49 protein-coding genes and 7 pseudogenes (1 of these 56 only partly in view) are annotated in these 57671 nt (G+C 65.6%); 26 read left to right on the top strand and 30 right to left on the bottom strand.

Going from position 1 to position 57671, the window contains the following annotated elements:
* Positions 1–396: 396 nt before the first annotated feature.
* The 3 genes from BN4348_RS52080 to BN4348_RS52090 form a co-directional block, all read right to left on the bottom strand.
* Entirely contained in the window at positions 397–912 is a 516-nt protein-coding gene (locus BN4348_RS52080; protein WP_066916274.1) for a MarR family winged helix-turn-helix transcriptional regulator, read from the bottom strand.
* A gap of 1646 nt (positions 913–2558) precedes the next feature.
* Positions 2559–3620, bottom strand: coding sequence for a PPE family protein (locus BN4348_RS52085; protein ID WP_066916276.1), 1062 nt, complete (start codon positions 3618–3620; stop codon positions 2559–2561).
* Between the two features lie 842 nt (positions 3621–4462).
* On the bottom strand, positions 4463–5512 hold the full coding sequence (locus BN4348_RS52090; RefSeq protein ID WP_066916278.1) for a PPE family protein: 1050 nt from the start codon (positions 5510–5512) through the stop codon (positions 4463–4465).
* A gap of 988 nt (positions 5513–6500) precedes the next feature.
* On the opposite strand from BN4348_RS52090, the gene BN4348_RS52095 reads away from it, so the two are divergent.
* Positions 6501–7034: a hypothetical protein gene (locus BN4348_RS52095; RefSeq protein WP_066916280.1), complete on the top strand. Its 534-nt coding sequence runs from the start codon at positions 6501–6503 to the stop codon at positions 7032–7034.
* 47 nt (positions 7035–7081) lie between these two features.
* On the opposite strand, the pseudogene BN4348_RS52100 reads toward BN4348_RS52095, so the two are convergent.
* The 3 genes and pseudogenes from BN4348_RS52100 to BN4348_RS52110 all read right to left on the bottom strand — a co-directional run.
* Positions 7082–7561: pseudogene (locus BN4348_RS52100) on the bottom strand (transposase); the annotation flags it as partial.
* Between the two features lie 81 nt (positions 7562–7642).
* Entirely contained in the window at positions 7643–8866 is a 1224-nt protein-coding gene (locus BN4348_RS52105) for an IS110 family RNA-guided transposase (RefSeq protein ID WP_066916282.1), read from the bottom strand.
* A 236-nt stretch (positions 8867–9102) separates the two neighbouring features.
* Positions 9103–9927, bottom strand: a pseudogene (locus tag BN4348_RS52110) (IS256 family transposase); the annotation flags it as partial.
* A gap of 75 nt (positions 9928–10002) precedes the next feature.
* Here BN4348_RS52110 and BN4348_RS52115 point away from each other — a divergent pair.
* The 7 genes and pseudogenes from BN4348_RS52115 to BN4348_RS52145 form a co-directional block, all read left to right on the top strand.
* A pseudogene (locus tag BN4348_RS52115) lies at positions 10003–10398 on the top strand (IS30 family transposase); the annotation flags it as partial.
* 362 nt (positions 10399–10760) lie between these two features.
* Complete coding sequence (locus BN4348_RS52120; protein WP_083746588.1) at positions 10761–11303, top strand: DUF4352 domain-containing protein; 543 nt, start codon at positions 10761–10763, stop codon at positions 11301–11303.
* Positions 11304–11460: 157 nt separating this feature from the next.
* Positions 11461–12138: a 3'-5' exonuclease gene (locus BN4348_RS52125; RefSeq protein WP_160040558.1), complete on the top strand. Its 678-nt coding sequence runs from the start codon at positions 11461–11463 to the stop codon at positions 12136–12138.
* Positions 12104–13057: a BRCT domain-containing protein gene (locus tag BN4348_RS52130; protein WP_066916286.1), complete on the top strand. Its 954-nt coding sequence runs from the start codon at positions 12104–12106 to the stop codon at positions 13055–13057. The genes BN4348_RS52125 and BN4348_RS52130 overlap by 35 nt, the downstream gene beginning before the upstream one ends.
* An 823-nt stretch (positions 13058–13880) precedes the next feature.
* Positions 13881–14255 carry a DUF3060 domain-containing protein gene (locus BN4348_RS52135; protein ID WP_066916288.1) on the top strand — a complete coding sequence of 125 codons (375 nt, stop codon included), beginning with the start codon at positions 13881–13883 and terminating at the stop codon, positions 14253–14255.
* A gap of 34 nt (positions 14256–14289) precedes the next feature.
* Positions 14290–14835 carry a hypothetical protein gene (locus BN4348_RS52140; protein ID WP_066916289.1) on the top strand — a complete coding sequence of 182 codons (546 nt, stop codon included), beginning with the start codon at positions 14290–14292 and terminating at the stop codon, positions 14833–14835.
* A 366-nt stretch (positions 14836–15201) separates the two neighbouring features.
* A pseudogene (locus BN4348_RS52145) lies at positions 15202–16426 on the top strand (IS110 family RNA-guided transposase).
* Between the two features lie 4 nt (positions 16427–16430).
* On the opposite strand, the gene BN4348_RS52150 reads toward BN4348_RS52145, so the two are convergent.
* On the bottom strand, positions 16431–17639 hold the full coding sequence (locus tag BN4348_RS52150; RefSeq protein ID WP_066916364.1) for an exonuclease domain-containing protein: 1209 nt from the start codon (positions 17637–17639) through the stop codon (positions 16431–16433).
* Between the two features lie 332 nt (positions 17640–17971).
* On the bottom strand, positions 17972–18895 hold the full coding sequence (locus tag BN4348_RS52155; protein ID WP_066916292.1) for an enoyl-CoA hydratase: 924 nt from the start codon (positions 18893–18895) through the stop codon (positions 17972–17974).
* Positions 18896–18989: 94 nt separating this feature from the next.
* Between BN4348_RS52155 and BN4348_RS52160 the strand changes: the two genes are divergently transcribed.
* From BN4348_RS52160 to BN4348_RS52170, 3 genes are all read left to right on the top strand, one after another.
* Entirely contained in the window at positions 18990–19154 is a 165-nt protein-coding gene (locus tag BN4348_RS52160) for a hypothetical protein (protein WP_096866203.1), read from the top strand.
* Positions 19155–20636, top strand: coding sequence for an alpha,alpha-trehalose-phosphate synthase (UDP-forming) (locus tag BN4348_RS52165; RefSeq protein ID WP_066916294.1), 1482 nt, complete (start codon positions 19155–19157; stop codon positions 20634–20636). It abuts the gene before it with no gap.
* A gap of 81 nt (positions 20637–20717) precedes the next feature.
* Positions 20718–21296, top strand: a complete 579-nt coding sequence (locus BN4348_RS52170) for a hypothetical protein (RefSeq protein ID WP_066916296.1) — start codon at positions 20718–20720, stop codon at positions 21294–21296.
* Positions 21297–21299: 3 nt separating this feature from the next.
* Here BN4348_RS52170 and BN4348_RS52175 read toward each other — a convergent pair whose 3' ends face one another.
* The 12 genes from BN4348_RS52175 to BN4348_RS52230 form a co-directional block, all read right to left on the bottom strand.
* Entirely contained in the window at positions 21300–21791 is a 492-nt protein-coding gene (locus BN4348_RS52175) for a mammalian cell entry protein (RefSeq protein WP_066916298.1), read from the bottom strand.
* Positions 21791–22510, bottom strand: coding sequence for a mammalian cell entry protein (locus tag BN4348_RS52180; protein WP_066916300.1), 720 nt, complete (start codon positions 22508–22510; stop codon positions 21791–21793). Before BN4348_RS52180 ends, BN4348_RS52175 begins: the two co-directional genes overlap by 1 nt.
* On the bottom strand, positions 22510–24231 hold the full coding sequence (locus BN4348_RS52185; RefSeq protein WP_066916302.1) for a virulence factor Mce family protein: 1722 nt from the start codon (positions 24229–24231) through the stop codon (positions 22510–22512). Before BN4348_RS52185 ends, BN4348_RS52180 begins: the two co-directional genes overlap by 1 nt.
* Before the next feature lie 9 nt (positions 24232–24240).
* Complete coding sequence (locus tag BN4348_RS52190) at positions 24241–25407, bottom strand: MCE family protein (protein ID WP_066916304.1); 1167 nt, start codon at positions 25405–25407, stop codon at positions 24241–24243.
* Positions 25404–26849 (bottom strand): virulence factor Mce family protein, encoded by a 1446-nt coding sequence (locus tag BN4348_RS52195; protein ID WP_066916306.1) that lies wholly within the window; start codon positions 26847–26849, stop codon positions 25404–25406. Before BN4348_RS52195 ends, BN4348_RS52190 begins: the two co-directional genes overlap by 4 nt.
* Entirely contained in the window at positions 26846–27910 is a 1065-nt protein-coding gene (locus BN4348_RS52200) for a virulence factor Mce family protein (RefSeq protein ID WP_066916308.1), read from the bottom strand. The genes BN4348_RS52195 and BN4348_RS52200 overlap by 4 nt, the downstream gene beginning before the upstream one ends.
* Positions 27900–28952 carry an MCE family protein gene (locus BN4348_RS52205; protein ID WP_066916310.1) on the bottom strand — a complete coding sequence of 351 codons (1053 nt, stop codon included), beginning with the start codon at positions 28950–28952 and terminating at the stop codon, positions 27900–27902. Before BN4348_RS52205 ends, BN4348_RS52200 begins: the two co-directional genes overlap by 11 nt.
* Positions 28952–30154, bottom strand: coding sequence for an MCE family protein (locus tag BN4348_RS52210; protein ID WP_066916312.1), 1203 nt, complete (start codon positions 30152–30154; stop codon positions 28952–28954). Before BN4348_RS52210 ends, BN4348_RS52205 begins: the two co-directional genes overlap by 1 nt.
* Before the next feature lie 5 nt (positions 30155–30159).
* A complete protein-coding gene (locus BN4348_RS52215) occupies positions 30160–31002 on the bottom strand; it encodes an MlaE family ABC transporter permease (RefSeq protein WP_066916314.1) in 843 nt (280 codons plus the stop codon).
* A gap of 16 nt (positions 31003–31018) precedes the next feature.
* Positions 31019–31783, bottom strand: a complete 765-nt coding sequence (locus tag BN4348_RS52220; RefSeq protein WP_066916366.1) for an MlaE family ABC transporter permease — start codon at positions 31781–31783, stop codon at positions 31019–31021.
* Positions 31784–32023: 240 nt separating this feature from the next.
* Positions 32024–32935 carry a 3-oxoacyl-ACP reductase gene (locus tag BN4348_RS52225; RefSeq protein WP_066916316.1) on the bottom strand — a complete coding sequence of 304 codons (912 nt, stop codon included), beginning with the start codon at positions 32933–32935 and terminating at the stop codon, positions 32024–32026.
* Between the two features lie 13 nt (positions 32936–32948).
* A complete protein-coding gene (locus BN4348_RS52230) occupies positions 32949–33140 on the bottom strand; it encodes a ferredoxin (protein ID WP_066916368.1) in 192 nt (63 codons plus the stop codon).
* A 212-nt stretch (positions 33141–33352) separates the two neighbouring features.
* Between BN4348_RS52230 and BN4348_RS52235 the strand changes: the two genes are divergently transcribed.
* From BN4348_RS52235 to BN4348_RS52250, 5 genes and pseudogenes are all read left to right on the top strand, one after another.
* The gene (locus BN4348_RS52235; RefSeq protein WP_066916318.1) at positions 33353–34534 is read left to right on the top strand and encodes an acyl-CoA dehydrogenase; all 1182 of its coding nucleotides are present in this window, start codon (positions 33353–33355) and stop codon (positions 34532–34534) included.
* 27 nt (positions 34535–34561) lie between these two features.
* The gene (locus BN4348_RS52240; RefSeq protein WP_066916320.1) at positions 34562–35659 is read left to right on the top strand and encodes an acyl-CoA dehydrogenase family protein; all 1098 of its coding nucleotides are present in this window, start codon (positions 34562–34564) and stop codon (positions 35657–35659) included.
* A gap of 4 nt (positions 35660–35663) precedes the next feature.
* A pseudogene (locus BN4348_RS62945) lies at positions 35664–35768 on the top strand (hypothetical protein); the annotation flags it as partial.
* A 154-nt stretch (positions 35769–35922) separates the two neighbouring features.
* Positions 35923–37359 (top strand): annotated as a pseudogene (fadD17, locus tag BN4348_RS52245) (long-chain-fatty-acid--CoA ligase FadD17); the annotation flags it as partial.
* Positions 37360–37371: 12 nt separating this feature from the next.
* On the top strand, positions 37372–38079 hold the full coding sequence (locus tag BN4348_RS52250) for a serine hydrolase (RefSeq protein ID WP_066916322.1): 708 nt from the start codon (positions 37372–37374) through the stop codon (positions 38077–38079).
* Between the two features lie 39 nt (positions 38080–38118).
* Here BN4348_RS52250 and BN4348_RS52255 read toward each other — a convergent pair whose 3' ends face one another.
* Both BN4348_RS52255 and BN4348_RS62950 read right to left on the bottom strand, forming a co-directional pair.
* The gene (locus tag BN4348_RS52255; RefSeq protein WP_066916324.1) at positions 38119–39669 is read right to left on the bottom strand and encodes an acetolactate synthase large subunit; all 1551 of its coding nucleotides are present in this window, start codon (positions 39667–39669) and stop codon (positions 38119–38121) included.
* On the bottom strand, positions 39666–41597 hold the full coding sequence (locus BN4348_RS62950) for an AMP-binding protein (RefSeq protein ID WP_084454503.1): 1932 nt from the start codon (positions 41595–41597) through the stop codon (positions 39666–39668). Before BN4348_RS62950 ends, BN4348_RS52255 begins: the two co-directional genes overlap by 4 nt.
* A 64-nt stretch (positions 41598–41661) precedes the next feature.
* Here BN4348_RS62950 and BN4348_RS52265 point away from each other — a divergent pair, with 64 nt between their 5' ends.
* Positions 41662–42474: a crotonase/enoyl-CoA hydratase family protein gene (locus tag BN4348_RS52265; RefSeq protein ID WP_066916326.1), complete on the top strand. Its 813-nt coding sequence runs from the start codon at positions 41662–41664 to the stop codon at positions 42472–42474.
* A 140-nt stretch (positions 42475–42614) separates the two neighbouring features.
* Positions 42615–43454, top strand: coding sequence for a hypothetical protein (locus BN4348_RS52270; protein ID WP_066916328.1), 840 nt, complete (start codon positions 42615–42617; stop codon positions 43452–43454).
* Between the two features lie 63 nt (positions 43455–43517).
* Here BN4348_RS52270 and BN4348_RS52275 read toward each other — a convergent pair whose 3' ends face one another.
* The 3 genes from BN4348_RS52275 to BN4348_RS52285 are packed head-to-tail and all read right to left on the bottom strand — an operon-like array spanning position 43518 to position 46499.
* A complete protein-coding gene (locus BN4348_RS52275; protein WP_066916330.1) occupies positions 43518–44711 on the bottom strand; it encodes a cytochrome P450 in 1194 nt (397 codons plus the stop codon).
* On the bottom strand, positions 44708–45424 hold the full coding sequence (locus tag BN4348_RS52280; RefSeq protein ID WP_066916332.1) for an acetoacetate decarboxylase family protein: 717 nt from the start codon (positions 45422–45424) through the stop codon (positions 44708–44710). Before BN4348_RS52280 ends, BN4348_RS52275 begins: the two co-directional genes overlap by 4 nt.
* Before the next feature lie 43 nt (positions 45425–45467).
* Positions 45468–46499: an LLM class F420-dependent oxidoreductase gene (locus tag BN4348_RS52285; RefSeq protein WP_066916334.1), complete on the bottom strand. Its 1032-nt coding sequence runs from the start codon at positions 46497–46499 to the stop codon at positions 45468–45470.
* Between the two features lie 64 nt (positions 46500–46563).
* On the opposite strand from BN4348_RS52285, the gene BN4348_RS52290 reads away from it, so the two are divergent.
* From BN4348_RS52290 to BN4348_RS63165, 5 genes and pseudogenes are all read left to right on the top strand, one after another.
* A complete protein-coding gene (locus tag BN4348_RS52290) occupies positions 46564–47559 on the top strand; it encodes a Zn-ribbon domain-containing OB-fold protein (protein ID WP_066916336.1) in 996 nt (331 codons plus the stop codon).
* A 15-nt stretch (positions 47560–47574) separates the two neighbouring features.
* Positions 47575–48639 (top strand): thiolase domain-containing protein, encoded by a 1065-nt coding sequence (locus BN4348_RS52295; protein WP_066916338.1) that lies wholly within the window; start codon positions 47575–47577, stop codon positions 48637–48639.
* Complete coding sequence (locus BN4348_RS52300; protein WP_066916340.1) at positions 48639–49826, top strand: thiolase domain-containing protein; 1188 nt, start codon at positions 48639–48641, stop codon at positions 49824–49826. The genes BN4348_RS52295 and BN4348_RS52300 overlap by 1 nt, the downstream gene beginning before the upstream one ends.
* A gap of 2 nt (positions 49827–49828) precedes the next feature.
* A complete protein-coding gene (locus BN4348_RS52305; protein WP_066916342.1) occupies positions 49829–50263 on the top strand; it encodes a nuclear transport factor 2 family protein in 435 nt (144 codons plus the stop codon).
* A 111-nt stretch (positions 50264–50374) separates the two neighbouring features.
* Positions 50375–50842: pseudogene (locus BN4348_RS63165) on the top strand (PE family protein); the annotation flags it as partial.
* A 560-nt stretch (positions 50843–51402) separates the two neighbouring features.
* On the opposite strand, the gene BN4348_RS52315 reads toward BN4348_RS63165, so the two are convergent.
* Positions 51403–51927, bottom strand: a complete 525-nt coding sequence (locus tag BN4348_RS52315) for a gamma carbonic anhydrase family protein (protein WP_066916347.1) — start codon at positions 51925–51927, stop codon at positions 51403–51405.
* 109 nt (positions 51928–52036) lie between these two features.
* Between BN4348_RS52315 and BN4348_RS52320 the strand changes: the two genes are divergently transcribed.
* Complete coding sequence (locus BN4348_RS52320) at positions 52037–53194, top strand: Rieske 2Fe-2S domain-containing protein (protein WP_066916349.1); 1158 nt, start codon at positions 52037–52039, stop codon at positions 53192–53194.
* A gap of 4 nt (positions 53195–53198) precedes the next feature.
* On the top strand, positions 53199–53645 hold the full coding sequence (locus BN4348_RS52325) for a hypothetical protein (RefSeq protein ID WP_066916351.1): 447 nt from the start codon (positions 53199–53201) through the stop codon (positions 53643–53645).
* Position 53646: 1 nt separating this feature from the next.
* On the opposite strand, the gene BN4348_RS52330 is transcribed toward BN4348_RS52325, so the two are convergent.
* The gene (locus BN4348_RS52330; protein WP_066916353.1) at positions 53647–54219 is read right to left on the bottom strand and encodes a TetR/AcrR family transcriptional regulator; all 573 of its coding nucleotides are present in this window, start codon (positions 54217–54219) and stop codon (positions 53647–53649) included.
* 105 nt (positions 54220–54324) lie between these two features.
* On the opposite strand from BN4348_RS52330, the gene BN4348_RS52335 reads away from it, so the two are divergent.
* Positions 54325–54615 (top strand): hypothetical protein, encoded by a 291-nt coding sequence (locus BN4348_RS52335; protein ID WP_235852806.1) that lies wholly within the window; start codon positions 54325–54327, stop codon positions 54613–54615.
* Positions 54616–54631: 16 nt separating this feature from the next.
* Here the strand turns inward: BN4348_RS52335 and BN4348_RS52340 are convergent, their stop codons facing one another.
* The 3 genes in view from BN4348_RS52340 to BN4348_RS52350 are tightly spaced (at most 2 nt apart) and all read right to left on the bottom strand, a layout consistent with a single transcriptional unit that may run on beyond the window.
* On the bottom strand, positions 54632–55777 hold the full coding sequence (locus tag BN4348_RS52340; RefSeq protein ID WP_066916355.1) for a sulfotransferase family protein: 1146 nt from the start codon (positions 55775–55777) through the stop codon (positions 54632–54634).
* On the bottom strand, positions 55777–56559 hold the full coding sequence (locus BN4348_RS52345) for an SDR family oxidoreductase (protein ID WP_066916357.1): 783 nt from the start codon (positions 56557–56559) through the stop codon (positions 55777–55779). The genes BN4348_RS52340 and BN4348_RS52345 overlap by 1 nt, the downstream gene beginning before the upstream one ends.
* Before the next feature lie 2 nt (positions 56560–56561).
* Positions 56562–57671: the 3' portion of a hypothetical protein gene (locus tag BN4348_RS52350; RefSeq protein ID WP_066916359.1), read on the bottom strand. The gene runs 18 nt beyond the window's last position; the window shows 1110 of its 1128 coding nt (coding positions 19–1128); the start codon falls outside the window, past its right edge; its stop codon occupies positions 56562–56564.

Raw genomic sequence — 57671 nt, forward strand, 5'->3', positions numbered from 1 at the left:
ACCCCTTCACGCGACTTCGACGTGAAGCGATCCGATCCAGTTATCGAGCGGCCCCCGACGCGACACGCCGGTGGTCCCATTACTGGCAATCAGGTGGTCCCATGACCGTGGCTAAACCCAGCTCAAACCGGTCCCATCACCGTGGCGGGCGACACTCGCAATGCCACAGCGTGAAAGCTGGCGGGACAATAGTTGTCGCCGCAGGCAACTCGTTTCGCGCAGGCCATTCTCGTCAAGCCGATGGGCCTTGCCGCACATCCGGTGGAAACACGGGTGCGGCACGGCTAGCTCTGGATAAGAGCCAGTCTCGCGGCGTGGGCAGCCCCTCAAATCTGCCACGGCCGTATCGCAGAATGTGGATTTCATCGACCGGCACGCTTTGTCGAGGACCGCCGCCTACAGGAGCTTAAACCTGTCCATTACCTGGGAATTGTTCAGCGGGTGGTTGATCCGCCGGCAGCTGTCACCCATGGCGATCATCTTCTGGCGTGACATCTGATCAAGGTAATGCGCGCGAACATGTCTCGCATATGTTCTGGTCGCGGGCTGGAGCCGCGCGCGGCCCTCACGGGTGATCGTCGCGATCACTCCGCGTTTGTCTTTGGTGCTGCGGCTGCGATGCACGAGACCCTCCGATTCTAGGCGGCGAATCTGCTGGGTCATCCGGCTGGGCCCGACCGCGAGAGCCTCCGCCAGATCGCCCATCCGAGCCGAACCGCTGCCGTTCGCCCGGGCGAGCATCGAGAGCACGAGGAAGTCGAACAACCTGAGCTTGTGAATCTTTACAAGTTGGCGATCTAACGTTTCCAGCAGGAGCGCCGACGATTCCAGGAACGCCTGCCAGCACCGCTGCTCTATATCGTCGAGTCCCGGCAGACATATTCTTGGCGGTTCAGGACCCGTCTCTTCCACAGCGGGCGACGGTATCCACGAAGATTGCCGCGCTGTAGATGAAACGACTTCCGCCTCAACGATTGTCATGTATCCACCGTTGGGGCGGACGCCAGGGACTGAAGAAGAGGCAATTTTGCACTGCTCATAGGACTCCCCGACCCTGCCCAGAAAACTGTCAGTTTGAAGTATCTGGTTCAAGGCGAAAATTACTTGTTGGTCAATTTTTGGAACGCGTTCCACACGCTCTACGTATAGCCACGTCCTCGTGTTTCTCAGCATAACTCGCAGCTCACAAGTAGTACAGGGGGTATTCTAAAATTAGCTGACCTCGTCAGTGGTGTAACACGATCTAGTGCGTTTCTGCATTGTCGGAATTCGTAGCTTGCGTCGCACCTGTAATACGAGGGATTTAGCTAGCGTAAGAACGCGACGCGCCACCCTGGCACTGTTCTTGCGGACAGAGCCCGCAAACATGACCGCCCCTACGGATCAGTTTATGGGACCTGCGGAGGCAATGGTCAGCGCGGCGGATCAGATGGGCCCACCCGCCCTTGTCGGCAAAATTACTGAGGGGTAAGACTTTTCGCTCAGCCGGTGGCGTGGCGACGTACCCCGATCAATACGGGCACTATTGAACATCTGCGGAACACCGCTGTTTTCACTCCCATACGGATTACATTGCGATACTTGGTCTCTGGCCTGAGCCCAGCCCTCCCGACCGCCACGTCAATTGAGCGCTCAAACTCACGTATGCGCGACAGCAAATCAAGGAATTCCTTTCAGCCCCGTCGGTTTGGGTTGTCGAGTCCAAACGATTAAGAGCCCAGGTACGCTCATGGTGAGGTGAAATCTGTTGTGATACGGACAAAGCAGCGCTAGTTTCCGTGCATCTAGAGTCAAAACCGTACTGGCCCTTAGCCGTTAAGCTTTGGCGTCGACGACAACGAGGCACGGGACGGGACGTTGACAGCATTGATCGCTGCAACGTCCGGCGGTACATGCAGATTTTCGTTAGCTCGCCGGAGAGTCAGGTTGACCGTGCCGACCGTTGTAGCAGCAAGTCGAACAACTGCGCACACGCTATTTCAACATTTGCTGGCATCCTTACAGGCTGACGCTGCCAGGCCGACCGCGAACTGACTTAACCCTCACGTGGCGCTGGCCGTGCCCAGTGGGCGGCAGGAGTTAACGGGTGTCAAGCCAATGTACTTCGGCCGGGCGACCGGTGGTCATCATCGCCTGAGCGCGGGTGCGGCCGCCGATGTTTCGAATGTCGGCACCCCGGCGGGCGGCATTCGCCGAGGCGTTAGGCTCCGGGGAACAAGCTGTGGACAACCTTCGCGGCCATGCCATCGCCTTCGCCGTCAATCTGCAACCCAATGTGCAAGATTAGACAATTCTGAGCATCAGCTGTGTCGGACCATCGTCGTTGACCTACCAGTTGGTTGAACACAAGAATGAGCGGCGCCAATCCGTCCTTCGCTTACACCTTTTGGTGAGACCTGGCTCACGCTACCTTACAGCTGGGGTAGCCGCCGATGGCAGCGGCTCGTCATGAAAGGCCTTGAGCTGCAGCCTCGCTGATCGGGGTCGACCTGCCGCCGCGTAATCGCGTGAACGGTCAGGCATCTGGCAGTCTGGACGGCAGAATGATCGCTCAGCCCTCAGTGGTAGTGCCCACTACCTCGTGCTCCGTCGGACGACAATGTCTGGGCCCGCCGCTGGAAGTTGACGAAAACCTGGGTGGTATTGCGGAGCCCTGGTGGCGCCGGCCAGGTCGACGGCACCGATAGGCCGCCCAATGACATGGCATGCGCCATCCGTGCTGAGACGGGTGATCCCCACGAGTATTGCTGGCGGTCCGCCCGGCCGACTAGCAGGCGTTCGTCGCAAACCTTGAGCTGAGCGCGACGGTTGACGAGCGAATCGCGAGTACCGCTCAGCGCTGCACCGTCCGCCTCACAGATCCGAGACGCCTGCGCCAGTGTGCTGATCGGGTACATCGCCAAGCGCTCCGCCGCGCTGGCGGTGCTGACCGCCTCGGCGGCGCGCTCACTGTCCGGGGCGGTGCCCGATGGGCCTGACGGGCCGGAATGCCCCGGCTTGGCCTCGCGTGCAGTGAGCGAACTTAGCGCCCAGCGCCTCTCAGTGCTTGAATTCGTAAGCGGTGCCATGCCGGTTCCTGCAGCCGTCGCATCCGTGGAATCCGTCGCGGCTGCCCTCTTGCCGTATGCCGACATCCTGACCGCATCGCGCCACGCCGTCATGTACCCATTCAACGTGGCCGCGTCCTGGGCCCACATCTCGAGATAGTGCGCCTCCGTTGCGGCTACGGCTAACGCATCCTGGCCTAACACATTCGTTGTTGCCAATTTCCTAAACCATGCACGATTAGCTTCAATCACGGGCGGTGGCACCGTCATCGCGAACGCCGTCTCCAACGCATCCGCCGCGGTCGCAGCCTTGGCGGCAACGTCCGCAACCTGCGCGGCAGTCGCGTTGAGCCACGACGCGTATTGGGCGATGGCACCGGCGATCTCGAGTACCGACGGCCCGGGCCAATTGGCGATCAATGCCGAGATCGCCGGCACAAGGGAACCGGCAGCCGAACACAAACCCGCCGCCAGGACATCCCACGCGGACGCGGCGAGACTCAACTGCCCCGAGCCGCGGGCGGTATGGACGAGTTCCGTGTTGAACTCCGGGGGAAAGAACGAGAAACTCACGGCGCCCGACTTCTAAGCAGTCGCTACCGCGTTGACAGACTCGGTCACTGATACCAAAACATCGCGGCGAGCGGACTGCCCAGCTTGGAGCATCACGTGCCAGCCCCCGATCCGTACCGCGCGATCGCAATGTCAGGCGCTCGTTCAATCCGATCCCTGTCACGTCTAATCATTGATACCGGGTCAGCCAGCCCCGGATGCCCAAGCCCAAACCGGCGCGCGACCACAGCTGTTAGGCAGCTTTCCCGCCGTGCCGCGGCACCGCGGGAAAGCTGCCGGGTACTGCCGCCAGCACGGGCAAGGTATACCAACCAGCCGCAACGCCCCTGCGTCACCGGTCGGAGAGAAGGCGCCAACGGCAACGAAGCTTCGTTCCGCGCCTTGCGCAACGAACCAACGGGCAGCAACACCAGTGTCTTCACCTAACCTCCACTGATGACTGGCGAACATCCGTTGGCGCGTGTCGTATGATACCGAAGGCGCACAAAAAAATTGATTCCCAGATGACCGAAGTGATCAAGCGGCCCGACGGTGCCCACACTCGGCAAACGTGGATATCTGGAATTATCATGCGAGAACGACATCCGCCGTCGAGCAGCGAACTCTCCCGCAAGCCGTTGAGTTTCAAGGTGAAATTACCGTTCAGTAGCCTGAGCGGGTTGGCGCGGCTGACAGCCTGCAGCACACATGGATTCTTGCGGACTGGGCCGGAAGTGGTTGGCATCGTGCGAATGCGGGCAAGCGATTGGAGCCCGGATGTCAATTAGGCGGGCATCGTATGTAGGAGATGGAGCCCACGCCGCGCCTCCAACTGTTCGATCAGCGTTGGCTGAACAGCACTTTCAGAGGACGGTCAATGCTCCGCGGCCCACAGCGCAAGGCAATTGCGATGGGCTGTGGCCGACCTCCGGTGCTGCCGACAACCACGCCGGCGGTATCGACAACGCCCCCATCGTGAGCGCCCGCGCCATCTGCGCGGAGACCTCCGCAACCCACGCCGTCGGCTGGTCGCTCCCCCTTTCCGCCCGCGACCCAGAGACGTAGTCGACGAGCCGACCAAAACCGTTGAACAGCCCGTTACCTTTGGCGCTCAGCTCCGCTGCGCCGGTCGGGGACATCCGTGCCGCCTGCACCAACATGCCGATGGGGTACATCGCCAACCCCTCCGAAGCGCTGGCCGCATCGCTCGGCCCGCCGCCCGGCGAACGCGGCGATGCGGCACCCCCGGAGGGCAACTGGCCGACGTTGTCGAGCAGCCACCCCTCTGCCAGCAGCGAGCCTAGGGCCCAACGTATTTCGGTCACCCTACTGGCGAAGATCGCCGACAGGCAGTCATCGGCGGCAGTGGTGGTTGAAGTCGTCGAGTACGTGGTCGCCAGCGCGGGCTTCGACGATAACGATGTCTTGACCTCACTGTGGAACGCCGTTACGTACCCGTTCATCGTCACCGCATCCTGAGCCCACATTTCCAGGTAGTGAGCCTCTGTGACGGCAATCGCGTGAGCGTTCTGCCCCAGCAGATTGTGCGTTGCCAGCGTCGCGAGCCAGGACCGATTGGCCGCGATCACTAGCGGCGGAACCGCCATGCCGAACACCGTCTTGGAGGTCTTTTCGGCAGCCTTGGCGTTGGCGCAGGCGCCGGCCGCCTGCGCCGCCAACACGGTCATGCGCGACGCGTAATGCGCTGCTGCACCTGCCATCCAAATCCCCGCCGGACCGGGCCAGTTTGTAATCAGTCCCGCGAACGTCGCCTTAAACGAAACCGCGATCAAATGGAATCCCGTCGCGAAGCACTCCCACTCTGACGCTGCGGCACCCAGCTTTTCCCAGCCAGGAGCGCTGTAGATCAGCGCGGAATTCACCTCTGGCGGAAGAACCGACAAGTTCACCATTGCAGTCTGTTACCCAGCCGTGCCGGCCGATTCAGGCCGCGCATCCAAGAGCACGTCTGCGCCAGGCCCCCTCCGACCGGGCTGTAGTACCGGCGCCGCCGCCACGTAGTGGGCCGCGATCGAAAAGCAGATGCTGGACAAGGCCTTGGCGGTCACACTCGACGGTCCTGAATCGTCAGCCGGAAACGTCACGCCCCAACCTCGCGGGGTAAACCCCGTCGAGCTGCGTGGCTGCCGATCGCCGCGCCGCGGCTCCATTCAATCCCCCTCCCGGACAACATGGTCCGTCGCTAGTACCGATGATGCGCACCAAGCTCACGTTGATGACATCTCCGCAATTGATGTACGGGCAGCTTTCCCGTGAGGGTGGGGCCCCGCGGGAAAGCTGCCCGTCTGCCGCCGGCAAGGAAAGGGAATTTTGGACCAGCAGCAGCCCTCGCGAGTCACCGGTATGCTCAGCCGGCACCGGTAACTCCCTCCGAGTCACCGGTGAGCCTCGACCATCGACCGGTCCGGGCTCCCTTTCATGGTGTTGAGCAACGAAATTAGAGGTGAAGCACTAGCCGCATCTGCAGTCCTCCGAGAAAAACCTGATAGCCATGATCTGACGTGTGTGGAACAGTACCGAAGAGGCGGCCGAGGAACGATGCTGTTTCGAGGAAATTGACGAAACCGCTCGCGACTTTCCAGTACTGGCAATGCCCTTGGCATACATAATTACTGGACAAGGTTCTGCACTTAGCGGCTTAGCAAATCCTTGCAGCAGCTGGCAAACTTCAACCTGAAACTACCCGCGAGTAGCGCTCATGTGTGCTTCAGGACCGAAAGGGCTGCCACTCAACGAGATTCGCAGCCCATGCCGATGCCGTACATCGTGCGATATATTGGGGTCGCCTTCTTCCGTCTGGTATCCAGATGACGTCCGCCATAGACGATAGTCAGGTACGTAGTCGAGGTTATTTTGTCGATGAAGCGGGAAGGAGTCAGGGTGAAGCGGCTCATTGCGGGGTTTGCAGTCGTCGGATCGACGTTGACATTTGCGCCCGCTCCCGTGTGCTTGGCGGCCACCAACACCGCCACCACCCTGTTTCCCTTGGACGGCGCCAACCAGCTGGAGACCCACGCCTTCCTCGATTGCTATAAAGCTGACGGCCACTGCGACTTCACCGTCGGGGCCGATGTGCGCACCCCCGACGGTGCGACCGGCTTCCCGCCCGGCCTGTGGGCGCGCCAGACCACCGAAGCCCGATCACCAAACCGGATGGCCTATTTGGACGCGCACGCCAACGGCCAGTTCGAGCGAGTCAACAAGGCATTGGGTTCCGACGAGATCACCACCGTGTACTTCGGTGAAGGTCCGCCCGACAAGTACCAGACAACCGGGCGCATCGACTCGGCCGACTGGTCGACGGGCCAGCCCAAGACCGATGTCAACGTCATCGTCTGCACCCACATCCAGGTCGTCTACCCCGGCGTCAACACCACCTCACCGAGCACTTGCGCACAGACCACTTTCTCGTAGGGTGGCCGAGGGGACTATCTCGCTAACGGTGTTTCCGGCGGTTTTCATCAGTAGGTTTCGGCTGCCGGGAATCGGTCGCCGAAGGTGATCGCGAACGCATTCAGGGCAGGTTTCCACCGCATCATCCATCGTGCCCTGCCGGCACCGGTTGGGTCCAGTGATCTGGTAACCAGGTAGAGGCACTTGAGCGCGGCCTGCTCGGAGGGGAAGTGTCCGCGGGCCTTGATCGCGCGGCGGTAGCGGGCGTTGAGGGATTCGATCGCATTGGTGCTACAGATGACGCGGCGGATCTCCAGGTCATAATCCAGGAACGGGATGAACTCGTCCCAGGCGTTGTCCCATAGGCGGATCACCGCCGGGTAGCGCTGCCCCCATTTCTCGGCCAGCTCGTCGAACGCCTTGCGGGCCGCGGTAGCGTTGACTGCGGTGTAGATCGGTTTGACATCACGCTTGATCTCATCCCAGTACTTACGGGAGGTGAGCCGAAAAGTGTTGCGCAGCAAGTGGATGATGCAGACTCCCGCTGTCAACCTTTCAGTCCGTGGCGTGCTCGACCGCCGCGTCTGACCAGGTTTGCGACGGCGCGGAATGGCAAAGCGTTTGGTTGGTTAGGCCACGGTCATGCGGTGATGAATGGCCGGATCGTAGGTGATGTGGTCAGTCCAGCAGCGCCACAGAATCCGCACCCAGCGGGCGCCGAGACCGCGCAACGCGCGGTGGTGGGGCTGGCCGGCCGCGCGTGCGCGTTGGTAAATGTCAGCTGACCAGGGATCTTCACGGACGGCGACGAACATCCACCAGTCGATGGCATGTCGCATCCGCCGGTTGGCGGCGTAGCGGAACCTCACCTGGCGAGTGCGCCCGGATGCCTTGGTGACCGGAGCCAGCCCGGAGTCGGCTAGCAGCGACGGCGGTGAGGGGAAGCGTTGTCTGGCTTCGCCCATCTCGGAGATCAACACTGCTGCGATGACGGGTCCGATACCGGGGAAACTCGTGAAGATCGGGGTGTCTGGGTGAGCGGCGAGCAGTTCATCTAGGCGCTTGTCATGGATGCGCAGATGGGCATTGAGTAGGGTGAGTTGTTCTGTGAATGCTTTGGCCGCCAGTGCTTTTCCGGCGACCGTGCCGTCACTTGCCGAGAGCAAGTGCGGATGCATCCGGTCAACGAGCGACTCGGCCTTCTGGCGACCGCTGTAGCCGTGACGGCTCGTGAATGCGCCCATCCGTGCCGCACTGATTCTGCTCGCCTGTGCCGGGGTGGGGTAGGTCCGGATGAACGCCAAAGTGATGTCGCGGTCCAGTGAGGAAAACAGGTGCAACGGCGCGGGGTGGTAGGACTCCAAGATGGCGCGCAACCGATTCTCGGTGTCCACCTGCAAGTCCAGGATCCGTTGACGATCCCGGCTCACCGCGATCAGCTCCGCCAACACCGGCGACGGCATGACCAGCGGCCGCCACTGGGCATGCTGATGACGCAACGTGTCAGCCAGAACATAGGCATCGAACTCATCGGACTTCGCCGCCGCCATCCGATACCGTTCGCGCGCCCGCGCCGAGATTTTTGGTGATACACAATAGATTTCGGCGTCGCAATGAAGTTGAAGGTGTTCGACGAGCAATCCCTCTGCGCGTTCGATCGCGATGCGCACCGAACCGGGCAGCGCCGCGATCATCGCGACAAGAGCGCTCAGACCCTCGACGGTATGCGCGATTCTGCGGCTGAGCAGCTGCTGACCATCGTCATCCAGGACACAGACGTGATGGAAACGTCCGCCCCAGTCGATGCCGCACCAAATCCTGGCGTGTAAATCGCTCGGACTATCCTGATTCATTGCAGTCAGATCCCTTCGACCTTGAAGGTTCACGCTGCAATTGCGAGGCCCGCCCGGAACCTCATCTCGGCACTCACCGCTGATACCGGTGGTGCTGCTCTCGCTGGCCGGTCCAAGCCCCGCAGCCACCACGGGCGGACGGGTCTGCATGTGGACCTCGAAGGTGACGCGTTTGCATAGGTCCTGCCCGTGGTGGTGCAGGTGAACGCCGAGACCATCCCGGCCCACCCATTGTCGATAGATGAGGTTTGAACGATGGCCTGTGGCCAGATCGCGGCAATGGATTCGGGCAGCCCGGTCAGCCCGTCACAACAGACGAACAACGCGTCACGACACCCGCGATTGCGTAGATCGGTCAGCACGCTCATCCAGAACTTCGCACCCTCCCCACCGGTGCCGGCCCACAAGCCGAGGATGTCGCGTTCCCCGGCCAAAGTGACCCCGATGGCGGCGTAGAACGGGCGGTTGGCGACCTGGCCGTCGCGGACCTTGACCACGATCGCGTCGATGAAGATGGCTGCGTAGGTTTCATCCAGGGGCCGCACCGACCAATCATTCATCTCCTCGATCACCTTGTCGGTGATGCGGCTGATCGTCTCCTTGGAGACCGACGCCCCGTAAATTTCGGCGAAATGCGCTGAAATCTCCCCGGTAGTAAGACCTTTGGCGTACAACGACAAGACCACCTCGTCCACCCCAGACAGTCGGCGTTGGCGCTTCTTGACAATCTGGGGCTCGAACGTCGATGCCCGATCGCGCGGCACATCGAGTTCGACCGGGCCAGTGGTGTCGGTCAGCACCGTCTTGGTGCGGGTGCCGTTGCGGATGTTGCCCGAGCCCGCCTCGGGCGGGTCGTGTTTCTCATAGCCCAGGTGCTCGGTCATCTCCTCGTTGAGCGCGGTTTCGAGCACCGTCTTGGTCAACTGCTTGAGCAGCCCATCGGGCCCGGTCAGCGACAGGCCCTGTTCTTGGGCCAGTCGGACCAGCTCGACCGCGGCCTTCTGCTCTGCGGACTGCTCAGCCGCCTTCTTCTTCGCCACATCTTCCAGTGTCGTCATCACGGCACCTTTCTCGCCGAGCATCGCTCAGCGTGTCAGTGCCGGAAACACCGTTATTTCCACAGTCCCCAGCTGCTGCACCTGCCCGCTAGCCGCGAGGCCGACGTGGTCGCCGAAGCCATGATCGCCAAGATCCAAGCCCTTCCTCAGAATCTGTGGAAAACGCTGACCTGGGATCAGGGCCACGAAATGGCGGCCCACGCCCGTATCAGCATCGCCGCCGGGATCGATATCTACTTCTGTGACCCACATTCGCCGTGGCAGCGCGGCAGTAACGAAAACACAAACGGCCCTCTGCGGCAATACTTTCCAAAGGGCACTGACCTTTCGGTGCACTCGGCTGCCCATCTTGACGAGGTTGCCATCGAGCTCAACAACCGGCCCCGGAAACGCTTCGACTGGGACAGCCCCGCCAAAGTCCTCGATCGGCTACTGTCAACCGCGTCAGAAGCCACTGTTGCAAGCAAACCTTGAAACCGCCCGAGTAACGGCCTGCAGCAGTACAGGTTCAACGAAACGACCGGTACCCGGGCACTTCCTCAGCGCTGCAAATGAAAACATTTGCGGTAGGTGGGATCGCACGCGGCGCGACCGATACCTGTTGCCGCAGTGCATGTTTGAAGCCCCAGCGCAAGAGATTCCACTTGTAGAATTCTTTGCAAAATGTAATAACGTTCTCGTTGGCCGCATCTGGCTAGGTAATGTTCACGCGTTATACCGACGCCCCCACTGATTACCAGGATTCCGCATGAGGATACGTATATGACGTCCGGCTTGTTGGCCTGTAGCGCCTGGATGCCAGCTGTCCGCAGACAGCGGCCTCGGCGTAGGTTTGAATGGCTGCGCGCTGCCGCGGCATCAACGGTTGCCGTTGTTTCCGACATGTTGGCAACGCGCTCGCACCGGCGGTGACGGATCCACTTCGCGCCCGGCAAGCGAGATTTCATCTGGTTCGCCTGGGACAGCTGGCCATCGACGATGACTTTGTGTTCCTCTTGACCTTCGTCGATCGGTCCGAGCAGGCCACCGCGAAGCGTGCTTTCGTCAATGCCCACCTGACAATGACAAACACCGGCACAGAACCGAAGGTGTTTTCGGCGGCCGATCAAAAGCTCAAGGTCGAAGGCGTCGTCTTCCACGTCGATAACGGTGCGGCATTATCGACAGCGCTGGCCGGCGGGGTCACCGTCTTCCCCGGTGCGCGCGTGTCGGTGGTGTTGTCGTTCGACGTGCCGGCAGACACACCCCGGTGGGGTGCGCTGGAGTTGCATGCCTCGGCCGCATCGCCGGGCGTCGGCGTCGCATTTCCACGACAAATTAGCGAGACCGAGATTCGCGCGCAACGGCGTTCGGCGGATTCTTGGGGCTTCGGAGATTGATCACCAGATGCAGGAGCCGTGCGTGTCACCGAGCACATCGCGACGAAGGCACAGTTCGTCTTCCTCTGGACGCGGCGGCACAGTCATCTTGCTTTTGGCGTCGGCGATCTGCGCGTCGGCATGGCCGTGGTGGTGTGGCACGTACATTGCCGTCCACATGGGCGCTGGCAACCCATCCACCGCGCGATCAGTCGTCGGGTGGGTGTTCGAACTGTCGTGGCTTGCGTTCCTAACCGTGGCAGTCGTCGGTTGGGTCGTCCCCAAATCTGGCCCCAGCGCGTCGAACTCGACAACCGACGTCGCAGAAAGGCGGGCGCCTCTCGGCGTCCAGCCGCGTCGTCGTCACCCAAGAATTCCCTGCGCACGTCTCACTCGCAGCGTCACTGCATACCCGGCGGCACAGGCGACCTTCACCGTTGTAGATCTGGAAACGACCGGGCTTGATCCCGACATTGACCGCATCGTTGAGATCGGACTCGTCAAGTTCTCGGCCGACGGACGAACAATCGACGAGTTCGCCACGTTGGTGAACAATCCGGGCTCGAGCCGGGAAGCAATCGGCGTTCACCGTATCCTCGACAGCGATCTCGCCGGCGCGCCGCGCATCGAAGACGTGCTCCGGGAGACGTTCTCCTTCATTTCCGGGACCGTGCTCGTTCGCCCACAACTTCGCCTTCGAGGAAGGCTTTTTGTCAATTGCCGCGTGGCGGGCCGGAATCCCACCGCCGGACGTCGTCGGCGTCTGCACGTTGGAGACGTGTCGGCGCCACCTCGACGGCCGTGCTTTCAGCTTGCCAGCGATGTACAAGACGGCGACTGGCGAGTGGGCACATGACAGGCACACAGCATTGGGTGACGCACGCGCGGCGAAAGAGGTTCTGCTGTGGCTCCTGCACCGAGCGCCGTCTCCTCTCTACTTCACGCAGGCACCGCGCTACGGTGCGCCTTCGCCGGTGCTCGATACCTGCCAGATCAGCTGCCGCCCCGTACCGCTCGTGCGCGCCTCAATGGCAGAGTTGCTGGCATCGTTTCCCCAGTCAACGAGAACCCGCAGAGGTGACCCGCGCGCAATCCAGAGGTACCGGCGGCTGCTCGACGACTCGGTCCACGACGGTCGGCTCACGATGCAAGAGGCCTCCGATTTGACTCGACTGGCCATCGCGACCGGCGTGACGGGCACCCGGCTTCGGCAGATTCATCGCCAGGCCTGGGACGCCACCTTCGCCGATGAGAAGGATGGGCCGTGGGCCGCTTTGACACCGCTGCGACGCCGAGAAATGTACCTAGTGGCCGAGGCGCTGGGGCTCACGGATCTCGCATCGGAAGTTAATTCGGTCATTGCCGCATGCTCCGAGCCCGAACCGTCACCCGAGGCGCGGTACCTCCGCGGGCTTCGAGTGGCAATTGCCGGCGAGGACCCCGAGGTCGTCGCGCTGCGTGAACGCGCGGAAGCTTATGGGGCCAAGCTCGCCGTGAACGTCACGAAAACCGTTCAATGGCTTGCCACAACCACACCCGAGGCGGACGATTCTCGGCATTCGTCCGCCCGCAAACTGAGCATCCCGATCCTGACACCTGCGCACGCATCAGCTCGGCTCGATGAAGCGATACGTGACGCGGAGATAAAGGCCTGCGAGCGCCAGCGGGAATTAGATGAGTTCGCCGCTAGGCGTCGCCAACGCGAGATCGAGGCTGACGCCTACTGGCGACCCGTCTGGCGAAGGTCAGAACTTGCGGGAGATGTCGGTGGGTGAGGCACCTACGAAGGTTCGTCAGGGCGAGCCGCGCACCCATTGCGACGTCTACGCCCGCGCGAAATGGCGGATACCATCCCGGCAGCCTGGTGACGTTCGCGTCGTGGGTGAATGCGGCGTCATAGATTGCGCGCATGACCCAACCGGCGGGCACCAGGCGGCGCGCCCGGCTGCTCGGCATGCTCGCCGCCAAGGCCACGACGGTGCAGGCCAAGGCCAGCGTTAGGGGCTTCTCGTCCATCGATGCCCAGCCGTCGCCGCGACAGCGGATAAGCGGCCGCAGCGCCGATCAGACCATAGGCGGCAACCGGATTCCGCAGGCTCCGGCCGCGGCCATGCCGGAGGCGAGGGGGTTGATCGTCATACCCTTACCTTTGCACTCGTCGCGGTCACAGATCCGGACGAGATTGCGCCTTAACCCCGAGATGCTGCAAAATGCAAACAATTGGCCTCCTGGGCCGCGGCGGGCAATGTTAGCCCCGGCATCTGATGCCGCAGAATATCTTTCGCGCTCGGGGCAAATCCGGCCGCCCAACCCCGGCGGCTGCCGTCGGAGCCGCCAACGCTCCCTCATGCGCCCATCCCGCTTAATCCACAGATGCTGCAAAGTGCAAATAGTTTACGCAGCGGCCGCCACAAGCAGGGTTGAGCGACGGCATCTGCTGCCGCAGAACATATTTCGCACTTGACCAACCGGTGGTTTCTCAGTGATTTGTTTGAATATTGAGAATTCTCCGACGGGCGTGCTTTACCCCATACACAGAAAGTGAGAATGCACGTAGGCTCATTCGAGCAGATCGACCCGTCTCGAAAGGGGCCCGTAGTGAACTGGACAACCGTCGCGGCGCCGCTGGTCACCTGTGCCATCATCATCGCCGCCTCGACCGCCGCCGAGTCGCCGGCTGCACAGGCGAAGAATGGCGACACGCACATCACCGGGCAGGGCGTGGAACAGACGCTCGACTGCAACGACGCCACGCTGATCGTCAATGGCACCGCGAACGTCATCACCGCGAAGGGCAACTGCTGGGCCGTGACCGTCATGGGATCGGGCAACACCGTTGTCGCCGACTCGGTCACCCACGACATCACCGTGTACGGCTACGACCAGACGGTGTTCTATCACAGCGGCGACCCGGTCCTCTGGGACCGCGGCCGCGAATTGGGCATGACCAACCGGCTCCAGCAAGCGGGCTGAGGCGCCGCAACGACCCGAGGGGAGTCGAGGATCAATGCGCGATCATTTTACGGACAGCCCGTCCAAACTGGCCGCACTCGCCCTGGCCGGCTTTCTCGTCGCCGCCGCGGGCGTCGGCGTGGTATCCGCACCGCGCGCGTGGGCGGGCGACGCGCCGATCGGCCACATCGGTGACACCCTGCGGGTGGACACCGGCACCTACATCGCCGACGTCACCGTCAGCAGTGTGACCCCCTGCGACCCGCCCCCCGGATTCGGCTACACCCGCAGCGGCGTGCCGATCAAAAGCTTCCCCGGCAGCACCCCTAACCGCGCCGACGTGACGATCCACGCGATCCGGGTGCCCAACCCGCACATCATGGCGACCGACTTCAGCTTCGACGGCGTTACCCCATTCGCCGACGCCTACAAACCGCGTGCCAGCGACGCGCCCGACGCGCTGGACAACGTGCTCGTCAACGCGCCCAGCGGCGCGATCGTGCGCGGCGAAGTCTATTGGGACGCCTACCGCGACCCGGTCTCCACCGTCGTCCTGCTGGACAAGAAGACGGGCTATCACCTCGCCCAGTGGAACCTTTGACCTGGGCGCCACGTGTCCCGCGGCGGGGCACGCAACAGCTTGTCCATAGAGCGCGTCACCGTCATCCCGATGCGCCGGAAGCAGACATCGATGAACCCTCGCGTCCTAATGGGAGTTGATCGGCGAGCCTCGAACGGATAGTGATCCGGTAGCGGGACGCTGGTCGCCGAGCCGCCGGTCGGTGAGCACTTCCGCGCCCTGGAGTGATGTTCGATTCCTACGGCTAGACCGTGCCCCGGCCGGTTGGTGAGGCTTCCCATAGCGCTGATGGGGTGTCGTGCCGATTCGAGCACTGATCCATTAGGTCGCCGCCGGGTTGCCTTTGGCTCGAACAGGTTCCACCCGTTTCGGCAGAGGAGGTGATCGATGATCTTCGTCGGCGACGATTGGGCCGAAGATCATCACGACATCCACGTGATGGACGACAACGGCACCCGGCTGGCCTCGCGCCGGCTGCCAGAAGGGGTCCCCGGCATCCGCGGATTGCACGACATCGTGGCCACCCACGCCCAAGACCCCCGACAGGTCGTGATCGGCATCGAAACCGATCGAGGTTTATGGGTCAACGCGCTGGTCGCGGCCGGTTACCAGGTGTATGCGGTCAACCCGCTGGCGGTCGCTCGCTACCGCGACCGCCACCATGTCTCCGGAGCTAAATCCGATGCCGGCGATGCCAAACTGCTGGCCGACCTGGTGCGCACCGACCGCCACAATCATCGCCCGATCGCTGGGGACAGCGCCGACGCCGAGGCGATCAAGGTGCTCGCGCGTGGGCACCAGAACCTGATCTGGACCCGCAACCGGCACACCAACGCGCTGCGATCGGCACTGCGCCGAGTACTACCCGGCCGCGCTGGACGCCTTCGACGACCTGGCCGACCGCGACGCACTGGCTGTACTCGGCCGCGCCGCGACCCCGGCCGAGGGCGCTCGCTTGAGCGTGGCCAAGATCCGGTCAGCGCTCAAAGCCGCTGGGCGCCAACGAAACCTCGATACCCGAGCACTACAAATCCAGAAAATTCTGCGTAGCGAGCAACTCACCACTGCTGCCTCTGTCAGCGCCGCGTTCGCGGCGACCACCCGCGCCACAGTCAGCATCATCATCGAGCTCAACCACCAGATCAGCGATCTGGAAGCCGAACTGTCGACACATTTTGAGACACACCCGGACGCCGACATCTACCGCTCCCTGCCAGGACTTGGTGTTGTGCTCGGCGCCCGGGTGCTCGGTGAGTTCGGGGACGACCCCACTCGCTACACCACCGCCAAGTCTCGCAAAAACCACGCTGGAACCTCCCCGCTGACAGTCGCGTCGGGCAAAAAACGCGCCGTGCTGGCCCGCCACGTCCGCAACCGCCGGCTCTACGACGCTATCGACCAATGGGCGTTCTGCACGATCACCCGCAGCCCAGGCGCACGCGCCTACTACGACCAGCACCGCGCTGCCGAAGACCTCCACCACCAAGCCCTCCGCGCCGTCGGCAACCGCCTCGTCGGAATCCTCCACGGCTGCCTACGCCACCACACCACATACAACGAACAGCTAGCGTGGTCACCCCGCCACAACACCCCCACCACCAACGCCGCTTGACAAATTACGGACCTGGGATGTCTAGCAGGCGGGTGAGGGCGTCCTCGGTGATGATCGGAATACCGTATTCGCGCGCCTTATTGGCCTTGCCGCTGACCGAATCGGGATCGGCGGCGACCAGAATGCGCGTCCTACGGGTGAGCGCCCCAGTCGCGATGCCGCGCCGTGCGAGCTCTGTCTCCCATTCGGATCGCGCTCGGCGCATTGCTCCGGTGAGGCACACAACGTCACCCCGGGCCAACGCGTACTCAGCCCTTGCTTGACGTACGGGCGCCAATGCCAGCGCGGTCTCAACGTGGCTGGGACCCAATCCGCAGAGTTCGGCAACCTGAAGCAATTCAGCGCGCTCGTCGTCTGTGACCAACCCATCGGCAAGCGCTACCCTCGCCATCGATCGCAGGTATTCACAATGGATTTCGTCCAACAGCTGGCGTGACAGGCCGAGCTCCTCAGCCGTCACCACGAGTGCCTCCTCCTCGTGGAGCGACAGGTAGCGATCGAGCAGGGCGGACTCAAGGATCTCGAGATACGACTCGACCCGGATATCCTCGTGTCGAGGCATTCGTGCCACGATGCGATCAAGCCATCCCGCCGGCCGCCGCTGACGGGAAGTTCCGCGCACTACTAGCCGCACCTCCGGACCGGCGACGTCTGGCCACCGGAACTCCTCTGCACCGGAGATCTCGCTCGCCCAAGGCGGTGGAACGCCGCCGCGTTCCAGAAGGTGCTTCAGCAGACCTGCCACGGCCCGGGCATCTGCGAGCGCGGAATGCGCATCCGTGAGGAGGACGCCAGCGGCATCGCAGCAATCCCGTAGCTTTCGGGACGCCGCCGGAAGCAGCCGACCAGCCCACTTCATGGTGCAGAGCCCCGTCAGCCAGGGGTTGTCGAGCGCAACGCCGGCACGCCGCAACTCCGCACCGAGGAAGCGCAGGTCGAAAGCGATGTTGTGGCTGACGACAATTCGCCCGCGAAGGCACCTCAACAGCCTCGGAACGATTGCAGAGAAAGTGGGCGCGGCCAGCACGTCGGCGGCACAAATCCCATGGATCTCAGTAGGGCCAACGTCGCGACCAGGATTCAGCAAAGTAGACCACTCGTCTTCGGTGTCACCGTGCGACGAGAGCAATACGATGCCCACTTCAACCACGCGGTCGCTCTGATTGGCTGCCAATCCGGTGGTCTCAAAATCGAGGACTGCGAAGCCGGCCACGTCCACTCCTCTTACTCACGGCGACCTGTCTTCCGCAGCGTAAGCGGGGTTTTGCCGGAATTCCGGCGTTCGGGAAAGATTCCTTTGTGCGGCTGCGACTTAGTGCGCAAATCTCAGCCGACCGCGCCGAATAGCAGTTCAGATTGCCGTGATCAGCGATTTAGGCCGTGAGCCGCGTTATGTTTCGCGGGCGCTACACAAGCCCTGTCCGGGGGTGGTCGACGGTTTGTCCACCTCAGCGCGACAATATCGGCCTGTCGCTGTGAGGGCACAACGGTGCCGGCTGCTGCAGGAGACGCAAAGGGCGCATGTGCCCCAGAGAAGAGCTGTTCCTAAGGCGTATCGCGGCGGGCGATCTGGGTGGGCTTGGCGTCGCGCCAGTCCTCGACGTCGGGCGGCAGGCCGACCGCGTACCTGTTCTCGTTGTGGGCGGCCCAGTGGGCGTGGCCCAGCTCGTGAATGTGGAACGCGTGCCGCAGCGCCTCGGTGAATCCCATCGCGTCGGAGGCCGCGTTCACCGAGTCCTTGACCAGCAGCGCCGCCATCGTGGGCCGCTCGGCGATGCGCCGGGCGAATTCCAGCGTCTTGTCCGCCAGTTCGTCGGCCGGGAACACCTTCGACACCATGCCCAACCGGTAGGCCTCGTCGGCGTCCAGCGCATCGCCGGTCAGCAACAGCTCCTTGGCCTTGCGCGGCCCGAATTCCCAAGGGTGGGCGTAGTATTCGACGCCCGGCATCCCCAAGCGCACGGCGACGACGTCGCTGAACTTCGCATTGTCGGCCGCCACGATCAGGTCGCAGGCCCAGATCAGCATCAGGCCCGCCGAAATCGCGTTGCCCTGCACCTGGGCGATGGTGATCTTGCGCAAATCGCGCCAGCGGCACGTGTTCTGGAAGAAGTAGTGCCACTCCTGCAGGTAGATCTTCTCCGCGATGGGCTCACGGGTGCCGCCGTTGATGCGGAAGCTCGGCAGCTGGCTGCGCTCGGTGATCGCCAGCTCCGAGCCCAGGTCGTGGCCGGCGGAAAAGTTCTTGCCGCGCGCCGCCAGGATCACCACGCGCACGGTGTCGTCGGCCTCGGCGCGCAGGAACGCCTCGTCGAGCTGGATCAGCAGGCCGCGGCTTTGCGCGTTGTGGGCCTCGGGCCGGTTGAGCCAGATCCTGGCGACGCGGCCGTCGTCGAGGGTTTCATAGGTCACCAGCTCATTGGCCGCCTTCGAGCCGGCCCGGGCATCGGCTTGGTCGGAGAGTGTCATTCCGCCCACCTTTCAGATCCGCCAGTGTTTACACATTACGGCGAGTATGTAAGCGGGTCCCCGCCGGGTCTCGCGCTTGGCCTAGAGTTATGTCATGCCTACCAAATCTGATCATGGCGAACTCGGCGATGTGGAGCCGCTGGCAGCAAGCACCGCAAGCCAGGCCAGGCGGGTCGTCGCCGCGTACGCGAACGACGCCGACGAGTGCCGCATCTTCTTGTCGATGCTGGGTATCGGGCCGGCCAAGCACGAAACATAAATGGCTCCTCAGGGCGGCCCAAACTCGAAGAACGCACACTTCGGGAGCTCGGATTTCGTGGTGGTCGCCAACCGGCTGCCCGTCGACCTCGAGCGGCTGCCCGACGGCACGACGGCCTGGAAACGCAGCCCCGGGGGATTGGTCACGGCGTTGGAGCCGCTGCTGCGTCGCCGGCGCGGCGCGTGGGTCGGCTGGCCGGGAGTCGCCGACGACGACAACGAACTGGACTACGAGCCCATCGTGCAGGAGGACCTGCACCTGTATCCGGTGCGGCTGACCGGCGACGACGTCGCCGAGTACTACGAGGGATTCTCCAACGCCACGCTGTGGCCGCTTTACCACGACGTCATCGTCAAACCCATCTACCACCGCGAATGGTGGGACCGCTACGTCACGGTCAACCGGCGTTTCGCCGAGGCCGCGTCACTCGCTGCCGCCCGGGGCGCGACCGTGTGGGTGCAGGACTATCAGCTGCAGCTGGTGCCCAAGATGCTGCGCGAGCTGCGTCCCGACCTGACCATCGGTTTCTTCCTGCACATCCCGTTCCCGCCGGTGGAGCTGTTCAGGCAGATGCCGTGGCGCACCGAGATCGTCGAGGGCCTGCTCGGCGCCGACCTGGTGGGCTTCCATCTGCCCGGCGGCGCGCAGAACTTCCTCGTCCTGTGCCGGCAGCTGATCGGCGTCAACACCTCCCGGGGATCGGTGGGGGTACGTTCCCGATTCGGCGAGGTGGAGCTTGCGGCCCGCACCGTCCGGGTGGGCGCCTTTCCCATCTCCATCGATTCGACCGCGCTCGACCACGCGGCCCGCAATCCCAAAGTCAGGCGCCGCGCGCGGGAGATCCGCGCCGAGTTGGGCAACCCGCGAAAGATCCTGCTGGGGGTCGACCGGCTGGACTACACCAAGGGCATCGACGTTCGGCTGAGGGCCTTCGCCGAGCTGCTGTCCGAGGGCCGCGCCAAGCGCGACGACACCGTGCTGGTCCAGCTCGCCACTCCGAGCCGCGAACGCGTGGAGAGTTATCAGATCCTGCGCAACGACATCGAACGCCAGGTCGGCCACATCAACGGCGAATACGGCGAGGTCGGCCACCCCGTGGTGCACTACCTGCACCGCCCCGTTCCCCGCGACGAACTGATCGCGTTCTTCGTGGCCAGCGACGTCATGCTGGTCACCCCGCTGCGCGACGGGATGAACCTTGTCGCCAAGGAATACGTCGCCTGCCGCGTCCACCTCGGTGGTTCGCTGGTGCTCAGCGAATTCACCGGTGCCGCCGCCGAATTGCGGCAGGCCTATCTGGTTAACCCGCACGACCTCGAGGGGCTCAAGGACGCGATCGAAGCGGCACTCAACCAGACGGACGAGGAGGGCCGGCGCCGGATGCGAGCGATGCGCCGCCAGGTGCTCGCTCACGACGTAGACCGCTGGGCGCGGTCATTCCTCGACGCGCTTGTCGAGTCACATCCACACGACGCTGATTAGCGGGCGTTTAGCTCCGAAACCCATGGCGTTTCGGCCAAAACGCTGTGATACTCAATGCAGCAGTGAAAAGGAAGGATTGTCGTGAAGCTTCGTCGCGGATTGGCCGCCGGCGCCGGAATCTTTTCGGCCATTTCTCTTGGTGTAGCAGTGGAATCCGGCACCCCGGCGCATGCGGTCGCGCCACCGGCGGACGGCAATTACTCGTTCAATCAGGCAGGTGTGTCCGGGGTGACCTGGCTGGTGTCGGCGCTGTGCGATCAAGTAAACGGAAGCCGCTACTACAAGGACTACGACAATCCCACGATCATGGCGGACTTTTGTATCTTGAACGTGGTGAGCTCGACGTCCGAACAGATCAGTCGCCAGGATAAGCTCCAAAACTACAGCGGCAGGGCCAGACTCGTGAGCGGGCTCTGGACGTTCGAGGTCAATGCGCCCAACGGCGTTTCGTGCCCGGGTGGCGGCACGGCGGCATCGACTGAGACTTACGCTTTCGACAACGAGACGCTCGCGGGCACGCACACCACGCTGCACGGCGCCGAATGCGGCTTGGAGCCGTCGATGAGCAAGCAACCGTTCTCACTGGCGCTCGCGGGCCCGCCGCCCAGCCCGGCCCAGCGTTATCCCTTGCGATGCAACGACATTGCGATTTGCTTCTGACGGCTAGATGGGTGTGATGTAGGCGATCAACCACTTGTCGCCAATCTTCTTGAAGTCCACCCGCAACCGGCTGCCGTCGTATAGCGGCTGGCGCGACTTGTCGGTCACGGTGCGGTTCAGGTAAACCATGACCGAGGCGGAATCGCGTTTCGCCGTCATCACACCGACGCCGACAACGTTCGCCTGGACAACGACTTCCCGCTTCTTGGCCTCCGGGATGATCTGTGCGTTGGCGCTCTTCTGGAACTCCTGACGATAGGCGGGCGTCAGCAGCGGATACGCTTCGGCGAGACTACGTTCGACGGTCTGGTAGTCGTAGGCGAAGACCTCCGGAATCTCCTTTGATGCCAGTTGCGGCAACAGGGCGCGCGCTGACTGCTCAGCGCGGGTCTCCACCCGGTCCCAATAAAACCAGCCGGCGGCAGCGGCCAATCCGATGATGCTTACCAGCAGGAAGCAGCCCACGGCGGCGATCAGCCACCGCCGCAACCGCATCAGTTGCCCCCGTCCGGATACTTCAGGTCGTAGCCGGTCATGTGGCCGGCGTCGTCCTCATGCACGATGACCCGGAGCCGATACGGCATGGACGGTTTGTTGGTCCCGTCGATATCGGCAACCGTGACCCGCACCGAGACCAGCACGGAGGCGTTGTCGGTGACCGAATCGATGCCCTCGAGGGCAGCGCCGTTGATGACGGCTTCCGACGTCGCGTTGGTGGAGCGAAACAACGCCTTGAGATTCTCAATGTTGTTGTTGGCGCCCATCATTCCGCGCAGCGGACCGCTGGTGCTGTTGTAGAAGCGATTCACGCTGTCGTCGACGTTGTCCTGCTTGTAGCTGAACATGTTGACCACCATCTGCGTGGCGGTGTCGACGAAGCGCCGGTCGCGCGCTTGCTCGGAATCCGCATGGCGCTGCTGGACGATCAGCGACGTCAAGGAGGCGGCCAACCCACCGATCGCCAACAGGGCGAGGGCAAGCGCGAGGCATCCCACCAGCACCCGGTGAGCCCGCCGCCGCGGCGGCGGCTTGACGGGGTTGAGGGTCTTCACCTTCTTGGCAGTGGGCTTCGCCGTCCGCTCCGGCTCGTCAGCGACTTCGACGTGAACCTCAACGGCCTCAGCCGAACCGCTTTTCACCGGACCCGCCGGGCGGGACGCGCGGCGGCGGACCCGTTGCGACGTCGTCTGCTCGTCTTTCGAGACGGGCTCCATCAAAGCGGCCTCGGGTCGCGCATCAGGTCCACCCAGTTCTCGGCGCTGGATGCACCGCTGGTGCCGGGCGCGAAGATACCAGTGCCGCCCGCCGGATCCACAAAGGCTCCGGTTTGTTGGTCATAGGTGGCGTAGGAGGGACCGCTGGCCTGCGGTTGCGGGCCGGGCGGCGGGCCCCACGGCTTCTCGGGACCCGGTCCTGCCGGCGGGGGATTGATCCCCTCCGGCGGTGCCGGCGGCGGAAGCCACTTCGGATACGGGAGCTGGGGCGGCTCCGGGGGGACCCCCGGCGGGTGCCACGACGGGTTACCCGGCGGCGGCCCGCTGTCGTTGGGGGGCGGCGGATCGTAGGCGGGCTGGTGCGGCGCCGGCCCGGGCCCGGGCACCACCCCCGGCGGGGGTGGACCCACCATGGGAGTCCCCGGATCGGGATCGGCGCCCGGCGGTACATACGGGAACTTGTTGGGCGGCAACACGTTCAGCCCATTCGTCACCGGGGTGTCGTAGGGCACCGGGGGGCCTCGCCAGGGGTTGCGCCCGACCGGCACATAGCCCTTCGGGTCGCGGCACTGCTGAATCGTGGGCGCCCGCTTGCCGGGGAACTCCTGGCATGGGTAGTTTCGGGCGCCGCGCACGGTGCTCGGATCGTTCTGGGCGACCTTGCAGTACATGTCCTTCGGCAGCTCGCGCAGCGTCTCATCGGCCGGCGTGCGCTGCAGCGGCGGGGGCAGGAATCCGACAGAGCACGGCGGCGGATCGTTGAGGTCGATCTTGAAGTCCAGCTTCGCGCCCTCATCCTGGGGGGTGCCGCCGGCCGCCGTGATGATCGCGGCAAACAGCGCGGGCAAGACCACCAGGAGCTGTTCGATCGACTTGTGGTAGATCACGCCCACCCGGCCAAGGTTCGCCAGGCTCGCGGCCAGCGCCGGGAACGAGGGGCGAATGCCGGAGAACGCGGTGCTGGCCTCGTCCGCCGCGCCCGGGGCGTTGGCCAACGTCGAGCGCAGCTGCGGGTCGGCCTGACGCACGTCAGAAGTGAAGCGGGCCAACCCGTCCGACAGGGATTTGATGTCCGCGCCGGCCCGGATCTGAGCCTGCAGGAACGGGCCCGCCTGATCGATCAGCTGCGAGACCTGCGGATAGTTGGCGTTGGCCTCGTCCACCAGCAACCGGGCTGACTCGAAAAGCCTCGCCAGCTCCGGGCCCGAGCCGTTGGCCGCGGCGAACGTCTCATGCAGCAGCTCGCGCAACCGGGTGTCGCCGAGGCTGTTCACCAGCGTCTCGGACTGTTTCAACAGGGCGGCGACGTCCTGACCGATCCGGGTGTTCTGCCGGTCGATCCGGGATCCGTTGTGCAGTTTGACCGTTGCCGGGTTGTCCGGCGGCACCAGGTCGATGTACTGCTCACCGACGGCCGACACGCTCTTCACGGTCGCGGTGACGTTCGCCGGAATGGGAGTGCCGCTGTTGAGCCGCATTTCGGCGGTGACGCCGTTGGGGTTCAGGCCCACCGACTCGACGCGGCCTACCGCGACGCCGCGGTAGGTGACGTTGGCGTTCTTGTACAGGCCGCCGCCGGCGACGAAATCGGCGCTGACGCCGTAGGTCCCGATGCCGAACGTCGCCGGAAGGCGCAGGTAGAAGATGGCCGTCACGATCAGGGTGATCGCGGTGATCAGCGCAAAAATGCCGAGCTGGATCTTCGTCAGTCTATCTAGCATCGCGCTGCCCTACCGCCCCTCAGAACCCGAAGCCGTGCCGGGCGGAATCTTGAACGGATCGGCCGCCTGTCCGGACAGGTTCGCCAGCTCGCCGGTCAAGAAGTCGGGCGGGTTGAGGATCTCGTTCATGTGCATCATGTTCGGGTCGAGTGCATACGACGTGGTGAAGAACGTCTCGCCAAGCCGCCGCAGGGTGAGGTCGAAGGTGGTGAACACGTTGAGGTAGTCGCCGCGCACGGCCTGCTTGATGCCCCAGTTGGGGAACGGGAACGTCAGCAGGATCTGCATCGACGTGACGAAATTCTTCCGGTTATCGTTCAGCGCCTTCACGACCGAATACAGGCCTTTGACGTCTTCGGCGAAGTCCACCTTGGTTTTCGAGAGCACGCGCGACGAAACGCCGGCCAGCTTCTTCAGCGCGGCGAACGCGTCGACGATGTGGCCCCGGTTCTTGTTGAGCACGCCGATCGCTTCGGGCAGCGTGTCCAGCGCGCGGCCCAGGTTGTCCTTGTCGCGCGCCAGGGTCGCCGAGAACCGGTTCAGCCCATCGACCGCGTCGATGATGTCGTTGACCTGCCGGTTCAGCCCCGCCGTCAATTCGGCGAGTCGGGGGATCAGGTCGGCGAATTGGTCCTGGCGGCCGGCGACGGCCTGGTAGGTCTCGTTCGTAATGTCTTCCAGCGCACCGAGGTTGCCCTTGTTGACCACTACGCCCAGGGCAGAAAGCACCTCTTCGGTGGTGGGAAAGCGGCCGGTGCTGGACTCGGGGATCTTCGACCCGTTGACAAGCTTGCCGATCGCCGGCTTGCCCTTTGGGGCAGCCAGGTCGATGTGCAGCGAACCCAGCAACGATGTCTGGGCCACCGTCGCGATCGCGTTGGCCGGCAACACCACGTTCTTGTTGAGCGCCAGCTTCACTGCGGCATAGAAGGATCCGTCGGCCCGCTGCTCGGCCGAGATGCCCGAGACGCTGCCCACGGTCACGTCGTCGACCATGACCGGCGAGTTCTGCGGCAGCGTCGCCACGTCGGGGATTTCGACGGTGACCGAATACGCGCCGCTCCCGTGGCCGGCTGTGCCGGGCATCGCCACGGAGTTCAGCCCGTTGAATTGACAACCGGCCAGTAGCGCGCCACCCACGGCTAACACGCTGGCGCGCAGCCAGATTCGGCTCATCCGCCACCGCCCAGGTTGGCCGCCGGGCCATTGGGCGCCTGGCTCGGCGCCGGGCCGGGTAGCGGACCGAACGCGTTACCGGGTCCGGGACTAGAGGCCTGACCCGGGCTCGCCCCGGCCGGCGGCGGCCCTGGAGGAGCGCCCGCCTGCGGCGCCGTCGGAACCAGCAGGGCCTGCAGATCCGTCGGGCTCTGGTCGGCCGGCGGCGATTGAGCGCCGTTAGCGGGTATCCAGGTCAGCTGGGGAACCGGTGTCTTCGCCTTGGCCTCGGTCTCCGGGGTGTCGTAAATGATCTGACCCTTGTACGCGGTGATCGTGTTGAGCGGGTGGAACATCACCGGCGGATAGTTCACCGCCAGACGGCGCAGCACGGGGCCCAGGCGCTCACGGCAGAGCTCGGCACGCTTGAAGTACTCCGGCGCTTTCGGTCCCGCGGGTGTCTCGAAGGACCCGCCGCAGATGAACTGCACCGGATTGGAGAATTCGGGTATCGACAACAGGCCGTTCAGGGTGCCCTGGGCGGGGTCATAGATGTTGTAGAAGTTGGTGATGCCGGGGCCGGCCACGTGCAGCACCTGTTCGATGTTGTCGCTCTGGTCGCTCAACGTCTGGGCGAAGTCGTTGAGGTTGTTGACCGTATCGATCAGAGTCGAATTGTTCTCGTGCAGGAAACCCCGGATGTCCGAGAGCGCTTGGTTGAGCGTGCCCAGGGTGTTGTCGAGGTGCCGCGAGCTGTCGGCAAGCACCTGTGACACCGAGGCGACGTTGCCGGCGAACTGTACGATCTGGTCGTTGCTCGCCGACAGCGCGTTCACCAGCACCTGCAGGTTCTTGACCGTGCCGAAGATGTCGCCGCGCGAATCGCCCAGCCGCCCGGCGACTTGTGAGAGCTCACGCAGCGCGTTGTGGAAGGATTCGCCCTTGCCGTCGAGCGTGTCCGCGGCCTGGTTGATCGCCGCACCCAACGGGCCCTGAGATTGTCCCGCCGCGGGGCTCAACTGTACGGCCAGTTGGGTCAGCGACTCCTTCACCTCGTCCCATTCCACCGGCACCGCGGTGCGGGCCAGATCGATGCTGGCACCGTCGGGCAACACCGCCCCGCCGGTGTACGCCGGGGCGAGCTGAACGAACCGTGCCGACACCAGGTTTGGCGACATGACGACGGCCTTGACATCTTTGGGGATCTTCACGTCCTTGGACACCGACATGGTGATCTTGACGTCGGAAGGCCGCGGCTCGATCGAGTCGATCGTGCCGACCGGCACGCCCAGCACACGGACCTGGTCGCCGGGGTACAGGCCGACGGCGGAGGTGAAGTAACCGACGACGGTGCGGTTATTGCCTTGCGCGGAGAGCACATACACGCCCGCCGCCGCCATCGCGACCAGCGCGATGATGATGCCATAGCGCAGCCCGCGGCTGCCGGTGATCCGCTTCATCATGGTGACTTCGGCCTAATCACCCAGCGTTCCTGAATCAGCCCGCGCAGGTAGTCGGAGAGGCTGGCCGGCAGCTTGCCCGGCTGGTAGAAGAAGTCGAACACCATCGCGATCATCGACGCCGGCAGCACGCTGTAGACGTTCACGTTGAACCCGGGCCCCGAGCCAACCACCTCGCCCAGCGTTGTCGCGTAGGCGGGCAGCCGCTTGAGGGCCTCGGTGATGTAGTCGCGGCGCTCGTTGAGGTTGGACAGCACCGAGTTCAGCTTGCTCAGCGCCGGGCCGAACTCCTTGCGGTTGTCGGCGACGAAACCGGAAATCTGCGCCGACACGTCGTGGATACCCGAGATCAGCTGACCGATCGCGGCGCGCCGCTCGTCGAGCGCGGCGAACAACTCGTTGCCGTCGTCGACCAGCTTGTTGACCTGGTCGGCGCGCTGCGACAGCACCGCCGTCACCGACTTCGCGTGCGCCAGCAGGCCTTGCAGGGCCTCGTCGCGGCGGTTCAGGGTGCGCGACAGCGACGTCACCCCGTCCAGGGCGCCGCGCAGTTCGGGGGTGGCGTCGTGCAGCGTGTCGGTCAGCACGTTGAGGGCCTGGTCGAACTGCGGCTTGTTGAGATTGCTGGCGTTTTGACCGAGGTCCTCGAGTGCACCCGCCAGCGTGTAGGGCGTGGTGGTCCGACTCAGCGGGATGGTGGTGGCGTTGCCGTGGCCGGCGGGGCTCACCGAGATCGAGCGTTCGCCGAGGATGGTGTCGGTGCGGATCGCGGCCAGGGACTGATCACCCACGGCGACGTGCCGGTCCACGCTGAACGTCACCTTGGCGCTGTTCCCGGCGAGCCCGACGGACTGGACCTTGCCGACCTTGAACCCTGAGACGTACACGGCGTTGCCGGGCGTGATGCCGCCGGCGTCGGTGAAGTAGGCGTTGTACGTTTTGCCCTGCGGCCAGAAGGGCAGGCCGCTATAGCCGAATGCGATGAGGACGACGCAGACCACCAGCACCACGCCGAAGATGCCGGTGCGCAACGGGTCGCGTTCACGTCTTGCGCTACTTGGCAAAAGCGCACCTCCCCTTGCTGGGGTCCAATTGGCCGCCCATGGGTATCCGAATGTCGCCGCCGGCCGGGCCGTTGATCTTGATCGTTACCGAGCAGAAGTAGATGTTGAAGAAGGCGCCGTAGGCGCCCAGCGCGGACAGTCGCAGGTAGTCCTCGCCCAGTTGCTCGACGTCGTTGTTCACCTCGGCCTTGCGGTTGTCCAGCTCGGTGGCCAGGGGCCGGGTGTTCTCCAAGATGCCCTGCAGCGGACGCCGCGAATTCTTCAGCAGCTCAGTCAAATCCGTCGTCGTCGACGCGAGCGGCGGGATGGCGCCCGCGACATCGTCCTTGTTCTTGGCCAGACCGGTGATCAATTGCTGGAGCTGATCAACGCTGGCCGAGAACTGCGCGCTCTTCTGATCGACGGTGCCCAGCACGGTGTTCAGGTTCGTAATGGTGTCGCCGATGAGCTGGTCGCGGTGGCCCAGGGCCGACGAGAAGGCACTGGTGTCGGCCAGCACGTTGGACAACGCTCCCCCCTGGCCCTGCAGCAACTGGATGACCGCGCTGCTGATGGTGTTGACCTTGTCGGCATCCAGGCCCTTGAGCACCGGCCGCAGGCCGCCCAGCAGCGCGTCGAGATCCAGTGCGGGCTGGGTGTGCTCGGAGTTGATCGTGCCGCCCGCCGGCAACTTCCGCAGCTCCCCCGGGCCCGACGTGATCTCCAAAAAGCGGTCGCCGACCAGGTTCTCGTAACGGATCACCGCGCGCGTGGACGTGTATAGCGTGTAGCGGCTGTCGACTCCGAACTGGACGTCGACGGTGTTGTTCGGGTTGAGCTTGATGCCCGACACGGCGCCGACCGGCACCCCGGCGATGCGAACCTTTTGGCCGGCCTTCAACCGCGACGCATCCGTGAAGGTTGCGTGATAGGAGGTCTCGGGACCGAACCGGAAATCACCGAATACCACCACCAGACCGGCGGCCACCACCAGCATCACGACCGCGAAGATGCCGAGCTTGATCACCATCGACCGGTGCGACGGCATTCCCGAGGCGGCCATCAGAAGTCGTCCCGTTCCGCGAAGGCGCCGTGGAACAGGAACTGCAGCGTGGAGGGCGCGTCGAACTGGAGTTCGGTGAAGGGCTCGTACGGGACGTTGGCGTTGTCGGTGACGAGGAACGGCGCCCGGTAGAACGACCCGCCGTGTTGCTTGCTCGGAATGTCAGGCAGCCCGCGGCAATTCGGGCCACCGGACGCGTTGACCTGCGGCAGGGCTTCCGGATACGTGTACGACGGTGCGCCCAAGATGAAGCTCGACGACGTGAACAGGCCCGCCTTGTTGCCGCCGAGCAGGGGGCCGAATTCCTTGATGCCTCGATCGATACCCGCGAATATGCAGCCGAGTTCGGGCGAGTAGTCGGCGGCCACCTTGATCGGCGCGCGCAGCCTGTTGATCGCGTCGATGAAGTTCTGCTCGGCGGGCTCCAGCGTCTCGTAGGCGTTGTTGGCCAGCCCGATCGTCGCCAACAACGTGTCGTTGAGGTTCTTCTGCTGGTCGACGACGGTCCTGTTGATCGTGGGCAAGCTGTCGAAGACGGTATTCAGGTCGGGGGCGGCGTCGGCGTAGGTGTTGGTGACGATCCCGGTCTTGCGGAAGTCTTCCTGCAGGGCGGGCAGCTTCGGGTTCGCCTGCCGTGCCAGGGTATTCAGTCCTGACAAGGTGCCGCCGAAGTCGTCGCCGTGGCCACGCAGGCCTTCGGCGAGCGCGCTGAGCGTCCCGTTCAATTCGACGGGGTCGATCTTGTGCAGCAGGTCCATCAGCGACTGGAACAATGTGTTGACTTCCAGTTGCACCGCCGAGGCTTGGACATGCGCGTCCGGGCGCAGCGACGTCGGCGAGGGCGCTTGGGGCGGAAGGAATTCCACCGACTTGGCGCCGAAGATGGTGTTCCCCCCGATGTGCACGGTCGCGTTGGAGGGGATGAAGTGCATCTGGTCGCTGTTGATGGCCAGCGTCAGCCGCGCCTGGTCACCGGAGTAGTCGATGGCGGTGACCTTGCCGATCTGGAGGCCGCGGTACTTGACCTTGGCGCCCTTGTCCATCACCAGTCCCGCCCGCGGTGACGAGACGGTGACGGTGTCGGTCGAGGCGAAAGCCGCTGTGTAAGAGAGATAAGTCAGGGCGACGAAGGCCACAATCAAAGCGGCCAGCAGCGCCGCTGCCAGCCGGACACTCGATCGTCGCGATACCCGTTCTGCCATCGTCCCTACCCGGAGAGATTGAAATTGCCGGACGCGCCGTAGACGGCGAGCGAGATGAACAAGGTGATGACGACCACGACGATCAGCGAGGTCCGCACGGCCTGGCCGACCGCGATGCCGACCCCGACCGGCCCGCCGGTGGCGTTGTAGCCGTAATAGGTATGGACGAGCATCACCGCGATGGACATCACGATGGCCTGCAGGAACGACCACAGCAAATCGGACGGAATGAGGAAGGTATTGAAGTAGTGGTCGTACAGGCCCTTGGACTGCCCGTTGATGTACACCGTGGTGAAGCGGGCGGCGAAGAACGCGGCCAGGACCGACAGCGAATACAGCGGAATGATCGCGATCAGGCCGGCGATCAGCCGGGTCGACACCAGGTAGGACACGGACTCCACCGCCATGCATTCGACGGCGTCGATCTCCTCGGACACCCGCATGGCGCCCAGTTGGGCGGTGGCGCCGGCGCCGATGGTGGCCGCCAGCGCGATGCCGGCGATCACCGGCGCGACGATGCGGACGTTCAGGAACGCCGACAGGAACCCGGTGAGCGCCTCGATGCCGATGTTGCCCAGCGACGAGTAGCCCTGCACGGCGATGACGCCGCCGGAGGCCAGGGTCAGGAAGGCCGCCACCCCGACGGTGCCGCCGATCATGATGAGAGCGCCCGCGCCCAGCGTCATCTCGGCGATGAGCCGGATCGTCTCTTTGCGGTAGCGGGTGAGTGCGTCGGGGACGTGCCGCAGGGTCTCTCCATAGAACAAGGCCTGCTCGCCGAAGTCGTCGACGGGCGCCTGCAACCTCGTCATGATGCGGCGAAACCGGAGGGTGGCGTCGTAGCTCATCGGGTGCTCACTCGCCTCATTTCGCCGTAATCCGCACGCCGATGGCGGTCATGACCACGTTGATGACGAACAGGCAGATGAACGCGTAGACGACGGTTTCGTTGACCGCGTTGCCGACGCCCTTCGGCCCACCCTTCACGGTCAGGCCGCGGTAACAGCCGACCAGCCCGGCCATCACGCCGAACAGCAACGCCTTGACTTCGGCGAGCACCAGCTCGCGCAGCCCGGTGAGCACGGTCAGGCCGTTGATGAACGCGCCCGGGTTGACGCCCTGGAGGAAGACGGAGAACGCGTAGCCGCCGGACAGGCCGATGGCGCACACCAGGCCGTTGAGCAACAACGCGACGACCGTGGACGCGAGTACCCGCGGCACCACCAGCCGGTGGACCGGGTCGATGCCGAGCACCCGCATCGCGTCGATCTCTTCGCGGATGGTGCGTGCACCCAGGTCGGCGCAGATCGCGGTGGCGCCGGCGCCGGCCACGACGAGCACGGTGACCACCGGGCCCAGCTGGGTGATGGTGCCGAAAGCGGTTCCGGCGCCGGACAAGTCGGCCGCGCCGATCTCGCGCAACAGGATGTTGAGGGTGAACGCGACCAGCACGGTGAACGGGATGGAGACCAGCAGCGTCGGCACCAGCGACACGCGGGCGATCATCCACGTCTGTTCGAGGAACTCGCCGAATTGGAAGGGCCGTCGGAAGGTCTCGCGGGCGGTGTCGATCATCATCTCGAAGAACCCGCCCACAGCGCGGGCCGGAACCGCGAGTTGTTCTTTCAACTCGGCCACCCCCCTTTGCTGGTCGCGGCGAAGCCTGTGTTCCGCCTTTGCATTGTCTTCGGTCGCTCGCGGCCCGGTGTGAGCCGGCTCATATTAACCCAGAAGAAGTGGGTGCTGTCAATGAACAGCATTTCTGTATCCGAAGCGTTAGTTTGTCCAGGTCAGAGGGGTTGCCGTTACTTCAATCTGACACATGTTCTACTCGGTCAATTCCCCCCGCAAAATTCGTTTACACGGCCATTACTCCATCAGCCCGACGGCGGAAAAGTTCCGCTCCGGATCGCGTCCAGCAAAGTATTTTTGGAGCTCGCGGCTGAGTTGGCCGGGTTCCCACGCCGGCCCGTCCGCGGAGAACCTGTGCTCCGCTGTCGGCGCGGAAACCAGCGTCACCTGCGGACCGTAGACGATGAACACCTGACCGTTGACTTCGGCGGCGGCCGGCGATGACAAGAACTTGACCAGGCTGACCACGTGCTCCGGCGAGAGCGGGTCGATGCCGCCCGCCTCTAATTCGGGTGCCGCCCCGAAGACGTCGGCCGTCATCGCGGTGCGGGCCCGCGGACAGATCGCATTGGCGCATACCCCGCAGCGGCCCAGGGCCCGCGCGGCGGTCAGGGTGAGCGAGATGATGCCGGCCTTGGCCGCGCCGTAGTTGGCCTGGCCCACCGGCCCCACCAGACCGGCCTCCGAGGCGGTGTTGACGATGCGGCCGAAGACCGTCCCGCCGGCATCCTTGGCCTTGGTGCGCCAGTAGGTGGCCGCGTTGCGCGTCAGCAGGAAATGGCCGCGCAGGTGCACCGCGATGACGAGGTCCCATTCCTCGTCGGACATGTTGAACAGCATCCGGTCGCGCGTGATCCCGGCGTTGTTCACCACGATGTCCAGCCCGCCGAGCCCGTCGGCGGTGGCCACCAGCTCGTCGGCCGTCGCGCGCTCACTGATGTCGCCGGCCACGGCGACGGCCTTGGCGCCGGTGGCGCTGATCTCGTCGATGACGTCGGAGGCATCCAACGCACCGGCGATGTCGTTGACGACGACGGTGGCGCCGAGGCCGGCTAAGCCGAGCGCCTCGGCGCGGCCCAGTCCCGCGGCCGCACCGGTCACCACCGCGACCTTTCCGGACAGATCGGCCGCGTTTGTGCTGCTAGTCAATTTATGAATACCTCTAGTCTTGGCGCAGCAGCGCGGCGCGGGGGCACTCGGCGATGGCCTGGTCGGCCAGCTGCTCTCGGTCGGGCGGAATCGGATCGATCTTCACCACGGCGTAGTCCTCGTCGTCCAGGTCGAACAGGTCAGGCGCGATTCCCATGCACACCGCGTTGCCTTCACACCGGTCACGATCCACGATCACCCGCACGGCACCCTCCTTGAACCTGGCCTTCAAACTGAGCACTCGCCCCATCGGTATGTAGATCCACCATAGGGCCCCAGTGCGTCAGGGCAAACGGTCGCTGGATTCCAAGACTAGAACGTGTTACAACCGGGGAGGCGAACGGGTAGCCGTTGGCAGGGCTACCACACGTGACGTGGCATTCGATATCGACGCTTGACGAACAAGGACGGCTGGTTATGCGCATCAGTTACACCCCTGAACAGGAGGAGCTGCGTCGCGAGCTGCGGTCGTACTTCACCACGCTGATGACCCCGGAGCGCCGCGAGGCGCTGAGCTCCACGCAGGGCGAGATCGGGACGGGCAACGCCTACCGCGAGGTCGTCTCGCAGATGGGCAAGGACGGCTGGCTGACCCTGAACTGGCCCAAGGAGTACGGCGGGCAGGACCGCTCGCCGATGGACTCGCTGATCTTCACCGACGAGGCGGCCATCGCCGGCGCGCCGGTGCCATTCCTGACGATCAACAGCGTCGCGCCGACGATCATGGCCTTCGGCACCGACGAACAGAAGAAGTTCTTCCTGCCCAAGATCGCGGCCGGCGACCTGCACTTCTCGATCGGCTATTCCGAACCCGGCGCCGGCACCGACCTGGCCAACCTGCGCACCTCCGCCGTGCGCGACGGTGACGACTACGTGATCAACGGCCAGAAGATGTGGACGAGCCTGATCCAGTACGCCGATTGGGTCTGGCTGGCGGTGCGCACCAACCCCGAGGCCAAAAAGCACCGCGGCATCTCGATGCTGGTGGTGCCGACCACCGCCGAAGGCTTCTCTTGGACGCCGGTGCACACGATGGCCGGCCCGGACACCAGCGCCACCTACTACACCGACGTGCGGGTCCCGGTGACCAACCTGATCGGCGAGGAGAACGGCGGCTGGAAGCTGGTCACCAACCAGCTCAACCACGAGCGCGTCGCCCTGGTGTCGGCGCAGCCGATCATCGTGGCGCTGCGCGAAGTCCGCGAGTGGGCGCAACACACCAAGGACGCCAGCGGCGCCCGGCTCATCGACTCGGAGTGGGTGCAGCTCAACCTGGCCCGCGTGCACGCCAAGGCCGAGGTTCTCAAGCTGATCAACTGGGAGCTGGCGTCGGCGGCGAGTGAGAACTTGTCGCCGGCCGATGCCTCGGCGGCGAAGGTGTTCGGCACCGAGCTAGCCACCGAGGCATACCGCCTCCTGATGGAGGTGCTGGGTACCGCGGCCACGGTGCGCCCGGATTCGCCGGGCGCCCTGCTGCGCGGGCGGGTCGAGCGGATGCACCGGGCGTGCCTGATCCTGACCTTCGGTGGCGGCACCAACGAGGTGCAGCGCGACATCATCGGGATGGTCGCGCTGGGACTGCCCCGAGCCAACCGCTGAGCTTCCTCTATATAAGGACGAGAATTCATGGACTTCACCACAACAGAAGCCGCGCAGGACCTCGGCGGCTTGGTCGACACCATCGTGGATGCGGTGTGCACCCCGGAACATCAGCGTGAGCTCGACAAGCTCGCACAACGCTTCGACCGCGACCTGTGGCGCAAGCTCGTAGAGGCCGACATTTTGACAAGCGCGTCGCCAACGTCGCTGGGCGGCGACGGCTTTGGCGTCCTCGAGCAGGTGGCCATCTTGGTTGCGCTGGGCCACCAGCTGGCCGCGGTGCCCTACCTGGAGTCGGTGGTGCTGGGCGCCGGGGCGCTGGCCCGGTTCGGCTCCGAGGAACTGCAGCAGGGCTGGGGCGCGCCGGCGGTCCGGGGCGAGAAGATCCTGACCGTCGCGCTCGACGGCGAAATGGGTGAGGGGCCGGTGCAGGCCACCCGCGCCGGTGACGGCTACCGGCTGACCGGCACCCGCACCCAGGTCGGCTTCGGCCCGGTCGCCGACGCCTTCCTGGTTCCGGCCGAAACCGATTCCGGTGGCGCCGTTTTCCTGGTCGCCGCCGACGATCCGGGCGTCACGGTGACGGCGATGGAGACCACCGGCCTCGGCAGCGTCGGGCACCTGACGCTGGACGGGGCTCAGGTAGACTGCGGGCGCCAGGTTGGAGACGGGATCGTCGCCGTCTGGCTCGACACGCTGACCACCCTGGGCCGCAGCGCCTTTCAGCTCGGGGTTCTGGAGCGGGGCCTGCGGCTGACGGCCGAATACGCCCGCACCCGTGAGCAATTCGACCGCCCGATCGGCAGTTTCCAGGCGGTGGCGCAACGGCTGGCCGACGGCTACATCGACGTCAAGGGGTTGCGGCTGACGCTGACCCAGGCGGCCTGGCGGGTGTCGGAGGACCTGCCCGCCGAGATCGACGTGGCCAGCGCGGCGTTCTGGGCCGCCGACGCCGGGCACCGGGTGGCGCACACCGTCGTGCACGTGCACGGTGGTGTCGGCGTCGACACCGACCACCCGGTGCACCGCTACTTCCTGGCCGCCAAGGAAATCGAGTTCGCGCTGCGCGGGGCCACCGGGCAGCTCCGCCGGATCGGCCGTGAACTGGCGGAAACCCCTGCCTAGCTTCGTGCTTCCGCCCGACCCCACGGTCACCAAATTGCTGGTACCGCTGGCCGAGATCGACGACCGGGGCGTCTACTTCGAAGACTCGTACACCAGCTGGCGGGATCACCTGCGCCAGGGCGCCGCGATCGCGGCGACCCTGCGCGACCGCCTCGACCCGGCGAAGCCGCCGCACGTCGGCGTGCTGCTGGAGAACACCCCGTTCTTCTCGGCGATGCTGGTCGCGGCGGGGATGTCCGGGATCGTGCCGGTGGGGNNNCTCCTTCGAAGACTCGTCCCCCAGCTGGCGGGCTCCCCTGCGCCAGGGCGCCGCGATCGCGGCGACCCTGCGCGACCGCCTCGACCCGGCGAAGCCGCCGCACGTCGGCGTGCTGCTGGAGAACACCCCGTTCTTCTCGGCGATGCTGGTCGCGGCGGGGATGTCCGGGATCGTGCCGGTGGGGCTCAACCCGGTGCGCCGCGGTGAAGCGCTGGCCCGCGACATCGCCCACGCCGACTGCCAATTGGTGCTGGCCGATTCGAAATCGGCTGCGCCACTGGGCGATATCGAACACGTGAACGTCGATTCCGCCGCGTGGGCCGACGAGGTGGCCGCCCACCTGGATGCCGAGCCGAGCTTTCAGTCCGCATCGTCGGCGGATCTGTTCATGCTGATCTTCACGTCGGGCACCAGCGGCGAGCCCAAGGCGGTGAAGTGCAGCCACGGCAAGGTGGCGATCGCCGGCGTGACGATGTCGCAGCGCTTCGACCTCGGCCACGACGACGTCTGCTACGTGTCGATGCCGTTGTTCCATTCCAACGCGGTGCTGGTCGGGTGGGCGGTGGCCGCAGCGTGCCAGGGCTCAATGGCGTTGCGGCGCAAGTTCTCCGCGTCGAACTTCCTGGTCGATGTCCGCCGGTACGGCGCCACCTACGCCAACTATGTCGGCAAGCCGTTGTCCTACGTGCTCGCCACACCCGAGCGGCCCGACGATGCGGACAACCCACTGCGGGCGGTGTACGGCAACGAGGGTGTGCCCGGCGACATCGAGCGCTTCGCTCGCCGGTTCGGTTGTGTCGTCCAGGACGGGTTCGGTTCGACCGAGGGCGGGGTGGCCATCGCCCGGACCCCCGACACGCCGCCGGGCGCGTTGGGCCCGCTGCCGGACGGGATCGAGATCGTCGACCCCGACACCGGCGAGCCGTGCCCGGTCGGGGTGGTCGGCGAGATCGTCAACACCGCCGGGCCCGGACGTTTCGAGGGCTACTACAACGACGCGGCCGCCGAGGCCGAGCGGATGGCCGGCGGCATGTACCACAGTGGCGACCTCGCCTATCGCGACGAGGACGGCTACGCGTATTTTGCCGGGCGGCTTGGGGATTGGATGCGGGTCGACGGCGAAAACCTGGGCGCCGCCCCGATCGAGCGCGTGCTGTCGCGGTACCCGGACGCCGCCGAGGTCGCGGTGTACGCGGTGCCCGACGCGCGGGTCGGCGATCAGGTGATGGCCGCGTTCGTCATGGCGTCGGGCGCCCAGTTCGATCCCGAGAAGTTCCGGGCCTTTCTGGCAGAGCAGCCCGACCTGGGACCCAAGCAATGGCCGTCCTATGTCCGCGTCAGCGCCGAACTGCCGCGCACGGTGACGTTCAAGGTGCTCAAGCGGCAGTTGTCGGCGCAGGGCGTCGACTGCGGCGATCCGGTGTGGCCGATTCGCCGGTAGCGCTGGCAGAACATGACTCCCCCACCGCCCCGGTTGGAGACGAGCTTCCAAGGGCTTGCCGCCGCCGTGCCCGCGACGATCGGCATCGCGGTCGCTCGTCGCGACGTCGCCGACGTGCTTTTCCTGGGACGATGGTCAGCCGGTGTCGCGTGGTCGACGATCAAAGTGCCGCTGGCGATCGCGGCCCTGCGCCGCGATCCTGCGCGTGCCCTCGACCTGGTCGTCAAAGCGATCACCGAGTCCGACAATGAGGCGTCCGAGCGGTTGTGGTCCCAGCTGGGCGATCCCGCGCGGGCCGCCCTGCAGGTACAAGCCGTCGTTCACGAATGCGGCGACGCGGCCACCGTGGTCGAATCGCAACGAATCCGCCCGCCGTTCACCGCGTTTGGCCAAACGCAATGGTCCCTCGACCGCCAGGCGCGATTCGCCGCGGGGCTGCCCGGCCTCGGTGACGCCGCGACCGTCATCGACCTGATGCGCCGCCTGACCCCCGAGCAGCGCTGGGGCTTGGCCGCCAAGGGCATTGCGGCAAAAGCCGGTTGGGGACCTGGGTTGGCCGACGACTACCTGGTCCGGCAGTTCGGCATCCTCCCACCGGAATCGGCATACGTCGGCGTGGCGCTGGCGGCACAAGCCCGCACGTTCGACGCCGCGGTTGACGTCATCAACGCGATGACGGACTGGCTCGTCGGCGAGTTACCGACGATAAGCCAACAGTGACGGCACCCCGTGTTGACGCCTGACGTCAGGGCGCGACGGCTACCCCATCAGCGAGGGCACCACCGCGTCAATGAGGTGCGGCCCGGGTTCGGCGAAGGCGGCGCGCAGGGCGTCGGCGAATTCCTCGGCGGTTGTGGCGCGGCGCGCCGGAACCCCCATGCCCTCGGCTATCTTGACGAAATCCATTGTGGGACGCGATAAGTCGAGCAAATCCAGCGCCTTGGGGCCGGGCGACGAGCCGGCACCGACGCGTTGCAGCTCAACGCGCAAGATGTCGTAGGCGCTGTTGTCATAGAGCACGGTGGTGATGTCGAGCTTCTCGCGCGCCTGGGTCCACAACCCCGAAATCGTGTACATGGCGGACCCGTCGGATTCCAGGCACAGCACCGGACGATCCGGGGCGGCCACCGCGGCGCCCACCGCGGCCGGGATGCCGTAGCCGATCGCGCCGCCGGTGAGCGTCAGCCAATCATGAGCCGGCGCGCCGGCGGTGGCCTGCGCGAGCAGGACGCCGGAGGTGTTCGACTCGTCGACGACGATCACGCGTTCGGGCAGCAACGCCCCGATCACGTCGGCCGCCGACGCCGACGTCAACGCGCCCCTCGGCAGTTGTGGGCGCGACGCGTCCGCCGCCGGCGCGACCGTGCCGGGCGCCACCTCGTTGGCCAGGGCACTCAAAGCGGCCGCGGCACCGCTGTGTTCGGCGAGCACGTGCACCTCGCAGCCGGCCGGCACCAGGTCGCTGGGCATGCCCGGGTAGGCGAAGAAGGACACCGGCGACCTGGCGCCCGCCAGCAGCAGATGCTTGGCGCCGTTGAGCTGGGCGGTGGCCGCCTCGGCGAAGTAGGCCAGCCGCTCGACCGCGGGGAGACCCGCGCCGCGCTGAAGCCGCGCCGGAAAGGTTTCGCACAGCAACCGGGCGCCGGTGGCCCGGGCGATCCGCGCGGCGGCGGCCAGCCCCGGCCCACGGGTGGCGTCGCCCCCGATCATGAGCACCGTGGGCTCCCCGGAACGCAGCACCTCGAGCGCCGCTGACGCCAGCTGCGGGTCGGCCCCCGCGGGATTCGCCGGCACGGTGGTGGCGGGTTGCGCCCCGTCGGACCAGGACACGTCGGCGGGCAGCATCAGGGTGGCGATCTGCGACCCCGACCGGCTGGCGGCGATCGCCTCGGCGGCGTCGGACGCGACGTCGGCGGTCGTCTCGGTGCGGCGCATCCATCCCGAGACGCTGCCGGCCAGCGCGTCGATGTCGGATTCCAGTGGGGCATCGTACTTTTTGTGGTAGGTGGCGTGATCGCCGACGACCACCACCATCGGCACGTGCGCGCGCCGCGCATTGTGCAGATTGGCTAGCCCGTTGCCCAATCCGGGTCCCAGGTGCAACAGCACCGCGGCAGGCCGGTCGGCCATCCGCGCGTAGCCGTCGGCGGCGCCGGTGGCGACACCCTCGAAAAGGGCGAGTACGCCTCGCATTCGGGGAACGGCGTCGAGCGCGGCCACGAAGTGCATCTCCGACGTGCCGGGGTTGGCGAAGCAGACGTCGACGCCGCCGTCGACCAGGGTGTTGATCAGTGCCTGAGCGCCATTCACCTGGTTGCCTCCAGTCCGAAAACACGTTCGGCGTTGCCGCGCAGGAAGTCTCGGCGGGCCTCGGCGCTGAGCCCGAGTTCGTCAAGTCCGGCCAGAGCGTGCGTGTGGGTGATCATCGGGTAATTGGTGCCGAACAAGACTTTGCGTTGTCCGGTACCGGTTTTCATGAAGCGGACGAGCTCGTCCGGAAGTCGCTTGATCGTATAGGCCGAGGTGTCGATGTAGACGTTCTCGTGCTTGCGGGCGACCGCTACCATCTCCTCGGTCCACGGATAGCCGACGTGGCCGCACACGATGACGAGCTCCGGGAAGTCGAGCGCCACCTGGTCGATGTAGGGAATCGGCCGTCCGGTCTCCGACGGCCGCAGCGGCCCGGTATGACCGACCTGGGTGCAGAACGGCACGGCGGACTCCACGCATTCGGCGAACAACGGATAGTAGCGGCGGTCGATGGGCGGCGCGTTCCACAGCCACGGCACCACCCGCAGGCCCACGAATCCCTCCGCCACGCGGCGCCGCAGCTCGCGGACCGCCGACATCGGGCGATCGAGGTCGACGGCGGCCAGACCGGCGAAGCGGTCCGGGTGCGACCGCACCCACCCGGCAACCTCGTCGTTGGAGACCAAGTCCTGGCCATTGGGGCCGCGCCAGGCGCTCAGCAGGCCGAAGCCGACGCCGGCGGCGTCCATGGCCGCGACGGTCGCCTCGATGGGGATGTCGGTGTCGGGGATCGANGTCTTCTTCTCGTCCTTGTAGTAGCCAACCGGGATGTTGCCCTTCTTGGCGATGAAGCCGCGCACACCCGAGCCCGGCTTGACCTCGTTGCCCTCCTCGTCGAGCACGACGGTGCGGTGGTCGATGGTGACCCGGGGCCCGCCGCTGTGCGGCGCACCCGCGGCCACGACGCTGGTGCCGCCAAAACCGGTCTCGGAGGAGCCGATTGAATCCGTGATGACCCGGTTGGGCAGCAGCTCCAGCAGCCTCTCCTTGATGCTCGGCGAGAACAGTGCCGCGGTGCTGGCCAACAAAAACAGCGACGACAGGTCGTATCCGTGGTCCTTGTCCAGCGCGTCGAGCAACGGCCGCGCCATCGCGTCACCAGTGAAGAACAGCAGGTTGACCTTGTGTTCGTGGATCGTGCGCCATACCTCTTCGGCGTTGAATTCCGGTGCCAGCACGGTGGTTTGACCCGAGAAGATCGACATCCAGGTCGCCGACTGGGTGGCGCCATGGATCATCGGCGGAATCGGGTAGCGGACCATCGGCGGGTTGGCGACGGCGCCTTTGGCCAGGTCGTACTCGTCCTTGACGAATTCACCCGTGGCAAAGTCGGTGCCCCCCAGCAGCACCCGATAGATGTCCTCGTGGCGCCACATCACGCCCTTCGGGAAGCCGGTGGTACCCCCGGTGTACAGCAGGTAGATGTCGTCGGCGCTGCGCTCGCCGAAGTCGCGCTCGGGTGAGCCCTGCGCGATCGCCGAGTAGAACTCGACGCCCCCGTAGCGCTCGTAGTCGTTGTCGGAGCCGTCCTCGATGACCAGGACGGTCTTGACGCCTGCGGTGTCCGGCAGCACGTTGGCGACCCGGTCGGAGTACTGGCGCTCGTGCACCAGCGCCACCATGTCGGAGTTGTCGAACAGGTAACGCAGCTCGCCCTCGACGTAGCGGTAGTTGACGTTGACCAGGATCGCCCCGGCCTTGACGATGCCGAGCATCGCGATCACGATCTCGATGCGGTTGCGGCAGTACAGGCCGACCTTGTCGTCCTTCTTGACGCCCTGGTCGATCAGGTAGTGCGCGAGGCGGTTGGCCTTCTCCTCCAGTTGGGCGTAGGTCAGCTTCTCATCGCCGCAGATGAGGGCGACACGGTCAGGCACAGCGTCGATAGCGTGCTCGGCGAGGTCGGCAATATTCAAGGCCACGGCCACCAAATTAGAACGTGTTACATTTCTTGACAAGCTCGCCCCCCACGACGACGGAAAGGCGGTAGCTGTGGCTCAGGCGCCAGCAAACGAACAAACGGGACCGGACGCCCTCGTCGAACAGCGCGGTCACACCCTGATCGTCACCTTGAACCGGCCGCACGCCCGCAACGCGCTGAGCACCGAAATGATGGAAATCATGGTGCAGGCCTGGGATCGCGTCGACAACGACGACGACATCCGCTGCTGCATCCTGACGGGCGCCGGTGGCTACTTCTGCGCCGGCATGGACCTCAAGGCGGCGACCAAGAAACCGCCGGGCGACTCGTTCAAGGACGGCAGCTACGACCCGTCACGGATCGACGCTCTGCTGAAGGGCCGCAGACTCACAAAACCCCTCATCGCGGCCGTCGAGGGGCCCGCGATCGCCGGCGGCACCGAGATCCTGCAGGGCACCGACATCCGGGTCGCCGGCGAGAGCGCGAAGTTCGGCATCTCGGAGGCCAAGTGGAGCCTGTACCCGATGGGCGGCTCGGCCGTCCGGCTGGTGCGGCAGATCCCCTACACCGTCGCGTGCGACCTGCTGCTGACCGGCCGGCACATCACCGCCGCCGAGGCCAAGGAGATCGGCCTGATCGGCTACCTGGTGCCCGACGGCCAGGCGCTGACCAAGGCGCTGGAGATCGCCGACCTGATATCGGCTAACGGCCCGCTCGCCGTGCAGGCAATCCTCCGGGCGATCCGGGAGACCGAGGGCCTGCACGAGAACGACGCCTTCAAGATCGACACGCAGATCGGCATCGAGGTGTTCCTGTCCGACGACGCCAAGGAAGGCCCGCGGGCGTTCGCCGAGAAGCGCAAGCCCAACTTCCAGAACCGCTGACGCGGCGCGCCCGGCCCCGTCGCCGACGCGTCGCGCCCGTCCCCGTCGCCGAACGTGAACTGACGGCGAGATTTCGCCCGAATCTGATACCTGGCGTCACGCTCGGCGCGGTTGTCGGTGGTCCGAGCCACACTGCCTGAGTGGGAGAACCCTTGATCGGCAGCGAAGCACTCGCTGCGGGCGCTTTGACGCGGCATGCGCTGCGAAGCAGATTCGTCGCCCTCCATCCGGACGTCTACGTCCCGTGCGACGAGGACTTGACCGCAGTGACGCGCGCGCGTGCCGCCTGGCTGTGGTCCCGGCGGCGCGGGGTGGTCGCGGGGCATTCCGCGTCGGCGCTGCACGGCGCCAACTGGGTGGATCGCCGCGCGCCGGCGCAATTGCTCTACGAGCACCGTCGCCCCCCGGCCGGCATCCGTACCTGGTCGGACACCGTCGCCGACGATGAGACTGAGGTGATCGGTGACGTGCTGGCGACGAATCCGGCCCGCACAGCGTTCGACCTGGCCTGTCGCAATCCGGTCGGGGACGCGGTCGCCGCTATCGATGCCCTGGCTCGGGCAACCCGACTGAAGGTCGCCGATGCGGAATTGGTTGCGGAACGCTACAAAGGCCACCGGAACATCCGGCGAGCCAGGCGCGCGCTCGCGCTTGTCGATGCCGGTGCGGAGTCACCCCGGGAGACCTGGCTGCGGCTCACCGTCATCGAGGCCGGATACCCTCCGCCGCAGACCCAGATCCCGGTCTACGGCGAATATGGCGAGCTTGTCGCGGTTGTCGACATCGGTTGGGAGGAGCTCAAAATAGCCCTCGAGTACGAGGGCGACCACCATCGGACCGATCGTCGGCAACTGCGCCGGGACATCGACCGCTATGAAGCGCTGCACGCTTTGGGTTGGATCGCCATCCGCGTCACGGCCGACCACACGCGGGGCGGCGTCCTGGCGCGGCTGGCCACGGCGTGGGATCGCCGAACGTGAACTCACGCACGAAATTTGGCCGATTCCTCGCCGTGAGTGCACGCTCGGCGAGGCGCGAGCCCTCTAGCCCAACGGCGCGGTCGGGCTGAACGCCACCGGCATCTTCTCCAGGCCGGACACGAAGTTCGCCGGCCGCAACGGCAGCGCCGCATCCGAGGCCAGCCGCAGGTCCGGAAGGCGCTGCAGCAGCCGCGTTTGCATGATCGACAGCTCCAGGCGGGCGAGCTGATTGCCCAGGCAGAAATGCGTCCCGAAGCCGAACGCGAGGTGGTTGTTCGGGTAGCGCTCGATGTCGAAGCTCTCCGGATCGTCAAAGACCTTCTCGTCGAAGTTCGCCGACTCGAACAGCAGGATCATCTTCTCGCCCTGGGTCAGCTTGGTGCCGTGGAACTCGGTGTCGGCGGTGATCGTGCGGGCCATGTTCTTCACCGGGGCCGTCCAGCGCAGCATCTCCTCGATCGCGTTGGGCAACAAATCCAAATCGTTGACCAGGCGCCGGTGCTGATCGGGGTGTAACAGCAGCTGCCGGGTTCCGCCGGACAGGGTGTGACGGGTGGTCTCGTCGCCGCCGATGAGCAGCAGCAGCACCTCGGTGACGATCTGGTGGTCTTCCAGGCGCGATCCCTCGACCTCGGCGTGAACCAGGACGCTGACCAGGTCGTCGGTCGGTTCGGACTTGCGGGCCGCGATCATGCCCATCATGTATTCGCTGTAGGCGGCGAAGGCCTCCATGGTGACCTGAATGTCGGCTTCGGCCGCGGTGCTGCTCAAGGCGCCGACCAGATCGTCGGACCACTTGAGGAACATCTCGCGTTCCTCCGGCAACACCCCGAGCATGTCGCCGATGACCGCCATCGGCAGCGGCGCGGCGAGGTCCCAGACGAAGTCGCACTCGCCCCGTTCGCACACGGCGTCGATCAGCGTGTCACACAGCGAAACAATCTTGGACTCTTGGTCTTTCACCCGCTTGCGGGTGAAACCGGAGTTGACGAGCTTGCGGCGCAACAGATGTTGGGGGTCGTCCATCTCGATCATCATCTCGACCCCGTCTTGGTCGGGTCGGATGCCGCCGGCGTTCGAGAACAGCTCGGGGTTGCGCTCGGCGTCGATCACCGCCTGGTACGTCGACGCGGCGGCCAACCCGTTGCGGTCCCGGAAGACCGGCTCGTTCTGCCGCATCCAACGGTAGACGGCATGGGAGTCGCCCGCGTAGAAGGTGCCGTCGGTCAGGTCGACGTCTGGCCTGGTCATCGTCATGGGAGCTCCTGGGCGTCACCGAATGTCATCTGTACCTGGTCCGCGGAACTGGACAGCAGCGCGCGCTTCGGAAGGCCCAGCGACGCCAGCTCTTTCGCGTACGGGTGATCGCCGAGCCGGACGCGCACTCCACCGAGTCGGGTCCGCACGCCGTCCAGCGTGTGTTCGAAGGCGGTCTCACGGGTGATGCCGTCGCGGTGCGAGTAGGTGCGCTGGGCCGACTGGCGCGGGGTCAGCGAAATCGGCAGGCCGCGACGGAAGTCCATGCCGATCACCAGTTGCCCGTCGACGGTGCAGTCGAACCCGAACTCGCGGCCCTCCCGAATGGTGAAGTCCGCCATGACTTTCGGGTAGCCCCAGATCTTGGTACCCGCCTCCAGGGTGAACGCCTGGTCGACGGGCAGGTGATGGATGAACGCGCCCGCCGACTGCAGCGCCCGCGGCCCGCTCGCGTTCGAGCCGGGCGGGTTGACCATGACGCTGGTGCCGAACTCGTAGTACTGGCCCAGATCGCCGTCGATGTAGTGCATCAGCATCAGCACCACGATCGTGCGCCCGGGCAGGTAGCGGCAGACCTGCAGGCCGCTGTAGTCGATCAGGTGCTGGGCGGCGTCGGCGTCCACCGAGAACATCGCCATGTGCTGATTTGCCTTGCGGATCTGCACCGGCATCGTGATCACCGTGCCCGCGATGGTGTGCTGCGAGGCTGTCATCGGGCCAATCTAGAACGCGTTCTACTCCCCTGGCAAGGAACGCCTAAACCAGCGTGGCAAGCTCGCTGATCTGCTCAGTGCTTCGGCCGGACACCACCATCATCGTTACGCCCGCGGCCTCCCAGACCTTGATCTGCTTACGCACGTAGTCCAGGTCGCCGACGATCGCGGCGTCGTCGACGAGCTCGTCGGGAATGATCTTCCCGGCCTCGTCCTTTCGGTTCGACCGGAACAGCTTCGTCACGTCGTCCACGACCTCCGCATAGCCCATCCGGCGGTAGACGTCGGCATGGAAGTTGGTGTCCTCCGCGCCCATCCCGCCCATGTAGAGGGCCAGGTAGGGCTTCATGGCCGCGAACGCGGCGCTGCGGTCGTCGGTGATGACGATGTTGGCGGTCGCGCAGATCTCGAAGTCCTCGCGGCTGCGGCGCGCGCCGGGCCGGGCGAACCCCTCGTCGAGCCATTCGTTGTAGGTGTCGGCCATTCGCGGTGTGTAGAAGATCGGCAGCCAGCCGTCGCAGATCTCGGCGGCCAGCGCGACGTTCTTCGGGCCCTCGGCGCCCAGCATGATCGGGATGTCGGCGCGCAGCGGATGGGTGATGGGCTTGAGCGGCTTGCCCAGCCCGGTGGTCTCGGGCCCCGTCAACGGCAGCGGGTAGTGCGGCCCGGAACTGGTCACCGGCTTTTCGCGCGCCCACACCTGCCGCAGGATGTCGATGTACTCGCGGGTGCGCGCCAGCGGTTTGGGGAATCGCTGCCCGTACCAGCCCTCGACCACCTGCGGGCCGGACACGCCCAGCCCGAGGATGTGCCGACCGCCGCTCAAATGATCCAAGGTCAGCGCGGCCATTGCGCAGGCCGTCGGAGTCCGCGCGGACAGCTGGACCACCGACGTGCCCAGCCGCACCCGCGACGTCGAGGATCCGTACCAGGCCAGCGGCGTGTAGGCGTCGGATCCCCACGCCTCGGCGGTGAACACGGCGTCGAATCCGGCTTGCTCGGCCGCGGTGACGAGTTCCGTGGCGTTCTCCGGCGGTTGAGCGCCCCAATACCCCAGCTGCAACCCAAGCTTCATAGCCTCCGCCTTCCGACCCGACCCAGTGTTGAAACGATTCTTAGAACCTGTTCTACTCGAAGGCGTGACAGCCAGTTCGAGCAGCCCGACCTTGATAGATCATCCTGAGCCACCGCTCTCCGCGCCACTGACGTTGTCCTTCGACTACACCCGTTCGGTGGGCTCCACGCTCAGCAAGTTCTTCACCGCGTTGCGTGAGCGCCGCATCCTGGGGGTGCGCGGATCCGATGGCCGGGTACATGTCCCGCCGGCGGAATATGACCCGGTTACCTATGAGCCGCTGGGCGAGATGGTACCGGTGTCGGCGGTCGGCACCGTCGCGTCCTGGACGTGGCAGCCCGAGCCTTCGCAGGGGCAACCACTGGACCGGCCCTTCGCGTGGGCACTGATCAAGCTGGACGGCGCGGACACGCTGTTGATGCACGCGGTGGATGCGGGCGAACCCGAGGCTATTCGGACCGGCGCCCGGGTCCACGTGCACTGGGCCGACGAGACGGTCGGCGCCATCACGGACATCGCCTACTTCGCGCTCGGCGACCAAGCCGAGGCCGTCCCCGATTCGACCGATGGGGACCAGGAACCGGTCACCATGATCGTGACGCCGATCTCGCTGACGATCCAGCACACCGCCTCGCACGAAGAGAGCGCGTACCTGCGCGCCATCGCCGAGGGCAGGTTGTTGGGGGCGCGCACTGGTGAGACAGGCAAGGTGTACTTCCCGCCGCACGGGGCCGACCCGGCCACCGGCCAGCCGACCACCGAGTTCGTCGAGCTGCCCGACAAGGGCACGGTGACGACGTTCGCGATCATCAACATCCCGTTCCAGGGCCAGCGCATCAAACCGCCCTACGTGGCGGCCTACGTGCTGCTCGACGGCGCCGACATCCCGTTCCTGCACCTGGTCGCCGACATCGACGCCCACGAGGTGCGGATGGGCATGCGGGTCGAGGCGGTGTGGAAACCCCGCGAGGAGTGGGGTTTTGGCATCGACAACATCGAGTACTTCCGGCCGACCGGGGAACCCGACGCCGACTACGACACCTACAAGCACCACCTGTAAAGGGCTTAGGAACACATGAGCGCTCGCAACGTGGCGGTCGTCGGCTTCGCCCACGCCCCGCATGTCCGCCGTACCGACGGCACCACCAACGGCGTCGAGATGTTGATGCCGTGCTTCGCCGAGCTCTACGAGCAGCTCGGCATCACCAAGGCCGACATCGGCTTCTGGTGTTCGGGATCGTCCGACTACCTTGCCGGACGGGCGTTTTCGTTCATCTCCGCGATCGACTCCATCGGCGCTGTTCCCCCGATCAACGAATCGCATGTCGAGATGGACGCGGCGTGGGCGCTGTACGAGGCCTACATCAAGATCCTGACCGGCGAGGTCGACACCGCGCTGGTGTACGGCTTCGGCAAGTCCTCGGCCGGAATCCTGCGCCAAATCCTGTCGCGCCAGACCGACCCCTACACCGTCGCGCCGCTGTGGCCCGATTCGGTGTCGATGGCCGGCCTACAGGCCCGCATCGGGCTCGACACCGGCAGGTGGACCGAGACGCAAATGGCGCGTGTCGCGTTCGAATCCTTCGCGTGCGCAAAACGAGTGGACTCCGTGCAGCCTCCCGTCAGCCTCGACGACCTGCTGGAGCGGCCGTTCTTCGCCGACCCGCTGCGCCGGCACGACATCGCCCCGATCACCGACGGCGCCGCCGCGATCGTGCTCGCCGCCGACGACCGGGCGCGCGAGTTGCGCGAAAACCCGGCCTGGATCACCGGCATCGAGCACCGCATCGAATCACCGTCGCTGGGCGTCCGGAATCTCACCGAATCGCCATCGACCACCGCCGCGGCCAAGGCGGCCACCGGCGGGAACACCCGCGACCTGGACGTGGCCGAGATTTGCGGGCAGTTCACCCACCAGCACCTGATCCTCGCGGAGGCGATCGACATACAGGAGGCCACAAAGGTGAATCCCTCCGGTGGCCCGCTGGCGGCCAACCCCATGTTCGTCGCCGGCCTGGAGCGGATCGGCTTTGCCGCACAGCACATCTGGAACGGGTCGGCCGGACGGGTGCTGGCCCACGCCACCAGCGGGCCCGCGCTGCAACAGAACCTGGTCGCGGTCATGGAAGGAAAGAACTGATGGCCGGAGCGGGAGCACACCTGGCCGCGGTACTGGGTACCGGGCAGACCAAGTACGTCGCCAAGCGCAAAGACGTTTCGATGAACGGGCTGGTACGCGAGGCCATCGACCGGGCGCTGGAAGACTCGGCTTGCACCTTCGACGACATCGACGCCGTCGTGGTGGGCAAGGCGCCGGACTTCTTCGAGGGCGTGATGATGCCGGAGCTGTTCATGGCCGACGCCGTGGGCGCCACCGGCAAGCCGCTGATCCGGGTGCACACCGCGGGCTCGGTCGGCGGGTCCACCGCGGTGGTGGCCGCCAGTTTGGTCCAGTCCGGGAAGTACCGGCGAGTGCTGGCGATGGCCTGGGAGAAGCAGTCGGAGTCAAACGCCATGTGGGCGTTGTCGATTCCGATCCCCTTCATCAAGCCGGTCGGCGCCGGCGCCGGCGGTTACTTCGCCCCGCACGTCAGGTCCTACATTCGACGGTCGGGGGCACCTCTGAACATCGGCGCCATGGTCGCGGTCAAGGACCGGCTCAACGGAGCCCGCAACCCGCTGGCCCATCTGCACCAGCCCGACATCACCCTGGAAAAGGTGATGGAGTCCCCGATGCTGTGGGACCCGATCCGCTACGACGAGACCTGCCCGTCCTCCGACGGTGCCGCCGCCGTGGTGATCGGCGACGAGGAAAGCGCCGAAGCCCGCCTGGCGCAGGGAAATCCGGTCGCCTGGATCCACGCCACCGCGCTGCGCACCGAGCCGCTGCAGTTCTCCGGCCGCGACCAGGTGAGCCCGCAGGCGGGGCGTGACGCGGCCGCGGCGCTGTGGAAGGCGGCCGGCATCACCAGCCCGATCGACGAGATCGATGCCGCCGAGATCTACGTGCCGTTCTCGTGGTTCGAGCCGATGTGGTTGGAAAACCTCGGTTTTGCCGCCGAGGGCGAAGGCTGGAAGCTTACCGAGGCCGGCGAGACCAAGATCGGCGGGCGGCTGCCGGTGAACCCGTCGGGCGGCGTGCTGTCGTCGAACCCGATCGGGGCCTCGGGCCTGATCCGGTTCGCCGAGGCGGCGATCCAGGTGATGGGCAAGGGCGGGGACCACCAGGTGCCCAACGCCCGAAAGGCCCTGGGGCACGCCTACGGCGGCGGCTCGCAGTACTACTCGATGTGGGTCGTGGGGGCGGACAAACCCGAAAGAGGTTGACAATGACCGACACTCAGGAAAAGACCAAGCACCCCGCTCACGAGGCCGGCCGCCGCTCCCGCGAGGCGGTGATGGCCAGGGACAAGGCGGCCTGGCTGGAGGTGTTCGCCGACGACGCGATCGTCGAAGATCCGATCGGCCCGTCGGCCTTCGATCCCGAAGGCAAGGGGCACAGGGGGCGCGACGCGATCTCGGCGTTCTGGGACCTGGCCATCGCCCCCACCACGAAGATCGAGTTCGTCTTCCGCGACACCTACCAGTGCGGCAACGAGGAAGCCAACGTCGGGCACATCCTCATCACGACGGGTGACTATCAGGTCACCGCCGAAGGCGTGTTCACCTACAAGGCCAACGACGAGGGCAAGATGGTCGCCCTGCGCGCGTATTGGGAAATGGACCAGGCAGCCGCGAGCGTCCGAAAGGTTGCCGGCGCGTAATTCGGCGCCGGCCCGCGGGCATGACGGGCTGATCTTGCGCGGATATGATTCCGCGTGCAGATGGCCGTCGCCGCACTGGCGGCGTCGACCCGAAGTTCGGGAAGGTGCGCCATGTTTTTTGTGATCACCTCGCCGGAGACGATGACGGCAGCGGCGGCGGACCTCGCGGCCATCGGATCGACGATCAGCACAGCGAATCAGGCGGCCGCGGCCCCGACGACGGCGATGCTGGCGCCCGCGACCGATGAGGTGTCGACGGCCATCGCGGCGCTGCTCGCTGAGCAGGGCCAGGCCTATCAAGCGCTGGCCGCACGCACGGTGGCGTTTCACGACGGCATCGTGCGCACCCTGAACATGGCGGCGGGTACTTATGCCGCGACCGAAGCCGCCAATGCCTCGCCCTTGCAGGCCATTGAGCAGCAACTGCTGAACGTGGTCAACGCACCGACCCAGGCGCTGGTGGGGCGACCGCTGATCGGTAACGGTGCCAACGGCCAGCCGGGAACGGGGCAAAACGGCGGCAACGGCGGCATCTTGTTCGGCAACGGCGGTGGCGGTGGCTCGGGCGCAGNCGGGCGCCCGCGAAAGGCTGCGTTTCAGCGTCGTTTTCACGATGTGCGCCGGCGCCCTGGTCGGCGCGACGATGTCACGGTTCGTCGTCGCGCCGGTGTTCGCGGTCACGGCGGGGGCGTTGGCGGGGACGGCGGCGTCGGGGGCGTGCTGGTCGGCGATGGTGGCGCCGGTGGCGCCGGCGGGACGTCGGCGGCCAATACCGGCGGAAACGGCGGTAACGGCGGTAACGGCGGAAAGGCCGGCTTTTTCGGCTCCGGCGGCACGGGCGGGGCCGGCGGTGAAGCCATCGCCAACTTGGGCGTCGGCGGCAAGGGCGGCAACGGCGGCAACGGCGGCAACGCCCAGCTGGTCGGCAACGGCGGTGACGGCGGTAACGCCGGGGTCGGCCTGGTGGGCGGCAACGGGAACGGGGGCAACGGCGGCACCGCCGGGCTGCTGTTCGGCTTCACCGGGACACCCGGGCAGACGTAGTCGCTAACGGAAGTCGTTGCCAGATAAAGCGACCCATCGAAGGTTCGGGGTCAGCTCTGTGTTCGCTTGTGCGACAGAGCTTTCGGCGTCGAGGCCTAAATCGGCTCCAGGCCGGCAAGGTGACGCTGCGCCAGCTCACGATAGGCCTGCGGGTTGACGTTGATCCACATCTCCGCGCCGGTTCCGGCGACCGGTCCCTTCACCTGCGCCGGCGACCCGACCGCCAGCATCCCGGCCGGAATCTGGGTGCCGGCCAGCACCAGGGAACCCGCCGCGATCAGGCTGCGGGCGCCGATCACCGCGCCGTCCAAAACCGTGGCGTGGTTGGCGATCAGCGCCTCGGGGCCGACGTGCACCCCGTGGATGACGCACATGTGCGCCACCGTCGCCCCGGGGCCGATGTCGACGGGGATGCCCGGCGGAGCGTGCAGTACCGATCCGTCCTGGACGTTGGCACCCTCGCGCACCACGATGGGCCCGTAGTCGCCGCGCAGCACCGCGTTGAACCAGACCGACGCCCCCGCCTCCACGGTGACGTCACCGATCAGGGTCGCGGTCGGGGCCACAAACGCGGTGGGGTCGATCCGGGGCGACCGACCCTCGAAAGCAAACAGCGGCATCGTCTAGATATACCCCAGCGTCGATATGCCCTAGCCAGGGCAGCCTTCGTTGCCCACCGTGACCCAAAACTGTAACGTGTTCTAGTTAGAGACTACTTGGAGGTGGAAGGTGAGTACCGACACCAAGGCGGTCGGCATCCGGGAAATCGACCCCGGCGCCTTGCCGACCAGATACGCGCGCGGCTGGCACTGCCTGGGCGTCGCAAAGGACTTCCAGGACGGCAAGCCGCACCCCGTGCAGGCGTTCGGCACCAAGCTGGTGGTTTTCGCCGATTCCCACGGGGACCTGAAGGTGCTCGACGGCTACTGCCGGCACATGGGCGGCGACCTGTCCGAGGGCACCATCAAGGGCGACGAGGTCGCCTGCCCCTTCCATGATTGGCGCTGGGGCGGCGACGGCCGCTGCAAGCTGGTGCCGTACGCCAAGCGCACCCCCAAGACCGCGCGCACCCGGTCGTGGACCACCGACGTCCGCGGCGGCCTGCTGTTCGTCTGGCACGACCACGAGGGCAATCCGCCGGACCCCGCGGTCAGGATCCCGGAGATCCCCGAGGCGGCCAGCAACGAATGGACCGACTGGCGGTGGAACCGCATCCTCATCGAGGGCTCCAACTGCCGCGACATCATCGACAACGTCACCGACATGGCGCACTTCTTCTACATCCACCTGGGGTTGCCGACGTACTTCAAGAACGTCTTCGAGGGCCACATCGCCTCGCAGTACCTGCACAACGTCGGCCGGCCCGACGTGGAGGATCTGGGGACCTCGTACGGCGAAGCGCACTTGGATTCTGAAGCCTCTTATTTCGGGCCGTCGTTCATGATCAACTGGCTGCACAACAGCTACGGCGGCTACAAGGCCGAGTCGATCCTGATCAACTGCCACTACCCGGTCACGCAGAATTCGTTCGTGCTGCAGTGGGGCGTCATCGTCGAAAAGCCCAAGGGCATGGACGAAGCGATGACCGACAAGCTGTCCCGGGTGTTCACCGAGGGCGTCAGCAAGGGATTCCTGCAGGACGTCGAGATCTGGAAGCACAAGACCAGGATCGAAAACCCGCTGCTGGTCGAGGAGGACGGCGCCGTCTACCAGCTGCGTCGCTGGTACCAGCAGTTCTATGTCGACGTGGCCGACATCACCCCAGAGATGGTGGAGCGCTTCGAGATCGAGGTCGACACCACCCGCGCCAACGAGTACTGGAACGCCGAAGTCGAGGAAAACATGAAGGCGCGGGAGTCCGAAGAGGTACCCGCCGAGCAACATTAGGACCATGCCCGAAGATCACCCGGCAGTACCGGACGTCGATCGGCTCGCCCGGTCGATGCTGCTGCTGTATGGCGATCATCACGATCACGACGAATCGCCGCCGCGAGACGGTGGGACGGGATCCTGGTCCAAGTCAAGGGATTTCGCCAACGACCCGCAACGCGCCGCCGCGGTCGCCGAGGCCAGCCGCGCCGATCGTGAGCGCTACCTGACGTCGGGGCTGCTGCCGGTGGATTGCCGCTTCTGCCACGTCACGGTCACCGTGCGGCGGCTGGGCCCGGGTCACACCGCGGTGCAGTGGAACACCCAGGCGGCGCAGCGTTGCGCGTACTTCAGCGAGATTCGCGAATCCGGCGGGGACACCGCGCGGGCTCGCGCCTGCCCCAAGCTGAGCGACAGCATCGAGCACGCCGCCGCCGAGGGCTACCTGGACCACCCGGACGACGACTGAGTCAGTCGCCTCGGGGCAGTTTGGTTATCGCCTCGAAGGCCTCGAGGAACACCTCGGCGATATCGTCGTCGCGCGCGCCGGCCAGCGGCTTCTTTCCTAGCAACACCCGCTGCACCCCGATGCCCAACAACAAGGCCGTGACCATGTCCGCGCGAATCCTGGGCCGGTCGGCGGCTATCCGCCGGGCCAGGTTGCGGGTGAGGCCCGCGTCGAGCTGGGCATTGAGGCGCGCCACCACCGCGGGGTCCCCACTGGACCGCAGCAACGCGAACAACGGCGCGTCGACGTCGCGGCGGGCAGCCAGGACGCGGGCGATCAACCGCTCCCCCAGCGCCTGGTCGGCTGCGCCCAGGAGTTGCGCCACGTCTTCCGAAACATCGGTCGCCTCCTCGAAAAGCCTTTCCTTGGAACCGAAGTAACGGCGGACCAGGGTGACATCCACGCCGGCCTTCGCGGCGACCTCGCGCAGGCCGATGGCGCTATAGCCGCGCGCCAGGAAAAGCTCGCGCGCCGCTTCCAGCAGTCGGGTCCGGGTGGCGCCGGCATCGCGGCGCCGCGGCGACACGCTGCTCATGTCACTCCCTTCGCATTGTCCACGACTGTAGACATAGTCAGCGGGGCGGCGCTAGGCTGGCGGATATGTCTACAACTGTAGACGTAGTGGCGGGGAGGAGATGCCATGACCGGGGTCATGCTGGTCAAACAACGGGTCGCCAGCGTCGACCGATGGAACAACGTGTTTCGCGGTGCGCAGCTCGACGCAATCCGGCGCCGGCACGGACTCGTGGTGACGGGGACCTACGTCGACGGGGACGACCCCGACACCGTCATCGTCGTCATGGACATGGAAAACATCGATGCCGCACGGCGGTTCGCGGCCTCACCGGAGCTGACCGCGGCGCGTGAGCGAGCGGGCGCGGTCGGGCCCCCCGACGGGGTGTGGCTGGGGCCGCGCCGGATCGAAGGTTGACCGTGCCAGCGAGAGGTCACAGCCCCGCGAATCGCTCCTTCACCGCTTCCTCGGTCAACCCGTAATCGGCAAGCGAATACTTGTGTTTGGGCGCACGCTCGCCGGACTGGCTAGCGGCATGACTCTTCTCCATGGCCGTCCGGGCCTCGTCGGTCAGCGCCAGGCCGAAGTGCCGGTAGATGTCGGCCACCGTGCCCATCGGATCGGCGATCAGGGCGCGATAGTCGACGTCGTAGAACTGGGCCGGGTCGTATTTGGCCCGCGCGGTGTTGAATCGTTCCAAACCGCGCGACCAGGTTTCCATTGAGTCAGCGCCGATTTGGGCGCCCACGAATGTCGTCGACCATCCCTCCGCGGTGTGCTGCGCCAGTGAGCACATCGAGGCCATGATGGTCTCGACGGGCCGGTGGGTCTGAATGACCAGCGCGTCCGGATAAGTCGCCATCAGCGCGTCCAACGCGAAAAGGTGGCTGGGGTTCTTCAGCACCCACCGCTTGTCGGCGTCGTTGAGCCCGATCAGCTGGAGGTTCTTGCGATGCCGGCGATACGACGGCGTCCAGTCCTGCTCCGACAACCACTTCGAGTAGCTGGGCAGGTGCGACAGGGTCTCGTAGGACACCGAATGCAGTGACTGCCGCAGCAGCTGCCAGCACTCCTCCAGCTCGTATGCGGCCATGAAATGCAGACCGGTGTAGCCGGGGTTTTCCTGGTGGTGCTGGGTGAATTGCGCGTCAAGCTGGCGATACATCGGGTTGGATTCCCAGGTCTCGCGCGGCGGGCGCGGCTGCGGGAACTCCGCCAGCCACATGTGCAGACCCTGATGCGCCGGGTCGGCGCCCAGCAGGCGGTGCAGGGCCGTGGTGCCGGTGCGCACCAGCCCGGTGACGAAGATCGGTCGTTCGATCACGACGTCGGCGTGCTGTGGGTATTGCTTCCAAGAGGATTCGGACAGCAGCCGGGCCACCAGCGCGCCACGCAGAAAGAACCGATTCATCTTGCTGCCCAACACGGTGAGGCCCGCTTCGCTGCGGTAGGAGTCCAGCAGCACCCCCAGCGCCTCGCGGTAGTTGTCGTCGTCGGCGCCGAAGTCGTCCAGCCCGGTCAGCTTGGTGGCCGACGCGTGCAGTTCGTCGACCGTCCCCACATCAGTGCGGTCGGCCATCAGGTGTGGTACTCCCCGCAGTTCACGTCCAGCGTCTGACCCGTGATGCCGCTGGACAAATCGCTGGCCAGGAACAGGATCGCCGAAGCCACCTCGTCCTCGGTGGGCAGTCGCTTCAGGTCGGAGTTCGCGGCGGTGCCCTGGTAGATCTGGTCCGCGGTGGTGCCGTACTTTCCGGCCTGGTGTTCGAAGTAGGCCTTCAGCGTCTCGCCCCAGATATAGCCCGGTGCAACGGAATTGACGCGAATACCCTTCTCGCCGAGTTCGGTGGCCAGCGACTGCGACATCGCCAGCAGAGCCGACTTGGCCATTTTGTACGCCCCGTACTTCGCTTGCGAGTGGCGCAACACCATCGAGTTGACGTTGACGATCGATCCGTGCGACTCCTCGAGCGCCGGCGTCAGGGCCTGGATGAGCCGCAACGCCCCCAGCGCGCTCAACTCGATCGCATCGCGGATGTGCTGAAATGACGTGCCGGACAAGGGCTTCATCGACGGCACCCGGAACGCGTTGTTGACCAGCACGTCGACCTTGCCGTAGCTCGCCATGGCGGTCTCGACGAGGTAGTCCACCTCTTCGTCGTTGGTGATGTCGGCACGCACCGCCAACGCCTTGCGCCCGGAGTCGTTGATCTCCTTGGCCACCGCCTCCAGCCGGTCCAGGCTCCGGGCGGCCAGCACCAGGTCGGCACCGTCACGCGCGCACCGGTGCGCCAGCGTGGTGCCGAGCCCCGGCCCGACGCCACTGATGACGACCACCTTTCGTTCGAGCATTCCTGACATCGTCACCCCAGCATCCTGGCCGCAATTTGCTGTTGACGCAACGCGATTCGCGCCCGCCACTGATCCTCGGAAATCTTGTTGTGCTCGAAATACGGCAGGGCGGCCGGCACCGCGTCAAAGTCCACGAGCTCGACGGTGGGCCCATCGGCCTCGGTGAGCTCGCGCGACACCCGCTGCCAGCGGAACTGAAAGTAACCCCGACGGTGGCCGAGGGTTTCCACCCAGTTGGTCACGCCCGGGTTCTGATCGGCGACCACGATGCGGACCTTGCCGTCCGGATCCGCCTGGGCCTGGGTGTTGTTGAGCGACGTCTGGTGGTTGATGTAGTCCAGCGAGATGTACCACAGGCTGCCAAGCTGAAAGCCGAGGTAGGGGGCGTCCGAGACCGGGATCGTGATCACCAGCGCCTGGTCGGGCCGCAGGTCGAAATGGCCCGCCGACGAGTACTGCGTCGCCAGGCCGCCGGGGGTCAGCCGGGGCGCAACCATGGTGTTGACGGGAATGTTCAGGTAGAACCACTCGGGAAACTGCAACCAGGTCTTCACCCGGTTCACCAACTGCTTACCTGCTGTGGCGTAACGCTTTTCGATCGTCTGCCGGGCCAGTGGCGGCGGCGCGGTGCCGGCGGTGTCCAGCCGGGAGATGGTCAGCGTGCCGCGTTGGGCCGACCAGTCGCCGTACACCTCGCGGATCACCAGTTGCCCCGGGCTGTTCGGTCGCACCCGCCACTCGAAGCTGGCATCGGGGGCGATCTCGAGTTCGCGATCGTCGAACGCGGCTTGGCTGGCGGGCACGTTGTCGTCGGTGTACTCGCCGCCGAGCAGCTGGAAGCTCAGGTCGGTGGTGGTGCCGCGCCTGCCGGTGACGACATAGTCGTGCTCGGCGTGCACGCGGGTGCCGAAGTAGAGCGTGTCGGGATTGTCCAGACCCATCTTGGTGAACGGCCCGGTCCCCGACTGCAGGAACGGATGGTCGCGCTCGTAGTCGAAGGCCAGGTGCATACAGCCCGCGATGCAGCCGGCCAGGTATTGCATACCTTCGAGCAGGTCGGCCTCGGTCTCGATGAACGGCGCGGCCGCGACGAGCTGTTCGGCTTCGGCGATCGCGGAGGT

Origin of the sequence: Mycobacterium interjectum, assembly GCF_900078675.2 — a bacterium.
Lineage (GTDB): Bacteria > Actinomycetota > Actinomycetes > Mycobacteriales > Mycobacteriaceae > Mycobacterium > Mycobacterium interjectum.

Coding starts and splice junctions, on each gene's coding strand:
- BN4348_RS52090 (WP_066916278.1), bottom strand. CDS start 5,512: ATGGTGAACTTGTCGGTTCTTCCGCCAGAGGTGAATTCCGCGCTGATC.
- BN4348_RS52105 (WP_066916282.1), bottom strand. CDS start 8,866: ATGAATCAGGATAGTCCGAGCGATTTACACGCCAGGATTTGGTGCGGC.
- BN4348_RS52120 (WP_083746588.1), top strand. CDS start 10,761: ATGGCTGCGCGCTGCCGCGGCATCAACGGTTGCCGTTGTTTCCGACAT.
- BN4348_RS52125 (WP_160040558.1), top strand. CDS start 11,461: ATGGGCGCTGGCAACCCATCCACCGCGCGATCAGTCGTCGGGTGGGTG.
- BN4348_RS52130 (WP_066916286.1), top strand. CDS start 12,104: ATGTACAAGACGGCGACTGGCGAGTGGGCACATGACAGGCACACAGCA.
- BN4348_RS52140 (WP_066916289.1), top strand. CDS start 14,290: ATGCGCGATCATTTTACGGACAGCCCGTCCAAACTGGCCGCACTCGCC.
- BN4348_RS52155 (WP_066916292.1), bottom strand. CDS start 18,895: ATGACACTCTCCGACCAAGCCGATGCCCGGGCCGGCTCGAAGGCGGCC.
- BN4348_RS52160 (WP_096866203.1), top strand. CDS start 18,990: ATGCCTACCAAATCTGATCATGGCGAACTCGGCGATGTGGAGCCGCTG.
- BN4348_RS52165 (WP_066916294.1), top strand. CDS start 19,155: ATGGCTCCTCAGGGCGGCCCAAACTCGAAGAACGCACACTTCGGGAGC.
- BN4348_RS52175 (WP_066916298.1), bottom strand. CDS start 21,791: ATGCGGTTGCGGCGGTGGCTGATCGCCGCCGTGGGCTGCTTCCTGCTG.
- BN4348_RS52180 (WP_066916300.1), bottom strand. CDS start 22,510: ATGGAGCCCGTCTCGAAAGACGAGCAGACGACGTCGCAACGGGTCCGC.
- BN4348_RS52185 (WP_066916302.1), bottom strand. CDS start 24,231: ATGCTAGATAGACTGACGAAGATCCAGCTCGGCATTTTTGCGCTGATC.
- BN4348_RS52190 (WP_066916304.1), bottom strand. CDS start 25,407: ATGAGCCGAATCTGGCTGCGCGCCAGCGTGTTAGCCGTGGGTGGCGCG.
- BN4348_RS52195 (WP_066916306.1), bottom strand. CDS start 26,849: ATGATGAAGCGGATCACCGGCAGCCGCGGGCTGCGCTATGGCATCATC.
- BN4348_RS52205 (WP_066916310.1), bottom strand. CDS start 28,952: ATGGCCGCCTCGGGAATGCCGTCGCACCGGTCGATGGTGATCAAGCTC.
- BN4348_RS52210 (WP_066916312.1), bottom strand. CDS start 30,154: ATGGCAGAACGGGTATCGCGACGATCGAGTGTCCGGCTGGCAGCGGCG.
- BN4348_RS52215 (WP_066916314.1), bottom strand. CDS start 31,002: ATGAGCTACGACGCCACCCTCCGGTTTCGCCGCATCATGACGAGGTTG.
- BN4348_RS52235 (WP_066916318.1), top strand. CDS start 33,353: ATGCGCATCAGTTACACCCCTGAACAGGAGGAGCTGCGTCGCGAGCTG.
- BN4348_RS52240 (WP_066916320.1), top strand. CDS start 34,562: ATGGACTTCACCACAACAGAAGCCGCGCAGGACCTCGGCGGCTTGGTC.
- BN4348_RS52250 (WP_066916322.1), top strand. CDS start 37,372: ATGACTCCCCCACCGCCCCGGTTGGAGACGAGCTTCCAAGGGCTTGCC.
- BN4348_RS52275 (WP_066916330.1), bottom strand. CDS start 44,711: ATGACGATGACCAGGCCAGACGTCGACCTGACCGACGGCACCTTCTAC.
- BN4348_RS52280 (WP_066916332.1), bottom strand. CDS start 45,424: ATGACAGCCTCGCAGCACACCATCGCGGGCACGGTGATCACGATGCCG.
- BN4348_RS52285 (WP_066916334.1), bottom strand. CDS start 46,499: ATGAAGCTTGGGTTGCAGCTGGGGTATTGGGGCGCTCAACCGCCGGAG.
- BN4348_RS52295 (WP_066916338.1), top strand. CDS start 47,575: ATGAGCGCTCGCAACGTGGCGGTCGTCGGCTTCGCCCACGCCCCGCAT.
- BN4348_RS52300 (WP_066916340.1), top strand. CDS start 48,639: ATGGCCGGAGCGGGAGCACACCTGGCCGCGGTACTGGGTACCGGGCAG.
- BN4348_RS52305 (WP_066916342.1), top strand. CDS start 49,829: ATGACCGACACTCAGGAAAAGACCAAGCACCCCGCTCACGAGGCCGGC.
- BN4348_RS52315 (WP_066916347.1), bottom strand. CDS start 51,927: ATGCCGCTGTTTGCTTTCGAGGGTCGGTCGCCCCGGATCGACCCCACC.
- BN4348_RS52325 (WP_066916351.1), top strand. CDS start 53,199: ATGCCCGAAGATCACCCGGCAGTACCGGACGTCGATCGGCTCGCCCGG.
- BN4348_RS52330 (WP_066916353.1), bottom strand. CDS start 54,219: ATGAGCAGCGTGTCGCCGCGGCGCCGCGATGCCGGCGCCACCCGGACC.
- BN4348_RS52335 (WP_235852806.1), top strand. CDS start 54,325: ATGACCGGGGTCATGCTGGTCAAACAACGGGTCGCCAGCGTCGACCGA.
- BN4348_RS52340 (WP_066916355.1), bottom strand. CDS start 55,777: ATGGCCGACCGCACTGATGTGGGGACGGTCGACGAACTGCACGCGTCG.
- BN4348_RS52345 (WP_066916357.1), bottom strand. CDS start 56,559: ATGTCAGGAATGCTCGAACGAAAGGTGGTCGTCATCAGTGGCGTCGGG.